Origin of the sequence: Capnocytophaga sp. oral taxon 338 str. F0234, assembly GCF_000192225.1 — a bacterium.
Classification (GTDB): Bacteria; Bacteroidota; Bacteroidia; order Flavobacteriales; family Flavobacteriaceae; genus Capnocytophaga.
Genome location: NZ_GL872413.1, coordinates 1,725,480 through 1,783,150, shown reverse-complemented (window position 1 = coordinate 1,783,150; position 57,671 = coordinate 1,725,480). Strand labels below are relative to the sequence as shown.

At 36.3% G+C, this 57,671-nt stretch carries 48 protein-coding genes, 6 tRNA genes and 1 pseudogene (1 of these 55 only partly in view); 34 read left to right on the top strand and 21 right to left on the bottom strand.

Translation table 11 applies throughout. The features are described from left to right. The 3 genes in view from gltX to HMPREF9071_RS08090 are tightly spaced (at most 7 nt apart) and all read left to right on the top strand, a layout consistent with a single transcriptional unit that may run on beyond the window. Positions 1–477, top strand: partial view of a glutamate--tRNA ligase gene (gltX, locus tag HMPREF9071_RS08100; RefSeq protein WP_009746125.1) — the 3' end only. 1,050 nt of this gene lie to the left of the window's left edge; 477 of the gene's 1,527 nt are visible here — the last part of the coding sequence; the start codon falls outside the window, past its left edge; it ends in the stop codon at positions 475–477. A 3-nt stretch (positions 478–480) separates the two neighbouring features. Then, positions 481–1,047 (top strand): aminoacyl-tRNA hydrolase, encoded by a 567-nt coding sequence (pth, locus tag HMPREF9071_RS12155; RefSeq protein WP_009746124.1) that lies wholly within the window; start codon positions 481–483, stop codon positions 1,045–1,047. Positions 1,048–1,054: 7 nt separating this feature from the next. Beyond that, on the top strand, positions 1,055–4,255 hold the full coding sequence (locus tag HMPREF9071_RS08090; RefSeq protein WP_009746123.1) for an exodeoxyribonuclease V subunit beta: 3,201 nt from the start codon (positions 1,055–1,057) through the stop codon (positions 4,253–4,255). Between the two features lie 54 nt (positions 4,256–4,309). On the opposite strand, the gene HMPREF9071_RS08085 is transcribed toward HMPREF9071_RS08090, so the two are convergent. Both HMPREF9071_RS08085 and HMPREF9071_RS08080 read right to left on the bottom strand, forming a co-directional pair. Continuing rightward, a tRNA-Gly gene (locus tag HMPREF9071_RS08085) sits at positions 4,310–4,382 on the bottom strand. 31 nt (positions 4,383–4,413) lie between these two features. Further along, positions 4,414–4,486 (bottom strand) — tRNA-Gly (locus HMPREF9071_RS08080). A 226-nt stretch (positions 4,487–4,712) separates the two neighbouring features. Between HMPREF9071_RS08080 and metK the strand changes: the two genes are divergently transcribed. The 19 genes and pseudogenes from metK to HMPREF9071_RS07985 all read left to right on the top strand — a co-directional run bounded on the left by metK (position 4,713) and on the right by HMPREF9071_RS07985 (position 17,816). Next, positions 4,713–5,963, top strand: coding sequence for a methionine adenosyltransferase (gene metK, locus HMPREF9071_RS08075; protein ID WP_009746122.1), 1,251 nt, complete (start codon positions 4,713–4,715; stop codon positions 5,961–5,963). 383 nt (positions 5,964–6,346) lie between these two features. Next, complete coding sequence (locus HMPREF9071_RS08070) at positions 6,347–6,871, top strand: TetR/AcrR family transcriptional regulator (RefSeq protein ID WP_009746121.1); 525 nt, start codon at positions 6,347–6,349, stop codon at positions 6,869–6,871. A gap of 12 nt (positions 6,872–6,883) precedes the next feature. Next, positions 6,884–7,723, top strand: coding sequence for a type II CAAX prenyl endopeptidase Rce1 family protein (locus HMPREF9071_RS08065; protein ID WP_009746120.1), 840 nt, complete (start codon positions 6,884–6,886; stop codon positions 7,721–7,723). Between the two features lie 34 nt (positions 7,724–7,757). Continuing rightward, positions 7,758–8,741 (top strand): alpha/beta hydrolase, encoded by a 984-nt coding sequence (locus HMPREF9071_RS08060; RefSeq protein ID WP_009746119.1) that lies wholly within the window; start codon positions 7,758–7,760, stop codon positions 8,739–8,741. A 129-nt stretch (positions 8,742–8,870) separates the two neighbouring features. Continuing rightward, positions 8,871–9,578: a YARHG domain-containing protein gene (locus HMPREF9071_RS08055; RefSeq protein WP_009746118.1), complete on the top strand. Its 708-nt coding sequence runs from the start codon at positions 8,871–8,873 to the stop codon at positions 9,576–9,578. Between the two features lie 100 nt (positions 9,579–9,678). Continuing rightward, the gene (locus HMPREF9071_RS08050; protein ID WP_009746117.1) at positions 9,679–10,455 is read left to right on the top strand and encodes an alpha/beta fold hydrolase; all 777 of its coding nucleotides are present in this window, start codon (positions 9,679–9,681) and stop codon (positions 10,453–10,455) included. Between the two features lie 64 nt (positions 10,456–10,519). Further along, positions 10,520–10,684, top strand: coding sequence for a hypothetical protein (locus HMPREF9071_RS12535; protein WP_009746116.1), 165 nt, complete (start codon positions 10,520–10,522; stop codon positions 10,682–10,684). 279 nt (positions 10,685–10,963) lie between these two features. Beyond that, complete coding sequence (locus HMPREF9071_RS08040; protein ID WP_009746115.1) at positions 10,964–11,389, top strand: hypothetical protein; 426 nt, start codon at positions 10,964–10,966, stop codon at positions 11,387–11,389. Positions 11,390–11,509: 120 nt separating this feature from the next. Further along, positions 11,510–12,238, top strand: a complete 729-nt coding sequence (locus tag HMPREF9071_RS08035; protein WP_009746114.1) for a hypothetical protein — start codon at positions 11,510–11,512, stop codon at positions 12,236–12,238. Between the two features lie 42 nt (positions 12,239–12,280). Then, entirely contained in the window at positions 12,281–12,706 is a 426-nt protein-coding gene (locus HMPREF9071_RS08030) for a hypothetical protein (protein ID WP_009746113.1), read from the top strand. Between the two features lie 4 nt (positions 12,707–12,710). Beyond that, positions 12,711–13,031 (top strand): hypothetical protein, encoded by a 321-nt coding sequence (locus HMPREF9071_RS08025; RefSeq protein WP_009746112.1) that lies wholly within the window; start codon positions 12,711–12,713, stop codon positions 13,029–13,031. After that, positions 13,031–13,624, top strand: coding sequence for a hypothetical protein (locus tag HMPREF9071_RS08020; protein ID WP_009746111.1), 594 nt, complete (start codon positions 13,031–13,033; stop codon positions 13,622–13,624). The genes HMPREF9071_RS08025 and HMPREF9071_RS08020 overlap by 1 nt, the downstream gene beginning before the upstream one ends. Then, entirely contained in the window at positions 13,599–13,952 is a 354-nt protein-coding gene (locus tag HMPREF9071_RS08015) for a hypothetical protein (RefSeq protein WP_009746110.1), read from the top strand. The genes HMPREF9071_RS08020 and HMPREF9071_RS08015 overlap by 26 nt, the downstream gene beginning before the upstream one ends. 7 nt (positions 13,953–13,959) lie before the next feature. Next, on the top strand, positions 13,960–14,658 hold the full coding sequence (locus HMPREF9071_RS08010; protein WP_009746109.1) for an SH3 domain-containing protein: 699 nt from the start codon (positions 13,960–13,962) through the stop codon (positions 14,656–14,658). Positions 14,659–14,674: 16 nt separating this feature from the next. Beyond that, positions 14,675–15,475 (top strand): SH3 domain-containing protein, encoded by an 801-nt coding sequence (locus HMPREF9071_RS08005; RefSeq protein WP_009746108.1) that lies wholly within the window; start codon positions 14,675–14,677, stop codon positions 15,473–15,475. Between the two features lie 19 nt (positions 15,476–15,494). Further along, a pseudogene (locus tag HMPREF9071_RS08000) lies at positions 15,495–16,209 on the top strand (SH3 domain-containing protein). 22 nt (positions 16,210–16,231) lie between these two features. Continuing rightward, a complete protein-coding gene (locus HMPREF9071_RS07995) occupies positions 16,232–16,453 on the top strand; it encodes a hypothetical protein (protein ID WP_009746106.1) in 222 nt (73 codons plus the stop codon). Beyond that, entirely contained in the window at positions 16,450–16,671 is a 222-nt protein-coding gene (locus tag HMPREF9071_RS07990; RefSeq protein WP_009746105.1) for a hypothetical protein, read from the top strand. The genes HMPREF9071_RS07995 and HMPREF9071_RS07990 overlap by 4 nt, the downstream gene beginning before the upstream one ends. Positions 16,672–16,724: 53 nt before the next feature. Beyond that, positions 16,725–17,816 carry a DUF3810 domain-containing protein gene (locus HMPREF9071_RS07985; RefSeq protein ID WP_253908269.1) on the top strand — a complete coding sequence of 364 codons (1,092 nt, stop codon included), beginning with the start codon at positions 16,725–16,727 and terminating at the stop codon, positions 17,814–17,816. A gap of 16 nt (positions 17,817–17,832) precedes the next feature. Here HMPREF9071_RS07985 and HMPREF9071_RS07980 read toward each other — a convergent pair whose 3' ends face one another. From HMPREF9071_RS07980 to HMPREF9071_RS07960, 5 genes are all read right to left on the bottom strand, one after another. Beyond that, entirely contained in the window at positions 17,833–18,447 is a 615-nt protein-coding gene (locus HMPREF9071_RS07980; RefSeq protein WP_009746103.1) for a deoxynucleoside kinase, read from the bottom strand. Position 18,448: 1 nt separating this feature from the next. Continuing rightward, complete coding sequence (locus HMPREF9071_RS07975) at positions 18,449–18,940, bottom strand: Lrp/AsnC family transcriptional regulator (RefSeq protein ID WP_009746102.1); 492 nt, start codon at positions 18,938–18,940, stop codon at positions 18,449–18,451. Between the two features lie 60 nt (positions 18,941–19,000). Beyond that, positions 19,001–24,451, bottom strand: coding sequence for an alpha-2-macroglobulin (locus HMPREF9071_RS07970; RefSeq protein WP_009746101.1), 5,451 nt, complete (start codon positions 24,449–24,451; stop codon positions 19,001–19,003). Positions 24,452–24,724: 273 nt separating this feature from the next. Next, positions 24,725–28,087, bottom strand: coding sequence for a preprotein translocase subunit SecA (gene secA / locus HMPREF9071_RS07965; protein ID WP_009746100.1), 3,363 nt, complete (start codon positions 28,085–28,087; stop codon positions 24,725–24,727). A 152-nt stretch (positions 28,088–28,239) separates the two neighbouring features. After that, complete coding sequence (locus tag HMPREF9071_RS07960; protein ID WP_009746099.1) at positions 28,240–30,147, bottom strand: ATP-dependent DNA helicase RecQ; 1,908 nt, start codon at positions 30,145–30,147, stop codon at positions 28,240–28,242. A 116-nt stretch (positions 30,148–30,263) separates the two neighbouring features. Between HMPREF9071_RS07960 and hemC the strand changes: the two genes are divergently transcribed. From hemC to HMPREF9071_RS07930, 6 genes are all read left to right on the top strand, one after another. Then, positions 30,264–31,190 carry a hydroxymethylbilane synthase gene (gene hemC / locus HMPREF9071_RS07955; RefSeq protein WP_009746098.1) on the top strand — a complete coding sequence of 309 codons (927 nt, stop codon included), beginning with the start codon at positions 30,264–30,266 and terminating at the stop codon, positions 31,188–31,190. Further along, complete coding sequence (locus HMPREF9071_RS07950) at positions 31,190–34,735, top strand: MMPL family transporter (RefSeq protein WP_009746097.1); 3,546 nt, start codon at positions 31,190–31,192, stop codon at positions 34,733–34,735. Before hemC ends, HMPREF9071_RS07950 begins: the two co-directional genes overlap by 1 nt. 127 nt (positions 34,736–34,862) lie before the next feature. Next, positions 34,863–36,050, top strand: a complete 1,188-nt coding sequence (pgk, locus tag HMPREF9071_RS07945) for a phosphoglycerate kinase (RefSeq protein WP_009746096.1) — start codon at positions 34,863–34,865, stop codon at positions 36,048–36,050. 228 nt (positions 36,051–36,278) lie between these two features. Next, a complete protein-coding gene (locus HMPREF9071_RS07940; RefSeq protein WP_009746095.1) occupies positions 36,279–37,145 on the top strand; it encodes a DUF58 domain-containing protein in 867 nt (288 codons plus the stop codon). A gap of 2 nt (positions 37,146–37,147) precedes the next feature. Further along, positions 37,148–38,776, top strand: coding sequence for a hypothetical protein (locus HMPREF9071_RS07935; protein ID WP_009746094.1), 1,629 nt, complete (start codon positions 37,148–37,150; stop codon positions 38,774–38,776). Positions 38,777–38,784: 8 nt separating this feature from the next. After that, positions 38,785–39,375, top strand: coding sequence for a non-canonical purine NTP diphosphatase (locus HMPREF9071_RS07930; RefSeq protein ID WP_009746093.1), 591 nt, complete (start codon positions 38,785–38,787; stop codon positions 39,373–39,375). Between the two features lie 6 nt (positions 39,376–39,381). Here the strand turns inward: HMPREF9071_RS07930 and HMPREF9071_RS07925 are convergent. From HMPREF9071_RS07925 to HMPREF9071_RS07910, 4 genes are all read right to left on the bottom strand, one after another. Next, a tRNA-Pro gene (locus tag HMPREF9071_RS07925) sits at positions 39,382–39,456 on the bottom strand. A gap of 6 nt (positions 39,457–39,462) precedes the next feature. Next, a tRNA-Arg gene (locus HMPREF9071_RS07920) sits at positions 39,463–39,536 on the bottom strand. Between the two features lie 35 nt (positions 39,537–39,571). Next, positions 39,572–39,646: transfer RNA gene (locus HMPREF9071_RS07915), tRNA-Pro, on the bottom strand. A 19-nt stretch (positions 39,647–39,665) separates the two neighbouring features. Continuing rightward, positions 39,666–39,749: transfer RNA gene (locus HMPREF9071_RS07910), tRNA-Ser, on the bottom strand. Positions 39,750–39,970: 221 nt separating this feature from the next. Between HMPREF9071_RS07910 and HMPREF9071_RS07905 the strand changes: the two genes are divergently transcribed. The 3 genes from HMPREF9071_RS07905 to HMPREF9071_RS07895 are packed head-to-tail and all read left to right on the top strand — an operon-like array spanning position 39,971 to position 42,993. Further along, entirely contained in the window at positions 39,971–41,449 is a 1,479-nt protein-coding gene (locus HMPREF9071_RS07905) for a YfcC family protein (protein WP_040358459.1), read from the top strand. A 4-nt stretch (positions 41,450–41,453) separates the two neighbouring features. Beyond that, positions 41,454–41,702: a hypothetical protein gene (locus HMPREF9071_RS07900; protein WP_009746091.1), complete on the top strand. Its 249-nt coding sequence runs from the start codon at positions 41,454–41,456 to the stop codon at positions 41,700–41,702. 10 nt (positions 41,703–41,712) lie between these two features. Beyond that, positions 41,713–42,993 carry a DUF5694 domain-containing protein gene (locus HMPREF9071_RS07895; protein WP_009746090.1) on the top strand — a complete coding sequence of 427 codons (1,281 nt, stop codon included), beginning with the start codon at positions 41,713–41,715 and terminating at the stop codon, positions 42,991–42,993. 152 nt (positions 42,994–43,145) lie between these two features. Here HMPREF9071_RS07895 and HMPREF9071_RS07890 read toward each other — a convergent pair whose 3' ends face one another. The 4 genes from HMPREF9071_RS07890 to HMPREF9071_RS07875 all read right to left on the bottom strand — a co-directional run bounded on the left by HMPREF9071_RS07890 (position 43,146) and on the right by HMPREF9071_RS07875 (position 48,712). Further along, positions 43,146–43,985: a class I SAM-dependent methyltransferase gene (locus HMPREF9071_RS07890; RefSeq protein WP_009746089.1), complete on the bottom strand. Its 840-nt coding sequence runs from the start codon at positions 43,983–43,985 to the stop codon at positions 43,146–43,148. Positions 43,986–44,083: 98 nt separating this feature from the next. After that, positions 44,084–45,313, bottom strand: coding sequence for a hypothetical protein (locus tag HMPREF9071_RS07885; protein ID WP_009746088.1), 1,230 nt, complete (start codon positions 45,311–45,313; stop codon positions 44,084–44,086). Positions 45,314–45,324: 11 nt separating this feature from the next. Further along, positions 45,325–45,996, bottom strand: a complete 672-nt coding sequence (locus tag HMPREF9071_RS07880) for a DUF6796 family protein (protein WP_009746087.1) — start codon at positions 45,994–45,996, stop codon at positions 45,325–45,327. A gap of 385 nt (positions 45,997–46,381) precedes the next feature. Next, complete coding sequence (locus HMPREF9071_RS07875; RefSeq protein WP_009746086.1) at positions 46,382–48,712, bottom strand: TonB-dependent receptor; 2,331 nt, start codon at positions 48,710–48,712, stop codon at positions 46,382–46,384. 135 nt (positions 48,713–48,847) lie between these two features. On the opposite strand from HMPREF9071_RS07875, the gene HMPREF9071_RS07870 reads away from it, so the two are divergent. Then, positions 48,848–49,861 carry an AraC family transcriptional regulator gene (locus HMPREF9071_RS07870; protein WP_009746085.1) on the top strand — a complete coding sequence of 338 codons (1,014 nt, stop codon included), beginning with the start codon at positions 48,848–48,850 and terminating at the stop codon, positions 49,859–49,861. Here the strand turns inward: HMPREF9071_RS07870 and HMPREF9071_RS07865 are convergent. The 5 genes from HMPREF9071_RS07865 to mtaB all read right to left on the bottom strand — a co-directional run bounded on the left by HMPREF9071_RS07865 (position 49,833) and on the right by mtaB (position 55,151). Next, a complete protein-coding gene (locus tag HMPREF9071_RS07865) occupies positions 49,833–50,240 on the bottom strand; it encodes a hypothetical protein (protein ID WP_009746084.1) in 408 nt (135 codons plus the stop codon). The two genes, HMPREF9071_RS07870 and HMPREF9071_RS07865, sit on opposite strands and share 29 nt — an antisense overlap. A 13-nt stretch (positions 50,241–50,253) precedes the next feature. Next, positions 50,254–50,490 carry a hypothetical protein gene (locus tag HMPREF9071_RS07860; RefSeq protein WP_009746083.1) on the bottom strand — a complete coding sequence of 79 codons (237 nt, stop codon included), beginning with the start codon at positions 50,488–50,490 and terminating at the stop codon, positions 50,254–50,256. A gap of 143 nt (positions 50,491–50,633) precedes the next feature. Continuing rightward, on the bottom strand, positions 50,634–51,584 hold the full coding sequence (locus HMPREF9071_RS07855; protein WP_009746082.1) for an acetyl-CoA carboxylase carboxyltransferase subunit alpha: 951 nt from the start codon (positions 51,582–51,584) through the stop codon (positions 50,634–50,636). 140 nt (positions 51,585–51,724) lie between these two features. Continuing rightward, on the bottom strand, positions 51,725–53,827 hold the full coding sequence (gene recG / locus HMPREF9071_RS07850) for an ATP-dependent DNA helicase RecG (RefSeq protein ID WP_009746080.1): 2,103 nt from the start codon (positions 53,825–53,827) through the stop codon (positions 51,725–51,727). A 7-nt stretch (positions 53,828–53,834) separates the two neighbouring features. Continuing rightward, the gene (mtaB, locus tag HMPREF9071_RS07845; protein WP_009746079.1) at positions 53,835–55,151 is read right to left on the bottom strand and encodes a tRNA (N(6)-L-threonylcarbamoyladenosine(37)-C(2))-methylthiotransferase MtaB; all 1,317 of its coding nucleotides are present in this window, start codon (positions 55,149–55,151) and stop codon (positions 53,835–53,837) included. Between the two features lie 272 nt (positions 55,152–55,423). Here mtaB and HMPREF9071_RS07840 point away from each other — a divergent pair, with 272 nt between their 5' ends. Together HMPREF9071_RS07840 and trmB are read left to right on the top strand one after the other, a co-directional pair. Further along, a complete protein-coding gene (locus HMPREF9071_RS07840; RefSeq protein WP_040358079.1) occupies positions 55,424–56,212 on the top strand; it encodes a (Fe-S)-binding protein in 789 nt (262 codons plus the stop codon). A 17-nt stretch (positions 56,213–56,229) separates the two neighbouring features. Beyond that, complete coding sequence (trmB, locus tag HMPREF9071_RS07835; protein ID WP_009746077.1) at positions 56,230–56,904, top strand: tRNA (guanosine(46)-N7)-methyltransferase TrmB; 675 nt, start codon at positions 56,230–56,232, stop codon at positions 56,902–56,904. A gap of 46 nt (positions 56,905–56,950) precedes the next feature. Here trmB and fsa read toward each other — a convergent pair whose 3' ends face one another. Beyond that, the gene (gene fsa, locus HMPREF9071_RS07830; RefSeq protein ID WP_009746076.1) at positions 56,951–57,598 is read right to left on the bottom strand and encodes a fructose-6-phosphate aldolase; all 648 of its coding nucleotides are present in this window, start codon (positions 57,596–57,598) and stop codon (positions 56,951–56,953) included. Positions 57,599–57,671 lie beyond the last annotated feature (73 nt).

Sequence of the window (57,671 nt, the reverse complement as noted above, 5' to 3'; positions counted from 1 at the left end):
CAATACCTACAGAAGATGCCTTTAATTACCCTTGTGGAGAATTTCTCTTCTGTATTAGCTGGGAAAGAAATAAGTGCTTCTAAGGAATCCCTTACACAAATTGTTACTCTTATACGGGAACGTGCTACTTTTCTTACAGATTTTTGGGAACTATCACATTTTTTCTTTGTAGCACCTCATAGTTATGAAGCCAAAGCTTTTAAAAAGCAATGGAAGGAAAATTCAGCCGAGATTGTAAACTCCCTGATAGGTGTGGTGGATAGCCTGACGGACCTGACTCCTGCTCATATAGAGTCACAAATTAAGGACTTTATCACTAAGCATAACTTAGGCTTAGGTCAGGTGATGCCACTTATTCGCTTGGCTCTGGTGGGAGAGATGAAAGGACCTGATGTATTCTCAATTATTTCCATTTTGGGTAAAGAACAAACAATTCTTCGGTTGCAAAATCTTATTCAATATGCTAAGGAACAATAACTTATGAAAAAATATCTCATTGCAGGGCTGGGGAATATAGGAGAGGAATATCGTTATACACGTCACAACATAGGTTTTCTTGCTGTGGAACACTTAGCTCAAGAGAAAGAAGCTCCTTTTGCTACTGCTCGCTTAGGGGATGTGGCTACTTTTTCTCACAAAGGACGAACCTTTGTCTTACTAAAGCCTTCTACTTTTATGAACTTGAGCGGGAAGGCAATAAAATATTGGTTAGAAAAAGAAAAAATTCCTATAGAGAATCTCTTAGTGATAGCGGATGATCTTAATTTACCTTTTGGAAGTATCCGTATCAAAAAAAAAGGTTCTGATGGGGGACATAATGGCTTCAAGAATATCCAAGAAGAGCTTAGAACAACCGTCTATGCCCGTTTGCGCTTCGGTATCAGTGCTAATTATGACAAGGGTACCCAAATAGACTATGTTTTGGGACGATGGAGTGAGGAAGAAGTAGCCCAACTGCCTGAACGATTAGAAAAAATTAGTGAGGCAATCCTCTCCTTTGGTTTAGCAGGGGCAGATACTACGATGAACCTATATAACAATAAGTAGAGATTTGATGGAGGAAGTTAGTTTTCAAATTTATAATGCATCAGCAGGTAGTGGTAAGACTTTTACCTTAGTGAAATCCTTCCTTAGACTTATCTTGGCTACCAAAAATGTGGAAGCATATAAGTCGCTCTTGGCGATTACCTTTACCAATAAGGCAGTTAATGAGATGAAAGAGCGGGTCATCAATAAGTTACTTTTGTTCTCTACTTCTGATCAGGAAATACAAGAGGAAGATAAGAAACCGTCTAAAGACCCTATGTTTAGACAATTAGCTAGGGAAATAGGACTTACTTTTGAACAACTTAGAGAGCGTTCTAAGAAGGTACTAAATTATATTCTTCATAATTATGCAGGTTTTACCATTGTTACTATTGATGGTTTCAATCAACGGCTAATACGTTCTTTTGCTTTTGACCTAAAACTCAATCCAAATTTTGAGGTTTTTTTGGAAACTGATGATCTACTTCGTCTGGCTATAGAGAATCTCCTTAAAAAAACAGAAGAAAACAAGAAGCTAACTAAATTTCTTTTGGAATTCTCCAAAGATAAAATAGAAGAGGATAAGAGTTGGGATATAGAAGAAGAACTCTTTGAGATTGCCAGATTACTTACAAATGAAAATCATTATCCTTATGTGCAGGAACTTAAAGATAAAGAATTAGAGGATTTTGAAAATCTAAAAAAGACACTTAAACAACTCTCCAAGCAGTTATTCAAGTTAGTAGAAGAGGTAACAGCACAATTTTTTTCCTTCTCACAAGAACATCATCTTTCCTCAAAATATTTTATTAGAGGATCTTTATATAATTTCTTTGAAAAAATTAGAAATGAAGGGTTCTTTGCAATTAAAAAGGATTCTTTTGATAGAAATTGGTTTACAGATATTGCAGAAAAACCTTTATACTCCAAAGATATACAGAAAAAGGAACCTGTTGTGGCTCAATTATTAGATGAAAACCAAGCTTGGATAGTGGATTTATTGCAATCTGTAAAAAAAAGTTATTGGTTAGAACAGTTTTATAAACGTCTAACAAGAAATGTGACGCTTTTGGCAGTATTAAAGAATTTGCAGGAGGAGATTCTTGCTATAAAAGAGCAGGAGAATATTCTGCCTATATCAGAATTTAACAGTATTATCCATCAGACTATTATTAATGAACCATTTCCTTTTATCTATGAAAAGATAGGAATACGTTATCAACATTATTTTATAGATGAATTTCAGGACACCTCTATTTTGCAATGGGAAAATATGCTGCCCTTAATAGCTGATGCAGTACATAGTGAAAATCTCAACAAACAACATGGGTCATTACTTTTAGTAGGTGATGCTAAGCAGTCCATTTATCGTTGGCGTGGTGGACGTGCAGAGCAATTTATTGACCTATATAATAAGGATAGGATTCCTTTTTATATAGAACAACAAGTTGTTAATCTGGAATATAATTATCGTAGCGGGAAGGAAGTGATTGCTTTTAACAATGATTTGTTTGCTTATGTAGCTTTAGAATCTTCACTTTTCCAGAGTGAAAGGTACAAAAAGCTCTATGAGGAATCTGTACAAAAAATTCCTGAAAAGGGAGCTAAAGGAGGTTTTGTTAGTATTGAATTTGTAGAAAAACAGACTTCGACCGATATCTCATTGGAGGAAGAAGCAGAAGAATCAGAAGAGGAAGAGAATATCTATATAGAAACAATAGAGAAATATATAAAAGAAGTAAAAAATGAAGGATATTCAGATAAGGATATTTGTATTCTCTCTCGTAGAAATAAAGAATGCACTGAGATTGCTGAAAAGTTAGCTTCAAAGGGTTATAATGTGATTTCTTCAGAAGCTCTGCTTCTCAAAAATGTCCCTGAAATACAGTTTTTAATTCATCTGATTGCCATTTCTCTATATCAGAATAATGAAAAAGAAAAAATAGAGTTACTATTCTCCTATGCTAAAGTGAAAAATCTCACAGATATTCATATGTTTATGAGTAAATATGCACATGAGCCAGTGGAAGTATTCTTTTTAGCTAAGGGTTTTTCTTTATCATATTTTCATTTATATTCTTTCTATGAAGGTATAGGATATGCTATTCAAGTATTTGGTTTAGCAAAGCCTTCAGATGCATATCTTTCTCAATTTCTCAATGTAATTTATGAATATAAGAGTATACGAAATGGTAATATAGCTGATTTTCCCGCCTTTTGGGAGGAAAAGGCAGATAAGTTAGCCATTACTGCTCCTGAAGGAGTAGATGCTATTACTATTATGACAATTCATAAAAGTAAAGGGTTGGAGTTTCCGGTGGTAATTTATACTCATGTGAATGACAAATTGCGTTCTGCTAAAGATATTTTATGGATTGAAGTTGCTCCTGAAAAATATAATGGGTTTAAGCATTTGCTCATAGATGATTATGAAGGACTTGAAGAGGTAGATGCTAATATAGTGCTACAACAAAGTGAAATGGAACTTCTAGATACCATCAATACAATGTATGTAGCTATGACACGTCCTAAGGATGTTTTATACGTTATTAGCGATTTGCCTAAGAAGAACAAAAAAGAGAGGATTACTAATCTCTCTGAATTACTAAAATTATATTTAGAAAGTAAAGGGGTTTGGCAAGAAGGACAAGCACGTTATACTTTTGGTAAACTCTTTCCTTTAGAGGAAAATGAACGGGAATCCATTACTTATATTCCTTTCAAGCAACGTTCTACCATGACTCCTTCATATACTATAGTAACAAATGCAGGAACTATGTGGAATACAGAAAATGGAAAAGCTATAGAAAGAGGAAACCTTCTACATGAAATGTTAGGAAAGATAATCACTGAAGCTGATATTCCAGAAGTATTACAGCAATTTTTTATAGAAGGACGAATCACAGAAGCGCAAATAAATCCTCTTACTTCACAATTGAAGGAGGTAGTTACGAATCCCTTGATAAGAGATTATTATACAAGTAATTATATTATTTATAACGAGCGAGAATGGCTTGACCAGGCAGGAGAATATTTACGTCCTGATCGTGTTGCCTATCAAGAGCAAAAGAGAGAGGCTATAATTATAGATTATAAGACAGGAGATGACCACCCACAATATCAAACACAGCTAAAGCGATATGTTCAGGTTCTAGAGCAAATGGGATGGAGAGTAGGAAAATCATTCTTAGTATTTATTAATGAAGAGATTACTGTGAAAATACTATAATAAGAAGAGAAAATAAAAAAATCCTCATCTTATGGGACAAGGATTCTCTTACAGAGCGGAAGACGAGGTTCGAACTCGCGACATTCAGCTTGGAAGGCTGACGCTCTACCAACTGAGCTACTTCCGCAAAAGATAGAATATTAATCAATATGAAACAGAGCGGGAAACGAGGTTCGAACTCGCGACATTCAGCTTGGAAGGCTGACGCTCTACCAACTGAGCTATTCCCGCCTTTTTTGACGGTGCAAAGGTAAGATATTTTTTTTAACCCACAAAATAAAAATATACTTTTTTGTAAAAAAAATTCTTGTGAAATTTGTGCTCTTATTTGTTTCTTTTCTAAAAGAAAAACTGTAACTTTGCGCCGTATTAACCGAGGACAGATTTGACTGATTGCCACCTCATCGTAAAAACGATAAATGATGCTAAACCAGTAATCTCCTTATAATTATTATTTATGGGATATTTATTTACTTCCGAATCGGTGTCTGAAGGACATCCAGACAAAATCGCTGACCAGATTAGCGATGCTCTTATTGACCACTTTCTCGCTTTTGATCCTTCGTCTAAAGTAGCTTGCGAAACCTTAGTTACCACCGGTCAGGTAATTCTCGCAGGAGAAGTGAAATCCAAGACTTACCTTGATGTACAGCAGATTGCTCGTGATGTAATTAAGCGTATAGGTTATACTAAGAGTGATTATATGTTTGAAGCAAACTCCTGTGGGGTACTCTCTGCCATACATGAACAATCACCCGATATCAATCAAGGAGTAGTACGTAAGGCTCCTGAAGAACAAGGGGCGGGTGACCAAGGAATGATGTTCGGTTATGCTACCCGTGAGACGGATACTTATATACCTCTTTCTTTGTCACTTTCTCATGCTATTGTACGAGAGTTGGCAAATTTGCGTCGTGAGAATAAACAAATTACTTATCTACGTCCTGATGCCAAGAGCCAAGTAACTCTTGAGTATAGTGATGATAATAAGCCTATACGCATTGATAGTATTGTAATTTCTACCCAACATGATCCTTTCGATACTGAAACCAAGATGTTGGAGAAGATAAAGGATGATATGCTCCACATTCTCATTCCACGTATCAAACAGCAATACCCAAAATATGCCCATCTTTTCAATGAAAATATTAAGTACCATATCAACCCTACGGGAGTTTTTGTTATAGGAGGACCTCATGGTGATACAGGGCTTACAGGGCGCAAGATTATTGTAGATACCTATGGTGGAAAGGGTGCTCACGGAGGGGGAGCTTTCTCAGGGAAAGATCCCAGTAAGGTGGATAGAAGTGCCGCTTATGCAACCCGCCATATTGCTAAGAATATGGTAGCCGCAGGCATAGCCGATGAGATGCTCGTACAGGTAAGCTATGCCATTGGGGTAGCTGAGCCAACAGGTGTCTATGTCAATACCTATGGCACCTCCAAGGTACCCCTCACTGATGGACAAATCGCTCAGAAAGTTAGAGAAATTTTCTCTCTACGTCCTTATGATATAGAACAACGACTGAAGTTGCGTTATCCTATTTATAGCGAAACCGCCGCCTACGGACACATGGGAAGAAACCCTGAATTGGTAAAGAAAGTATTTGCTTCTCCTTATCATAATACTAAAACCATAGAAGTAGAACTCTTTACATGGGAGAAATTAGACTATGTAGAGCCGATCCGAAAGGCTTTTAGAATTTAATATAAGGTTATGATAATACTTTAATAAACTTTACTTCTTGCCATAAGAGGTAAAGTTTTTTTGTAACTTGAGAATGATTTTTCACAAATAGCTACTGTTCAAAAGTAAAAGGAGTATTCTAACCAATGGATTGAAGTTATTACAGGAGTAAAATATGATGGATATAAGAGAGATAATGAATAATAATAAGCCGATATCTCTTTTTTTTCATAAAAACAATCCCCAATAAATCTCATATTAACACAGAAAAACAAACAGAAATTGAAAATACTTTTAAAATTTTTATCTCTTTTTTTTGATTAAAAATTTGCAAATTCAAAAATACGTATTACTTTTGCAAAAAAATAACAGGTGTTATATTACAGATGTTATAACAAAGTTTTATGCCGAAATCAACAACAATAACTCAGGAAATAATTATAGAAACTGCTTTTGAGATGGTGCGAAAAGAGGGTTTTGCAGTGCTTTCAGCCCGAAATATTGCTAAGCAAATTGGTTGCTCCACTCAGCCCATCTATTGGTGCTATAAAAATATGGATGACCTTAAAGCCGAAATCTGCAAAAAGGCACTGCCCTTCCTGCAAAGTGTAGTACTCAGTTACTCAAAAACAGGCAATACTCTTTTGGATTTAGGACTTGGATACGTGCGGATGGCATACACCGAGCCTGCCCTATTCAAGGCTTTTTATATGGATAATGTTACCAATGTAAAACTTATTGACATTTTTCCAGAAAGTGAGCGAGTGGTAGAAATAATGAAAAATAGTGAGGAATGCAAAAATCTATCCGATGAAGAGCTGAAGAATGACATTGCTAAAGGTTGGATGTTAGCACACGGTATCGCTTCATTGGTCGCAGTGGGTATGCTTGTTTACGACGAAGATAAAATTTTAGAAATATTAAAATAAATCTGCCTTAATATGAGAACCAATAAAAAAACACTTCGGAATGTAATTTTATTTAGCTTGGTAGCCATCTCTTGCGGATGGATAGGCGTTGGGGTAAACCAGTTGCTTGGCGAACCTTCTAATTTAGAGTCTTTGGGATCAGCGATTTTTATTGCTTCTCCTATTGTGTGTATGATTTTGCTCCGCCTTTTGGGTGGTGATGGTTGGAAAGATTTTCCTTTAAAACCTCGTTTCAAGCAAAACACTCGCTGGTATATCTTTGCTATTGCAGTCTATCCCGTAGTTATTGGTATAACACTGTTTGTTGGCAAGCTATTAGGTTGGGTAGATGTGAGTAAGTTTAGTATTGCTGCCTATCTCCCTGTTTTTGCGGCTGCTTTCTTACCCGTTTTTATCAAAAATATTTTAGAAGAGACGGCTTTTCGAGGTTATCTCACTGTAAAAATGGAACAACTCACCAAAAATGAATGGTTGATTTATTTAGTGGTGGCATTCGTATGCCAAATATGGCACCTGCCATACAATCTCATATTCTTAGACGATGCTTATCAGGCAACCTTTTTCCCTTATAGCAAAGAGTTATTTGTTTTGGTGAGCTTTGTGGTTATTGCTGTTTGGACAATAATGTACACCGAAATTTTCTTTCTATCGCGTTCACTCTTGTTGGTAGTTTTGATGCACTCAATGAAAGATGTTCTTAACCCTCTCATTTCAGAAGGATTTACTGTTATTTCACCCGATAAAACACTTTTAGTATCCCCTCTTTTTGGTCTAATTCCAACATTGATATACTTGGCTATAGGCTTATATTTGAGAAAAATACGCAAAAGTAAAGGGTATCTTCATTCATAATGAATAAAATTGTATAAACCAAAATATTAGCAATATGAACAAAAATAATGAAATGCCAGTAAATGCTGGCTGCTGGGACAAGATCTTCCCCAAAAGCGATAAGGTTGAATATAAAAAGGTCTCGTTTAAAAACCGCTATGGGATTATCCTTATTGGCGATTTATATTTCCCGAAAAATAGCGAAGATAAAAAGCTTGCTGCCCTTGCTGTTTGTGGTGGATTTGGAGCTGTAAAAGAACAAGCCTCAGGATTTTACGCCCAAACAATGGCTGAAAGAGGCTTTGTAGCCTTAGCTTTTGACCCTTCCTATACAGGCGAAAGTGGTGGTGAACCTCGCAATGTAGCATCACCTGATATCAATACCGAAGACTTTTCGGCAGCGGTAGACTGCTTAGGAATCCAACCCTTTGTAGATAGAGAAAAAATAGGAATCATCGGTATTTGTGGTTGGGGAGGTTTTGCACTGAATGCTACAGCTATCGATACACGTATCAAGGCTGTTGCCACTATGGTAATGTACGATATGTCACGTGTTTTCAGTAAAGGATATTTTGATGCCAATACGCCTGAAATGCGTCTGGAAATGAAGCGTTCGCTCAATGCTATTCGTTGGACAGATGCCGAGGCAGGAACCCCTACTCCAGGTTACCCTATGCCCGACACCCCATCGGATAAAGTACCTGAATTCTTGAATGATTATATTGAGTTTTACAAAACGCCACGAGGTTTCCACGAGCGTTCAGTTTCCAATCACGTTTGGACAGCTACTACCCTGCTTTCATTTATGAATTTTCCACTACTGTCGTATGCCAACGAAATTGAGGTACCAACCCTTATGATTGCAGGAGAAAAAGCCCATTCTCGCTATATGAGTGAAGATGCCTACAAGTTGATTGGAACTGAGAAAAAAGAACTGCTGATTGTCCCTAATGCACGTCATACTGATTTTTACGACAATCAAGCTGGAGTAATTCCGTTTGATAAGTTGGAGGCGTTTTTTAGTGAGCATCTTCAATAAAATGAAGTATAAAAACAAGTCTCAAGCTAATGTCTTTTACATATAGCCTTCAACTCATTTCCCGTAACTCATCTTTAAAACTTTAGCTAAGTTAAAAAAAATCAGTATATTTGCGAAAAATTACTTTATATGAAACACTTATACTTCTTATCAATAGTGTTGTTCTCACTAAACGCTACGGCACAGCTAAAAGATTGCGCCACTTGTGCCACCCAAGTGATTAAGGAACAACAAATCAGCAAATTGAGCATAGATGAATTGCGCTTCCTCACCAACGACCTCTACGCTCGCAAAGGTTATAAGTTTAAAGACTACGAAATAAGCAATTACTTTAATGAAAAACCGTGGTATAAGCCTGTGAGTGACAATAGTAAGGTGAAACTCAACGCAGTGGAAGAACAAAATGTGAAGCTATTTCAAGAACGCACGGCAATACTAAAAGCTGATAGAGAAAAACTCATAGAAGCATTGCGAAGTTTAAAAGCAGAAGTACAGAGAGGGCATAGTCTTATTCCCAAAGGTAACTCTAATGAGTATTTTAGTAAAACCATTGCTAAAATAGATATAGATGATATTCATTGGATTAAAAATCAAGGGTATTATAGCGTAGAGGTAGATAACTTTAAGGGGAGTAACAAATATTATATATCTATAGACGGTAGTGAAGTAGAGATTGGGTGGTTTGAAGATGGCCATTCTAAAAAAGTACAAGATGATGATAAGATTAAGGGAGTCTATGATACGGAGGTATTTGAGGTTATGGAAAGCGTTACTTATTGGAGATTCAAATGGAAAAATCAAAAATTGGTATTTATAGAGTCTGGAGTAGCAGGATAAAGAGAAAAAGGGATATTCTTTTTCTTTTGACAATACTGATGTTATGAATAAAATATTTCAAGTAGAAAAGCTTTTAATTATTTGACAAAAATATAAGTGTATGCAAGTATATCAAACAAACTTTGGACAGCTGCGTTATCACGATTTGTCAGGCAGTCTTATCCCTATTCTCTTTATACATGGCTTAGGTTGCTGTGGTTCTATGGATTATCCCACTGTTGCTTCAGGGAGTATTCAGGCACATCGCAGGATTATTCCAGACCTATTAGGTTCAGGATTTAGTGATTATAGTGATGATTTCCCTTATACTATAGAAAGCCATGCCTCCTTGCTAAAAAGCTTTGTAGAAGACCTACAGTTAGAGGAATTGGTTATCTACGGACATAGTATGGGAGGAGCAATAGCTATAAAATTAGCTGAAAAATTGGATAAAAAAGTAAAGTTATTGCTCCTAAGTGAAGCCAATTTGGACAATGGAGGAGGATTTTTTTCCAAAAAGATAGCAAACTATTCCTACGAGGATTTTATAAAATTTGGATATGAAGAGCTCATTAGGGAGAATATTCAAAACAATAACAGATTGTGGGCAAAAAGTCTTTCTCTAACAAACTCAACAGCTATTTTCAAGGAGTCTCTTTCCTTAGTAGAGGGGCAATTCCCTACTTGGAGGAAGATACTTTATAAGCTTCCTACTACTAAAGTCTTCATTTTTGGAGAACAATCTTTGCCTGACCCCGATTGGGAAAGACTACAAACAGAACATATTCAGGTAAAGATAATTCCTAATGCAGGTCATTCTATGGCTTGGGAAAATCCTCAAGGTCTTAGTGATGTTATTTATCAGTCAATTGAGGGAAGAAAAATATTTTTGCCATAAAATACCTTTATTTTAGCAGGATAAAGAAAAAAACAGCGTGCGCTATTCGCACAATTCAACATATATGAATATAGAAGAAATCAAAAAGAAAATACAAATCATCTTAGAGGTTCCTCAGCTAAAACCATTTGGCGGTATATATATGAACCCCGTATTGGAAGAAGCAAAAGTAGCCAAAATAGAGAAAGAGAATCGCATCACTTCAGTTTATCAAAAAGGCTTTTCCTAAGATAGAGGAAACAGATTTTAGGCTAATGACTTATGTGCTTCATAAGCATTATTCTGATATGAATTTAGCAACCCTCATCGCTGAGCTTTATTGACTGAACCCAATAGACATCTATTTTGAAATAGGAAAGTTTATCCAAAGAGAAAAGTACGATGAACAAACTATTCAGCAGTATGAAGCCCAATTGCGAGAAAGTGGTTTTTATGATTGGGCAGCAGAGGAGGAGTAGAAAAGTAAAAATTGCATCCTAATTCAGGTTTATTACAATACATTTGAGAAATGATTAAGACAGACAAGATAACAGAGGCAAATATAATTCTTAAAAGATTCCTTTGGCTTGATATTTATATGGTAGATTTTAACGAAGAGGAAATAATACTATTTGGCACTATGGATGTCTCTTTGGGCAAACAAGTAGAAATCATATTGAAAAAAATCTGTTATATAGATATGCCTATTATGTGGGAATTAGAGGTAACCTCAGAAAATCCAATAGTTTTTATATCTCAAGACGAAATGAATGAGAATTATAAAAACAGATTCCTTGACAATCATAATGGGGTTGGAAACTTATTTATTTTTTCTGCCGAAGGGGTTAATAAAGAAATTAAATATCATATAGTAGCAGACAGTTTTGAATTACATCTTTTAAGTTATGACAGTTATTTTCCTTGGAAAATAAATAATGATATTGTACCAATTTAAAAAAGTGCGAACACTGTTCGCACAATTCAGAATTTCAAAACTAAGATTTGGAAATTAGTAATTTCTAAATTGTAAAACACAGATAATTAATGTAAAATTATTTAGGTAACATTAACTATTATGAAACAGATAATAAACTTATTACTTTTACCCTTTCATTTGCTTTTTTATATAATACATCATTTACTTAAAAAATGTTTCCGATGGTTATTTAAACAAGATTTCGAGTCTTTAAATGCTACTATACAAAATCAAAGAGACTCCATAGATAAGAAAGTAATGAAAATTCAAGATTTAGAAAAAATTGTGCATAAAAACGAATTAGTTGTTGAATTATTGAAAAAACTAAAAAAGAAATATTCTTTCAACTTTATTACCGTTACAAAAGAAGGAGAACCTTTAATAATTTCAACAGATTTGAATATAGATGAGGCTACAATTATTGGAAGTAGATTAGAATATAAGCAGGAATTTCCTTTAAAAGTTGTAACTTTAAATACATCTTCTCCAGAATCATACTATAAATATAAATATAAAGAATGTTTTCCTAATTATGACTGGAAAAGAAGAAATCTTTATAATCAAGAAAAAGAAAGTTACTTACAAATAGTTGATTTTCGATCTACAATTAAAAATAAAGGATATGCTACAGCTACATTTGAAGTCTTTGAAAAATTAGCAAAACAAATGGGGTATTCTGTAATAGTAGGATATTTATCATCAATAGATTTTAAAGACGGAGACCCTTCTCATCTTAAATATTTCTATGAAAAATTAGGCTTTGAAGTAGTTATATTTGAAAAAGGACATAAAAGAGATGATGACGGACTAATATTTAAACAATTATAACAAATAAAATATAACTCAATAATTTTTTAAAATGGTATTTTTATGGAATTTACAGGAGAGTTTTACCCCTTTTATTCGGACAAACCAATAGAGATAGTCGTACAAAAAATGTTAGATTTTGCTAAGAGTATAGGGTATCAATGGGAATATTTCAATCAAGAAGAATATGACCACAGAGGTTATTTCTTTTGGAAGAATAAAAAGATGCTTACTCTACACGACGAGAAAGGTTATAACACTCTTATCAATGGAGAAGGTTGTTTTTGTTTGGAACTAAAGGAAACTAATCTAAACTGTGGGGCAAAATACTTTGAGTTTGAGCAGGAGCCTTATGATAGTTTTTACAATGATTTTTATTGTATTTTTTCAAGGGTATATTATTACTACTTAGTGCTTCCAGAAGCCATTGATGAAAATGATTTTTCTTTGAAAGTTTTTAATACTTTACGGGAGATTTTAAAAAGTTAGTGATATGAATTTAGATGCAATAGATTACTTGCTCTGTAATTTTGCAGGAGGGGCTGACACAGAAGAGTTTGATGATTTTTCTTTTGATTTTAGTGAAAAAGAACATATTACTCATTTTATTGAGAAAGAATTAACTCCTTTTTTCACAAAAAACTTTTCTGCAGAAAAGAAAAAGGAATTAGAAGAACTATTGGACGAGGTTATTAGTAAAGATATTTCATTAGAGGCTCATTTTAATAGCTCTTTGTATCCTTTTGACTTTTCATCCAATGAAAAATTCTTTTTCAAAGAGTTAAAAGCATTGTTATATAAAAAGCATCTCTGATGAATTACCTAAATAAACTAACAGTCATCTTATTAGCAACAACAATTATTCCTATGCAAGCACAAAAAACCAAAGAGAATTTTTCTCAGTATTTCATTAAAGCCTTTACAACAGACCAGCAAGTGATAGAAGCTACTATTACTTTTTATAAAGAAGATAGAGGAAATTCCACAGTGTTATTAGATATGTTTTCTAAAGATGAAACGTTCACCTATACGGGCGGAAAAGTAAAGGTTTTTGTAATGACTTATCAGGACACGCTTAATCATCATTACGAAATGGTTTCAGATGAGGTAAGGTCGCTATTCTATATCCTTCGCAAGCGTTTAGAACAGCAGGGCATAAAACTATTGATACAAGGGGCAAGGCGTCATTATTATATGATTCGGCATTTCAAACAGAATTTCCGAGCGGTAAAGTTAGTTTTAGGAAAAAGGTATGATTATAATAGTGCCGAAATAATAAATATATTTGATCCCGAGAACGATTTTTCACAAATAGCTACCGTTCAGGAGCAAGAAGAATACTTTAACCAATGGATTGAAAGTATTACAGGAGTAAAATACGATGAAAATAAGAGCGATAGTGAATAATAACAATTTAATAGACCTTATTACCGATAGCCACAATACTCCTTTTTGGAAAATCACCTACCATTGGCATAGAACGTATCAGGCTAAGGGCATACAATATCTACATTTTGTAGGGGAGATTACCACTACTTATAACATTCCCGAAGAGCTTATTTCTTTACTAGATAAACAATGTAAATTAGTTAATGAAGGTATATTCTCGGTTGATGAAATTATCGGGGATAAGATAAAGGCTTTTAAACTCAAATTGCAAAATAAGAACGCTTGTATTGTAAACCTTTATATAGAAGGTGATGGTGTAGATTTTTGTATTGTAGAGAATAATTAGAAATTTTATGAAACACTTATTTATTTTATTGTTCCTCCTTACGACCAATGCCTTTGCGCAAGGGCCTTTTGGAGATTATGCCGTGGTGAAGGACAAAGACGGCTATGTAAACATTCGTGCTAAAGAAAGTGTAAAAAGCCAAATCGTAGGCACTTTGCCAAACAATACACTTGTATACACTTTCTTTGGTGATGATGAACCTAATCCTTCTAACTGGGTATATGAAAAGAATGGTTATATACACAAAAGCCGCCTAAAAAAGATAAATGAATTTCCCTCTATAGGTAAAGAGAAAGAAACAGAGAATAGTATTACTATTACCGATAAAGCCATTAGCGTAACCCTTACCCAACAGCCATTTGACAAAACCAAACACAAGATTACCAAGAAAAAACATAAAGAGTATAGTGAGTATATTATTGATGGAAAGAGAGCTCAAGGGTTAGACGGTGATTTGTTTTTACCTGAAGATCATTACAAGAGTATTATTGTAACTATCAACGGCAAAAACGTACCTATCCCTAAAAGTGCTTATGATGATTTGTACGAAGTAGCTATGTATACTGATAATAATGCGGTATATTATGACAAAGAGGAAGATACAATTTACATTATTGCCCATAATGGTAGTGGCGCTTTTTCTTACGAAGTGTGCTGGCAAATAGTAAAAGGCGAGTACAAAACTCGCATTATAGGAGAACCTTAAACCATTTCATTATCGATTGAAAAATTTAGTACTATTTCTTTTCTTAGTTGCTAATATATCGTTAGCACAACAGCGATACATCGGACAAATAAATGACCCCGATGGCCATACTAATATCCGGAAATCTCCTAACAGCAAAGCAGAGATTATAGGCAAATTGCTGAAGAATGAATATTTTTTCTATATAGAAAATCCAAGCGGTTGGTATGAAGTAAGTACCCAACGCAAAGTACAAGGTTTTGTACATAAAAGTAGGATTCAGAAAGTTGATGATAAGGAATTGATTGCGCTAAAAATAAATTTTGGTGATTATGCTGAAAATACCCATGATACGATTGTAAAACTTAACACATTAAAAGAAGCGAATCCTTTCTTTATCATTGGGTACAACTATCCAAAAATACCGTATAAAGAAACAGAAGGCAATGAATTATGGGTAAGTAATAAAGATATTAAGTTAGAATTTGTTACCAAAAAAGTAAACAAAAGCGATTATAAGTTCAAGATTAACAAAAATGGAGTAACAGAAATGATTACGGAAAAAGGAGAAAGTGTTTGGGGATATTTCTATTCAAAAGACTATCCAGAAAAAGAAATTGCCTATATTCGCATTACATTTGCAGGTAAAACGCCTTATCTATTGCCTAAAACCAAATACTTATTTAATTCTACACTCTTATCAGTAAGGGTATATGATAGAGAAAACGGACAATATATGATTGATTTTATGGGAGGCGATGGCGCTGAAGGTTACAACGCTCTTTTTGTATTTGATGAAAAAGGATTGATAAAGCGATTTTTGTATAGAAATTTCTAACCATAAAATAAACAACAAAATGAAACACTTACTTATTTTATTCCTGCTCCTTACGACCAACGCCTTTGCACAAGGTCCTTTTGGAGATTATGCCGTAGTAAAAGACAAAGACGGCTATGTAAATATTCGTGCCAAAGAAAGTGTAAAAAGCAAAATTGTAGGTACTTTGCCCAATAATACACTTGTATACACCCTCTTCGATACTACATATGATGAAAGTGGTGAAGAGATATCTTTTAATTGGTTGTATGTAGATAAAGGGTATGTACATAAGAGTCGTCTTAAAAAAGTACAAGACTTTCCTTCGGCAGGGCTAAAGAACAAGATAATAGCCTTACCATTACAGGGAAAGGTATTAGCGTGCCCCCTTACCAAACAGCCATTTGATAAAACCAAGCACAAGATTACCAAGAAAAGGCACAAAGAGTATAATGAACTTATCATTGACGGAAAGCGGGTGCAAGGACGGAATAATGATGAGTTTCTACCGCTTGATCACTACAAAAGTATCACGGTCATTATTGATAGTAAAGATGTTCCTATCCCTAAAAATGCCTATGATGATTTGTATGAGATAGGGCTTTATATGGATAATAATTTTGTGTATTATGATAAGGAAGACGATATTCTCTATATCATTTCCTACAATGGAGATGGTGCCAATGCCTATCAGGTTATGTTGGCAAATAGTAAAAGGCGAATATAAAACTCGTATAGTGAGAGAGCCGTTTTAATCTATGTTTCTATCTTTTTATAATGAAAATAACTTTACCTCCCTATGCTACAACAGAGGACCTGCGAAAATGTATGGTTGTTGTTCAGAAAATATTAGATAGCAAAGCTATTAATATTAATGATAAGCAGTGCCAAGCCATAGCTTTAGAAGTTATGGGAATTTCTTATGCCAAAGGAGGGGACTATTCCTCTGAAACTATTAAGAGTTTTGCTGAAAGTTATTTGAAAATAATTCGAATATGAAATTGCAAGCAACCCTATACATTCCTGAAGACAAGGAAGATTTTCATATAGATATTTATGATGAGCAAGCCTCTGATTATCAAATAGCTGAAATATTCAGAAAAGGTGATAAAACAATAATTGATATATACAACAATCCTAATGATACCCATAAAGAATTGGATTTGGAAGAGTTTATTAGAGTACTTTTGAAATCGTATAATGAATTGAAAATCTGATTATTACAAAGTTTTGATACAAAAGCAAATAACTTTACTTCTTTATGTTGCAAATGAAAAAGAAATATACAACTTATGGAAAACTCCTTTATATAGTGTTATTTATAGCATTATATGGGCTTTTCCGTTCTGAGCCAGCACTTACTGAGCAGTGGTATAGCACAGGGCTTTATCCCTATATAGGGCGAGTAGTGCGATTTTTGTTAGGCTGGATTCCTTTCTCTGTAGGGGATATCCTCTATACGGGGATTGCTTTAGGGGTGGTGTACTGTGTCATTAGGTATTTTAGGCGAATACGTAGGGCACCGCTTCACTTTTTTAAAAAAGTAGGGAAGGGAGTCATTATCTTTGTGAGCTTGTTTTATTTTCTTTGGGGGTTCAACTATTATAGGCATCCGCTATCGGTACAGTTGGGCTGGAATTTTTCTTATACTGAAACTGAGGTGGAGCAGGTTACCACAAGGCTTGTTGCTGAGGCAAATGCCTTACACCAGCGCCTTGCTTTGTCTAAGGAGCAAGCGGTGAAGATGCCTTTTACTCCAAAGGAGGTCTATGAGAAAATGCCTCAGGGATATAACAGACTTTCTCAAAGATTTCCTCAGTTTGTCCTATATACACCCAGTGTTAAGTCCTCCCTATATAATAAAATACTTACTTATATGGGGTATAGTGGTTATTTAAATCCTTTTACGGGAGAAGCACAGGTGAATGCTTTGGCAACTCAATATAGCTTTCCTGTGACAGTAGCCCATGAAATGGCACATCAATTAGGATATGCTTCGGAGAAGGAGGCTAATTTTATAGGATTTTTGGTTACTTATGACCATGAAGAGCCCTATTTCAGATATAGTGCTACTCTATTTGCTTTGCGTTACTGTTTAAAAGAAATAAGAAAAATATCAGTGGAGAAACATAAAGAGTATATGGACAGAATACGACCAGGAGTTTTACAAAATTATACAGAAGCCTATGAATTTTGGAGCCAATATGAAAATCCTATGGAAGAAGTTTTTAAAAATAGTTATGATACCTTCCTTAAAGCAAATGCTCAAGAAGGGGGTATACAGAATTATGATTATGTAACAGGAATGCTTATTTACTATCTTATGCATAAGATAAATAGAGATTATCTACAAAATGAATAACCTCTATTTATTATTTTTAGAAAAGCCCATGTATAGAAGTATCTATACGTTGGATAATATCTCCTAAATCTTCTTCGTTTTGAACAAAATCTAACTTGTCAACATCAATGATAAGGAGTTTTCCTTTATCATAAGTATCAATCCAATCTTCATAACATTGGTTAAGTCTGTTCAAGTACTCAATGGAAATACTATTTTCATACTCACGTCCTCTTTTTTGAATCTGATTGACTAAGTTTGCAATAGAACTCCTAAGGTAAATGAGTAAGTCAGGAGGCTGAATAAAACTTTCCATGAGCTCAAAGAGTGAGCGATAATTAGAAAAATCCCTTGAGGACATCAGCCCCATAGCATGCAAATTAGGAGCAAAGATATAAGCATCCTCATAAATAGTTCTGTCTTGGATAAAATCCTTTTTACTTTGTCGAATATCCAATACTTGCCTAAAGCGACTATTTAAGAAGAATACTTGCAAGTTAAAACTCCAACGCTCCATATTGGCATAGAAATCATCCAAATAAGGGTTATCTGAAGCATCCTCATAATGAGCTTCCCACTTGTAGTGTTTTGACAATAGCTCAGTTAGCGTTGTTTTACCAGCGCCTATATTTCCAGCAATAGCAAAGTGCATCTTATTCTTCTTCGTCTCTATTTTCGTCCAATATACACTTAATCATTGAGGTGTTTTTAATGCTTTGTATAGTGAAAGCACTTCGAATATTAGATATGATATCTAATTTTGAAATTTTATGGACAACAAAGTTTTGATAATCTTTCATATCCTTAAGAATGAGTTTAAGTAGAAAATCATAGGGACCTGCCATATAATAAGCCTCTTGTACTTCATCAAGATCACGAACATATTGCTCAAATTCTTCAAATAAACCCTCTTGATGGCGAATAAGTTTTACTTGGCAATAAGCTACTAAAGTTTTTCCCAAGGCATTAGGATTCACTACAGCCACATAATTTTGTATGACATTGAGAGCTTCTAACTTTTTGATACGCTCATGTACAGGAGTGATAGAAAGGTTAACTTTTTTAGCTAACTCCTTGACAGATTGCTTGCTGTCTCGTTGTAGTTCGTCTAATAGAATTAGATCGATTTTGTCAAATGATACCATATTCTGTGTATTTAAATTACAAAAATATATTTTTTTATAAAAATATTTTTAAATAGAGTTCTATTCTACTTTTATCCATTGTCCGGCATTGTGTGTATTATATTTGATATCATACATCGCTTCAGCGAAAGTACCAGGCAAGTAATATTGCCCTTTGTAAGAGGCATTCAGTTTAAGAGTAAATCTTTTAGTTTCCCCTGCTTTAAGCCCAAAATAGATATTGGCTCTATCATCACGGATATCTGCATAATCCCATTTGCTATTATCGGAATCGTAGTCTGTAAAACGTGTATTAATAATTTCCCAACCTGAAGGAATAAACTGTGTAAGAGCCACATTGGAGACTGCACTCTGTGTAGTATTGGTAGCTGAGATAGTACAGGTAAAGCTAGTCCCTTGAGGTAAGGACTCTATAGAGATATTCCCATTTCTATCACTATAACGGGTGGTTATGGAAAGGCCATTCTGTTGGGTTAATTCCTTTCCAACAGGAAGAATTCCACTACTAACTACACGTACATAGAGTGTTATTGCAGATTTGTTCTGCACACTTACTTGATGGTTCCCGATGTTATTAGAAAGATTTTTTGAAGCAAATCCTGTAGAACTACTTGTAAGTGTTCCTGTTTCTTTTCCTTCTTTGTAGGAGGCAGACCAGGACTTACCGGTTTTATTTTTAGTCACATAAAGAGCCATTGCATAGAGTCCATACGCAGTAGTTTGTGTACTTAACCATTCATTAGAGGAGAGTTTGTCAGAAATTTTTAGTGCCAATTCTGCTGCAATTTGTGATTTTCCTAATAATAATGCTGTTTCAAGCGACATAGCTTGATTGCGCATTGGTGATCCATACCCATAATAGCTGTCTTCAGAGGAATTATCAAACGTTACTTTTCGGAATAATGATTCGGCTACATTCTTTTGTCCTGCAATGGCATAAGCTGCTGCTAAGCGAGAGAGTGCTTCGTTGGAAAGATTAGAGGATTCTCTTAATCGGTTCATAGAAGCCATATCTGGGCTTTTTGCTAGAGCCAAAACATAGAGACGATAAGCTTGATTGAATGTAGAATAGGAACCATTATATACCCAATTACGAGCCATCGTTTTTTGATAATTAATCCATTTGGATTTACTTCCTATAGGGAGAGAGAATCCTTTCTTTTCTGCTTCAATATAGAATTGTCCAATGTAGGAAGTTACCCATTCATCAGCATAATCAGAACCTTGCCAATAGGAGAAACCTCCATTTGGTAATTGATTTTCAGAGAGTTTCTTTATAGTAGCACTTACATTATACTGTACTTCTGATTGTTGCTTAGTAGAGAGATTTTCAAAATCAGACAAATACAATTGAGGGAATCCTCCAGAGGTGAGTTGTTCTCCACAACCATGAGGGTATTCTATCAAGTATTTCAAACGTTGGGATAGGTTCACGCCTGGAAAAGAAGATACCTCTAACACACTAGCATTGGTACCTCTTTCTCCAAACACTTCAAAATTAACGCTCTGTGAGGAGTTGGGTTGTATAATTACATTTTTTACTTGGTATATTTTTGGATTAGGATTATATACATCCATCTCTACTTCATAAGTAGATTTTTCTCCTCCAGAGACTGCCTCAACGGTAATCTTACCTATCCCTATTTCCTTAACTTTTAAATTGAAATAAACCATTTTCTCAGAAGGTTCAGTGAAGGAAATATGCTGTTGTGTATCTCCATTTATACCAAACTTCTCATTAGTTTTTACTCGTATAGTAGCATTTTTTATTTGCTTTTCATTTGCAAAAACGGTAACAGGGAGGGTGATATTTTCTCCAGGAACAGCTTTTCTTGGAAGCGATGCCAAGACCATGATAGGACTTTTAATTGTGGTTGTTTTTTCAGCACTACCAAAGGCATTGTTTTTCACATCAGAAGCTACGACCATTACACGAGCAGAACCAATATAGTTAGGTAATGTAATCTGGTGCGATTTTGTTCCTCCGTTAAGAGTGAAAGGACCTTGTACAATAGTCAGAGGTTTGAAGCGATTGGCTTTTTTAGCCTTACCACCTCCTAAATCTTCATCACCTCCGATACTGAATATTTGATTAATAGTTCCTCCAAAAGCACCAATAACGTCATTATAAATGTCCCACGTTTTTACTCCCAAGGCTGTTTTAGCGAAGAAAGTATTCCAAGCATTAGGGGTTTTGAACCGAGTAAGGTCAAGCAACCCATCTTCAACAATGGCTAATGAATAGGTCATTGGCTTACCTGTTTTCTCACTTACCTTAATGGTAACTTGTTTTTCAGGACGAAGTACTCCGGGCATTTCTATCACGGGCTCTAACTTGGTTTTGGGATTATATACAGAAATAGGAGCTATTCCATATAGGCGAATAGGAGCATCATTCTTAGTTTGTGCATGTGGTTGCAAGAGTGTTACATATAGGTATACATTTGGAGCCATATCCTCAGTGATAGGCACTTGATAAGTTGTTTTTCCTTTTTGGGTATTTACCCAATAGGTTTTTAGAATTTTACTTCCGTTTTCCACAGAGATAAGAGCACGTCCACCAGCATCAGAAGGGAAAGAGAGTGTAGCTTTTTCTCCTACTTTGTAATCTTTCTTATCACTTGCAATCATAAGCATAGTAGCTTCAGTACCAGTGTTCTCTGAAGGTTCTCCCCAAGAATAGAAACGAGCATCAATACCTGCTTCGTGTTCACTTTCAATATCTTCTACTAAGAAGAAATACCTTCCAGCTTCAGATTTTTTAATTTGTATATTAAAAGAGGCTTTTCCATCATGTCCTGTAGTTACTTCTGTTGTAAAAGCAGGTGTTCTAGAATCAGAGGAGTTATAACTAGAAATATTATATTCAGAAACATCCCACCACCAGTTTTTGTCTATTTTGTAGGCATAGAGCTTAATTCTATGATTGGCAAGAGGCTTTCCATTCTGAGAGAGTATTACGGTTTGAAACTTAGTTACCTTATCTGTTTCATAATAATAATTATCATTAGGAGCCTTTATCCCTACATAACTTGAAAAAGGTGAATAGGTGGCTGAGGTAACATCAGTACTAAAATCACCTCCCTGTTCGTTAGCTTTGGTAAGGAAATTCACCTTGAGCATTTGAGTTGCATTTTCTAGCCTTTTAGGTTGAAAAAAGAAAGAGGCAGCTCCCTTTTCATCAGTTCTTCCATCAAATACAGATATTTCCTCAGAGGAAGAAGAAAAAGAGGTATTATTGAAAGTATAGCTTTCATATCCTTTAAAAGGATTAGGTTTAGGATATAATTTCCCTGTAATTTCTACTTTTACATTATTGGCAGGGGTTCCTTGTAGCCAATTCACTTGTAGGGATGCATTTTGCCCATCATTGGAAATAAACTTATCGGACAGACTATTGCTAATTTTAAGTCGGTTAGGCTTAATTGTTTCTATCTTAATGGTTTTGCTATAGGTTGTTGTACCTACTTTAATTTGGCAAGACCAGTTGCCGGTTATCGCTTCTGGACTTGTTTTTAAGGTAAATAGATAGTGATTATCAGGAGTTGAAGTTTTCACTAACTGTTGTACAACTTTTCCATTTGGATCTGAGAAAGTTAGCTTAATAGGTAAATTTTCAGGGAGCTTATTAGCGAAATCATTAAATATAAAGCCTACAGAGATATTATCACCAGGGCGCCATACACCACGCTCGGTATAGATGTATCCATTACGTCCTTTCTCTAATTCCATACCGCCCACTTCATAGTTACTTACAGATTGAGAAGAACCATCATCCACCTTAGCATAGGTAGTGTTATTATCCTTGCGAGCAACTACAAAATAGGCACGTTTTGAGGTAGTTACCGTAGCTTTACCTTCACTGTCAGTAGTAGCCTCTGAAAGTTTTTGTTGTTGGAAATCATAGAGTTCTACTTTAACCCCGCTTACTGGAGCTGTAGAGATGATATTGTTAACTATAACAGTATAATCATTGTTTTGCCCTCTTTTGACAATGACTCCTAAATCAGTAGCTAAGATATTTGTTTCTACAGCTTTGTTATAATAGTAGCTATCCTTACAAGGGTCATCTCTTTCTTCCCAATCATAATCGTAATAGTCGTCATCATAATCATAGTAGTCATTATCTCCATCTTCATCAGCTATCAAAAGATCTTCTTCTTTGATAGTAGTTTTGCTATTATTACAATTAAGGGCATATTCCTTTTTGAAGTCTATCTTTACTCGGTAGATAGCTCCTGGCTCGGGAGTTATAAGTTTGGATAAGTCCAATGCATGAGTGCTCCACTTGGAGAGGGAGTTCTTGGTGATAGAGCGAATAGGGATTACCTTACGGGCGATAGTAGCTCCCACTCTTCTTAAGCGAGAGGCTCCATTGAGGTCATTCTCTTGGAGGAATTGTAATACATTACTTTGATAAATACGTAGAACACTAATTTCTATAGCCTTCAGATTAATAGTTTGAAAATTAACTTTTAGGTTTTGAGAACTAGGGAGGATAATACCATTACGTACTAGGCGCACTTGTGGTTTGATAGGGTCAAAGGTTAGTTTCCCAGAGAAATCATATTTCATTCTTTCTCCATATTGGCTTCTAATACCCTGAAATACATTTATTTTTACTTCATTTTCGAAATTAGTATCAGCATATACTTTTAGGGTATTGCCAGAGGTAGAAAACTTAAAATCTCCTTCATACCCTTCTACAGCAACCAATCCACGAAAATCTTGGTTTTTTTCTAAAGGAGCAGAGAAGTCAATGTTAAAAGAATTATTTTCTCCTTCATTTAGCAAAAGTTGTACTACTCCAAAAGCATTATTAGGAGGAATATTAAGGGAACTTTCTCCACTGCTTTCTATATCATAAGAACTTCCATCCCATTGTACTTTAAGAGTTTGGGTCTCTGTACTGGGAGTGGGAATACTATCAATAATAATAGGAATTTGGGTGGATTTATCTTTAGCTAAAGCTTTAACCGTTAATTTTTTCCCATCAATAGAAGCGCTTATTATATTAGGAATTATATCAGGAGATAGATTATCACTTGCTTCTATATTTGCATTGAGAAAATAGTAATTTTGATCATAGGATTGTAAATCCTGAATATTTACCTCAAATTGTAGGCTCTGAGTACGTACATGAAAGAAAAACTTTTCTAAGTTCTTTTTTACTTTGAAAAGTTCTTTTAGGTGGAAGGTAACAAAATATTCTTGATTGTGAGGTAAAGCTTCATTAGGTTTGAATTTTATAAGATTTCCATCAATAATTACTTTACCTTCTACTTTAGGAGAAAGTTCGAAAAGCTTATCTATGTCTATATTTTGAATTTTCTCTTCACTTAAAGATTCTGTGAGGACAATTTCAATAGGGCTATCAGCAGAAATAATTCCAGAACTGAAGCCAGTAATATATTCTCTGAAAAGAGAAGGATCACTATCTTTTTGGCTCGCATTCTTTCCACAAGAAGCCAATAGTAATAGAAAGATAAAGAGGAAGGAGAGTTTCTTCATAATTTTTTATATTTATTTAAGTAAATAAGAATTGTACTTGACCTAATAATACAGGAGTCCAATTACAGCGCAAATTTATATATAAAAATTTAATTATCCAAATATTTTTCCAAAATAATTATAGAAATATTTTCTTATTATAATTCCCTTTTGGAGTCAATTTAGAAAGAATGACTTTAAATACTGTATAAATTATTGATTATGAATAATATTAATAACAAAGAAGTAATCCTTTTTAGGATTACTTCTTTGTTATGAAAAAACTGTGTTAAACTATCGTTTGATTACCCATTCTCCTTTCTCTAAGAGAGGAAGAGCTTGTTTGTATTTCATTTCTTTAGTTTCTCCATTTAGGATATTTTGAATAGTAACCTTATCATTTCGTCCTATTTTAGGTTGGCTACGGATGATAGGTTCAGTTACTTGTGGGGCAGGAGAAGCATGTTCTCCGGCTTCTCTATTTCTTTGTGCCAGTTCATCAGAATTAAGGATCTCTTCCTTAGAGGTTTGCAGATGTTCAGGAGCACGTCTTACTTCATGAGCTTCCTGTACGGAGTTCTCAGGGGTAGGTAGTTGTGCATGGAATAGGAAGGCTACAATCTCCTTATTTACTTTATCTACCATACTTTTGAACAAGTTATATGCTTCAAATTTGAAGATAAGTAAAGGATCTTTTTGCTCATGAGTAGCCAACTGGACAGATTGTTTGAGTTCATCCATCTGTCTGAGGTGAGTTTTCCATGCATCATCTATGATAGCAAGGGAGATATTCTTCTCAAAGTCCACAATAATTTGTTTGCCTTCTGTCTCATAAGCTTCTTTGAGGTCGGTGGTAATATTAAGACCTTTTTGTCCATCAGAGAAAGGAATGACAATACGTTCAAACTGATTACTTTTGTCCTCATATACGTTCTTAATAACAGGGTATGCAATAGCGGCATTGCGCTCGCTACGTTCTTTGTATAGAGAGAGCAACTGTGGGTAGAGTATTTTGATAAGATCCTTGAGAGACTTTCTGTGGAAATCATCCTCAGAAATACTTGGTTCAGTTCCAAAGTATTTAAAATATTCATACTCAAAGTTCTTATAATCATTACCTGGTTTGTTACTTTCTATTATAGTTTCGCAAGTATCATAGATAATATTGGCAATATCCACCTGTAAGCGTTCCCCATAAAGGGCGTGACGACGGCGCTTGTAGATCACCTCACGCTGCGCATTCATTACATCATCGTACTCAAGCAAACGCTTACGTATTCCAAAGTTATTTTCCTCTACTTTCTTTTGTGCTCTTTCTACATTTCGTGTAATAACGGGATGTTCTAGTACTTCTCCTTCTTTAAGTCCTTGTCCTAAGCGGTCAAGAAATTTGATAGCACGTTCCATTCCGTAGAGGCGCATAAGATTATCCTCGAAGGAAACAAAGAACTTGGAGCTACCTGGGTCTCCTTGACGACCAGAACGACCACGAAGCTGCCTATCCACACGTCGAGAATCATGCCTTTCAGTACCAATAATAGCTAATCCTCCGGCTTCTTTTACCTCATCGGTAAGCTTAATATCCGTACCACGACCTGCCATGTTGGTGGCGATAGTTACTACTCCCTTCTTACCGGCTTCTGCAATAATCTCAGCTTCTTTTTTATGGAGCTTGGCATTCAATACATTATGTGGAATGTTACGTAGCTTAAGCATACGGCTTAAGAGTTCAGATACCTCCACTGAGGTAGTCCCAATTAGTACAGGACGTCCTGCCTGAGAGAGGCTTACAACCTCCTCAATGACAGCGTTGTATTTTTCACGTTTGGTTCTATAGATTTGATCATTTTGGTCATTACGGGCAATGGGGCGGTTAGTAGGAATCTCCATCACGTCTAACTTATAGATTTCCCAGAACTCACCTGCCTCTGTCGTCGCCGTACCTGTCATCCCAGCTAACTTACGATACATACGGAAATAGTTCTGTAGAGTGATGGTTGCATAAGTTTGTGTAGCTGCTTCTACTTGTACATTTTCCTTAGCTTCAATGGCTTGGTGTAAACCATCAGAGTAACGACGTCCATCCATAATACGTCCTGTTTGCTCATCTACGATAAGGACTTTATTATCAATAACTACATATTCAATGTCTTTTTCAAACAAAGTGTAAGCTTTGAGTAGCTGATTTACTGTATGTATACGCTCACTTTTTTCTCCAAACTCTTGGTAGAGTTTGTCCTTCAATGCATTTTCTTCTTCCTTGGGCAGATGTTGTTTTTCAATATTAGCAATTTCAGCACCGATATCGGGCATTACGAAGAAGTTTTTATCTTCCCCTTGCGACATTTCATTGATCCCCTTATCAGTAAGCTCTATTTGATTATTTTTTTCATTGATAACAAAGAGAAGGTCCTGATCTATTTTAGGCATTTCTCGGTTATTATCTTGCATGTAGTAGTTTTCCGTTTTTTGGAGGAGCTGTTTCATTCCTTCTTCACTAAGGAATTTGATAAGAGCCTTATTCTTAGGGAGTCCACGATGTACACGGAGCAAGAGTACCCCTCCTTCTTTGGTATTACCTTCAGCAATAAGCTTTTTAGCTTCTGCTAATACGTTAGTTAGGTGCTTGCGTTGTTTTTCCACTAAGGCTTCTACAGCAGGCTTAAACACATCAAATTCATGAAACTCGCCACGAGGCATAGGACCTGATATGATAAGTGGAGTACGAGCATCATCAATAAGGACAGAGTCCACCTCATCCACAATAGCATAGTTATGAGGGCGTTGTACTAACTCATCAGGAGTATGTGCCATATTGTCACGAAGGTAATCAAAACCAAATTCGTTATTAGTACCGTAGGTAATATCAGCAGCGTAAGCCATTCTACGTCCTAAAGAGTTAGGTTGATAATTATCAATACATTCTACTTTAAGTCCATGAAACTGAAATAAAGGAGCCATCCAAGCGCTATCACGGCGAGCCAAGTAATCATTTACGGTTACTAAATGCACTCCATTTCCTGTAAGAGCATTAAGATAAAGAGGCAAAGTAGCCACGAGGGTCTTACCCTCCCCTGTTTGCATTTCAGCGATTTTTCCTTGGTGCAAGGCAATCCCACCGATAAGTTGCACATCATAGTGTACCATATCCCAAGTGATAGGTTTTCCAGCAGCATCCCAAGAGTTCTTCCACAGAGCTTTTTCTCCCTCAATAGTCACGTAATCCTTCATAGAAGCCAACTCCCTATCATAAGGAGAAGCTGTTACTTCAAGGGTGGGGTTGTCCACGAAGCGCTGAGCTGTTTCTTTCATGACAGCAAAAGCCTCTGGGAGAATGTCATTAAGGACTTTCTCTCCAGCTTTGTATGCCTCATCATTTAATTTATCTATTTCAGTATAAAAATCTTCTTTTTGGTCAATATCTTCAGTGCTATCAGCTTGTTCTTTAAGAGATTGTATTTTCTCTTCATATTCTTTTCGAGCATTAGCAATGCGTTCTTTGAACTCTGTGGTTTTAGCCCGTAACTGATCATTACTTAATGATTTGTATTGTGCTTGATGGGCATTGATTTGTTCCACCAATGGCGCAATCTCTTTCATATCTTTCTTGGCTTTATCACCGACAAAGATTTTTATTAATGAACTTATAAAACTCATAAAATGTATTTATTAATTTAGAAAACAAACAATTTAATCAAAAAATATACCACAGTTATTTTGGCTGACAAAAGTACAAAAATTCTTTTTCAAATAAAGTTAAAGACTGACATTTTTTCAGTTACTACTTTGTTTGAAGAATGTAATGTTCTCTATTCTTTTGTAATATACTGATTGGTAGGTAGAACACTTATTTTTTCTTCATTTAATAAAAGAGTTAATACATGTAAAATCTCCCATTCATGATAAGGAGAGATAAGGCAGATTTCCTGAGAGGACATAGGGTGATGGGCAATGAGTTTTAGAATTTCTTCAGAGATGGTTCTTATATGCTCTTTGGTAAGTTTTTCTTGTTTGTTTTCTATGCAATGAGAGCAGATGCCACAATTTTCTTTTGTTTGTTCTCCAAAATATTCCAAAAGGAAGCGTTGATTACATTTTTCGTCTTGCCCAATATATTTTAATACGTCATTACATTGATCTATTTTGTGCTGATTATACCATTTGATTTGAGGGGAGATATAGTTAATGGTTCTGTCATCATCACGTGGCATAAGGAAAGTGATTTCGGCATCAGTATTTTCACTTTTGTAGGCTATTACACTGTCATTTTTAAGTTTCTCTAACTTCTTCTGTATCTGCAAGGCGGTTGTATGTAAGTTGATAGCGATTTTCTCTACTCTAAAAGAGATGGTTTGCTCATGAATACCTGAATATTTTCGCATAAGGAAGAATAGGAGTTCTTTTTCTTGAGGATTTCTCTCTAAATAGTTGATGACTTCTCGGCTTGAGAGGAGAATTTGTACAGTTGCTTTTCTGAAAAAAGCTTGACTTAAGGAGAGTACACTATTACGGTCTAATACTTCTAATCCTTGATAGATTTTTAGGGCATCTAATTGTGTTTTTATTGCAAAATCGGCTAAGTTGAAGATATGTGTAGTTCCTTCTCCTTCTCCCAAGACTATTTGAAAGTAACTACAAAGTTTTGGGTATAGTTCTTTGAGAAAAGGAACAGATACCTGACTTCTTTGTGTATCTACTAAAAGCTTTCTAACATCACTATCATTGTATAGGATAATTGCAAAAGCCTTTTGATGATCTCTACCAGCCCGTCCTGCTTCTTGGAAATAATCTTCTAAAGAATTGGGTAAATCCCAGTGAATGACAGTGCGTACATTGGGCTTATCAATTCCCATACCAAAGGCATTGGTAGCTACCATAACTTGTACATCATCTAACCTCCACATACCTAATCGTTTGCTTTTTTCTTCTGATGAAAGCCCTCCGTGGAAGCTAGTGGCAGAGAATCCTTCTTCACAGAGGTGCTGTGCTAATTCCTCGCTTAGTCTTCGGTTCCTTACATAGATGATACTACTTTCTTTGTTTTTCAGTAGGATACGTTCTAATCGGCTCCATTTATTATCTATTTTGTAAATCATATAGGCTAAATTGGTACGGATAAGGCTACTTTTCAGTACAGTTGCTTTAGGAATTTGTAAGTTTTCTAAAATATCCATTTGTACCTTTTCAGTAGCTGTAGCGGTAAGGGCTATGATAGGTAAGGAAGGAAACCAGTCTCTTAGTTTTCTACACCTTAAGTAAGCAGGGCGAAAGTCCTTCCCCCAGTGAGAGATACAATGGGCTTCATCAATCACTATATAATTGATAGGAGAGGCTTTTAATTGGAATTCTACTTCTTCATTATCAAGACGCTCAGGAGCCATATAGAGAAACTTATAAGCATTGTTCTGTACATTGTTCATCAGTCGTTCCATTTCATAGTAAGGAATACTTCCTGTAAGGGCTAAAGCCGGAATACCTCTATCTGTAAGGCTTCTTACTTGATCTTCCATCAGAGAAATAAGGGGAGAAATCACTAAGCATACCCCTTCTTTCATCATTGCAGGTACTTGAAAACAGAGTGATTTTCCCCCTCCTGTAGGGAGCATAGCTAAGATATCTTTTCCTTCAAGAATAGACATTACTATGGGCTCCTGTGTAGTACGAAACTGCTCATATCCCCAGTATTTCTTAAGAATTTCCAAGGCGAATGGATGCATAGTTTAAAGTATTAGAAATGGCAAAGATACAAAATTAATGATTAATTTGTTAATGATTAACGGTTTATTTGTATAAGTCAATAAAAAGTAATACCTTTGGCGATTATTAAGAAAAAATGAAAAAGACGCTCCGCATAGGTACTCGTGATAGTGAGCTTGCTCTTTGGCAGGCAAGAAAAGTACAATCTCTTTTAGAAGCATTGGGCTATCCCACTACATTGGTTCCGGTGAAATCTCAAGGAGACCTTACTTTGGACATTCCCTTATATACAATGGGGATTACAGGAGTATTTACCAAGGTTCTTGATGTGGCTATGCTACAAGGTGTTATAGATATAGCAGTACACAGCATGAAAGATGTACCTACCACTCTTCCTAAAGGAATTATAAAAGGAGCAATACTTAAGCGTGCCAATGTACAAGATGTACTGGTGTACAAGGAGAATCTGGACTTTCTCTCCCATACTCATGCTACCATAGCTACAGGAAGTTTGCGCCGAAAAGCCCAATGGTTACGTCGTTTTCCTACTCACTTGGTAGAGAATCTCAGGGGTAATATCAATACACGATTGGAGAAGTTACATAAAAGTCCTTGGCAAGGGGCTATCTTTGCAGCTGCTGCTTTGGAACGTTTGGATAAGAAGGAGGTGAATGCTTTCCCTCTGGACTGGATGACTCCAGCTCCTGCACAGGGAGCTATTATGGTTGTCTCAAAAGCTGAAGATACTTATACTAAAGAAGCACTTGCCCTTATTAATGATCAGCCAACAGATATAGAAACCAATATAGAGCGTCGCTTTCTGAAAAGATTGGAAGGAGGTTGTACGGCTCCTATTGGAGCAAAGGCAACCCTTGACGGAAAAACGATTTCTTTCGTGGGGAATCTTTTTTCCCTAGATGGAAAGCATGCTATAGAAGTTAAAAAAACGATTTCTTTAGATGATATAGAAAATTTCCCTGAGGCTTGTGCTGATGAAATATTATTGAAAGGAGGAGCTGACCTCATGCAAGAAATACGAAAAGTAATGAATATTCAAAAGTAATGCTTGTAAAAATATTTAATCTTGTTTCCAGACATAAGTTTTTCTCCATTTTATTGCTCTTACTTTGGGCGGGGATTGCTTTGTGGGGAGTTGTACACTTGCGTTTTGAAGAAGATATCACTAAGGTTCTCCCACAGAATGAGAAAACCTCTCTCACAGCTAAAGTACTTAAGCAACTGAATTTTGCGGATAAGATTTCGGTGATTGTAAGTGAAGAAACAGAAGGCTCCTTTGCTGACATTCAGGAACTTACTGATACTCTTTGTGATAATCTCAGACGAAAATTTCCTCAGTACTTTACGGATATTCAGGGTATTATCTCTGAAGAAGAGATAGATCAAACTTGGGTATTTGTCAATGAGCATTTACCCTTATTTCTGGAAGAAACGGATTATCAAGTTCTGGAGCAGAAAATGCAACCTGATAGCTTAGAAGCCTTAGTACAAGCTCACTACCGTATGATGCTTACTCCAGCAGGAATGGTTACTCAAAAGTTTATCCGAAAAGATCCTTTTTCACTTACATTCAAAGGTTTAGGGAAACTTCAATATCTTAATATAGGTACTGACCTTACCCTTTTTGATGGCTATCTTACTACCGCTGACCATAAGAATATTCTTTTCTTTCTTAATCCTGTATATGAAGGGAATGATACTGAGCATAATACTGCTTTTGTGCAGGAATTGGAGAGACTCCAAGTACAACTTAACCAGCAATATATAGGGAAGGCTTCTTGTGAATTCTTTGGGGCTCCTTTTATTTCAGTGAGCAACGCTTCCCAGATTAAGACTGATATTCTTACCACTGTACTTGTCTCTCTTTTTGCTTTGTATGTGCTGTTGGCTTTCTTTTATCGGAGTATTACAATCCCTTTAATAGCTTTTGTTCCTTCGCTCTTTGGAGTACTTTCTGCTTTAGCTTTTCTCTATATGCTAAAGGGACATATCTCAGCCATTTCCATTAGTTTAGGAGCAGTGCTTTTAGGAGTTACGATAGACTATTCCTTACATATTCTTACTCACTATAAGGCGACACAGGATACTCAAGAGCTCTATCGTTCGGTTACTGTTCCCATTCTTTTAAGTAGTATTACTACGGCAATCTCCTTTTTGTGTTTGCTTTTTGTTCATTCAGAGGTAATGCGTGATTTAGGTTTTTTTGCCTGTATAGGGATTATGGTCTCGGCATTACTTTCCTTATTGATGATTCCTCATTTTTATAGAAAAAACCGAGATATAGAAATACGAAAAACTTTTCTTGATAGGGTAGGAGCTTATCCTTTTCATCAGAATAAATGGATAGTAGGAAGTTGCTTATTCCTTATTATAGTGAGTTTTTTTGCTTTTAAACAAGTACGCTTCAATGGTGATATAACTTCTATTAACTATCTTAATGAGCGTTATGCCAAGACTCAACATAAGATAGAAACCCTTACGGATAACAAATACAAATCCCTTTATACGGCTGCTTATGGTAACTCCTTGAATGAAGTTCTTGAACAGAATTTCCACCTTTACCACTCTTTAGAACAATTACAAAGAGAAGGTAAACTTAAGCAATTTTCTTCCTTAGGAAATATTGTCCTTCCAGAGAGTGAACAAAAAAAGCGTCTGGTATATTGGAAAACCTTTTGGAATAACCGAAGAATCACTCAAGTGAAACAAGCACTGATGATTTCTGCTCAGAAAGTAGGTTTTAAACCTTCTATGTATGCACCTTTCTTTGCTTATTTGGAACAACCTAAAGAACTTATTACCCATCTTACAACATACGAAGATCTTACCTCCATCCCTATTAAAGATTTTATTACTGAGAAGAATGGATTCTATACAATTGCTAATTTGGTTAAACTTACTCAAGGACAACGAGAAGCTTTTATCCAGCAAATAGAGAAGAAGACTCCTGCAATAGTGATAGATCGTAAGAATATTAGTGAAACTTTCTTAGGTAAACTTAAGGATGATATATTAGCATTGGCTTTCTATGCTTCTTTTGCAATTTTCTTTATTCTGTTACTTTTTTTCCGCCGGATAGAGCTTGTTCTGCTCACCCTTATTCCTATTGCTCTTACAGGAGTAGTTACTACTGCCCTGATGAATCTCTTTGGAATGGAGTTCAATGTATTTAGTATGATTGTCTGTACTTTAGTACTGGGACATTCAGTGGATTTTAGTATTTTTATGACTTGCGCCTTGCAGAAAGACTATTCCACAGGTAAGGATGAGCTTCCTGTATATAAGGTCTCTGTGCTACTTGCTTCCATTACTACCTTCTTGGCTATTGGTACGCTAATTTTTGCTAAGCATCCAGCTTTGAAATCTATTGCCTCAGTATCACTCATTGGGATATTTTCTGCTTTAATGATTACTTTTGTCTTTTACCCCTCTCTTTTTAAGTTTTTTATTTTTAGGCGACCCCAGCGAGGATTATCTCCTATCTCTTTACGTATATTCTTGAATAGTTTCATATCCATACTTTACTATGTGGTATTTTCGGTACTTTTTTCTAATTTGGGTTGGCTTTTATTGAAACTTTTACCCAAAGGGAAAACCCTATGGCTTCGCTACTTAGCAGCGAAATTTACTACTTCTGTACTGTACTCCAATCCTTTTGTACGAAAGAGAGTGGAGAATCCTTTGTCTATTGATTTTTCTTATCCTTCTGTATTGATAGCCAATCATAGTTCATGGCTTGATACGCTTGCTATAGGAATGCTTACTCCACGTGTGAGTTATATGGTTAATGATTGGGTATATCATTCTGCAGTATTTGGAAGATATGTACAAGCAATGAATTTCTATCCTGCTTCTAAGGGGATAGAAAAAGGGGTAGATATTTTCAGAAAGAACTTTGAAGATGGTTATTCTGCCATGATATTCCCAGAAGGCAAACGCTCGGAGAGTAATGTTATCCACCGTTTCCATAAGGGAGCTTTTCTGTTGGCTGAGGAATTTCAAAAGCCCCTAACTCTAATATATATACATGGTAATTCAGAAGTACAGCCTAAGGGAGACTTTGCTATTTACGACGGGAGTATCACTGTACTGGCTGCCGAGCAGATAGCTCCTAATGACCCACGTTTTGGAATAACCCACCGGGAGCGTGCCAAGCTTATAGGTAAATACTTCCGTGAGCAGTTCGCCCTGATGCGCCAACGTATAGAAGGGGAGGACTACCTTAAGAAAAAACTTTTTCTAAGTTACTTGTATAAGGAACCTTACATAGTGCATGCTGTTCGTACTGACTTCCAAAAGCGTAAAAAGCAGTACCATGCTCTTTCCCTTTCTTTACCTGAAAAAGCCACTGTCCTTCATTGGGCAGATGACTACGGTCAAGCAGATTTCTTACTCCTTCTAACCTATCCTGAACGTACTTTTATTACTCTTATAACCGATGATCATAAGCGTGCTATTGCCCAACAGTCCTATCTTACCCATATCCGTAAAATAAGGTACTATAAGGAACTTCCTGAAGGGATTATGTATGAATGGATGGTGGATACAAGGGAAGGGAAAGTGCAAGCAAGAAAAAGGGCGACTGACTAATGCAAACTATATGCATACTATATACAAATTAAGAAAAAGTTTTTGTGAAAACCGCTATATATTACAAGAAAAAAACCTATATTTGCACGAATTTAAAATATAAATTAGGATTAAATTATTACCATATATGAAGACCATTAATGATATTTCTTGCAAAGGCAAGAGAGTATTGGTACGTGTGGATTTCAATGTTCCTGTGAATGAGCAATATGAAATCACAGATACCACACGTATTGAGGCAGCTAAGCCTACTATCTTAAAAATTGTGAACGATGGGGGAAGTGCTATTCTTCTTTCACACTTTGGACGTCCTAAAGGGAAGGATGATAAGTATTCTTTTGCTCATTTGGTAAAACAAATAGGTGAAGTACTTGGTGTACCTACCCATTTTTGCCCGGATTGTATAGGTGAAGTAGCGGAGAATACGGCTAAAAACTTACCTGCAGGTCAGGTACTCCTCCTTGAGAATGTACGTTTTCATCCCGAAGAAGAAAAAGGAGATGAGGCATTTGCTGCTAAGCTTGCTAAGCTTGGTGATGTGTACGTGAATGATGCTTTTGGCACCGCACACCGTGCCCATGCTTCTACTACTGTTTTGGCAAAATTTTTTCCTAAGGATAAGTATTTTGGGTATCTCCTTGCTAAGGAAATTGAAAGTATAGAAAAGGTAATGAAAACAGGCGAGAGACCTGTAACAGCTATTTTGGGAGGTTCTAAAGTATCCTCAAAAATTACTATCATAGAGAATATTTTGGACAAGATAGACCATCTTATTATTGGAGGTGGAATGGCTTTTACCTTTATCAAAGCGCAAGGTGGTCAGATAGGAAACTCTATTTGTGAAGATGATAAGTTGGATTTGGCTTTGGATATTCTTAAGAAAGCTAAGGAAAAAGGAGTACAAGTGCACTTACCTGTAGATGTGGTTGCTGCTAATGATTTTAATAATAATGCCTCTACACAAGTGGTAGCTATTGACCAGATTCCTAATGGCTGGCAAGGCTTGGATGCAGGAGAAAAATCTTTAGAGAATTTTAAGAAAGTAATCCTTGCTTCTAGAACTATTCTATGGAATGGACCTGTAGGAGTATTTGAGATGCCTCGTTTTGCCAAAGGGACTATTGCTGTGGGAGAATATGTAGCAGAAGCTACTGCTAAAGGAGCTTTCTCCTTAGTAGGTGGAGGGGACTCAGTGGCTGCTGTAAAGCAGTTTGGTTTTGAAAATAAAGTAAGCTATGTATCCACTGGAGGAGGAGCTATGCTTGAGAGTTTGGAAGGAAAAATACTTCCAGGGATCAGGGCTATTAATGAGTAAAAAAATATGAAATTTAAAAGAGGCTGTCTGAAAAAGATAGCCTCTTATTTTTATATAAAAAAATTATAAAAAAAAATTGAAATTCTTAATTGAATGATAATTTTTCGTTTTTCATAAAAAAAGATTTCGTTTTAGAAAAACTTTTAGAAAAAGTATTGTAGTTTTGCATGATATTTGAAACAATAATAATGGGCAGTTACTGTTCACTATTCACTATTCATTAAATTGATGGATACAAAAGAGATATTAAAAAAAGTAAGGAAAATAGAGATTAAGACCAAAAAATTAAGTGATAATATTTTTGGTGGAGAGTATCATTCTGCTTTTAAAGGACGTGGAATGACCTTCAGTGAGGTGCGTCCATACCAATATGGAGATGATATTCGTAATATTGATTGGAATGTAACGGCTCGCTATAATGAGACCTTTGTAAAAGTATTTGAAGAGGAGCGTGAACTGACCTTGATGCTCTTAGTAGATGTTAGTGGGAGTGAATTTTTTGGTTCTTTGCAGCAGTTCAAAAATGAGATTATTACGGAAATTGCAGCTACTCTGGCTTTTGCCGCTTTGCAAAACAATGATAAAACGGGACTTATCCTCTTCTCCGATCAGATAGAACTTTATATTCCTCCTAAAAAAGGCAAATCACATATCTTGCGCATTATACGTGAACTTATTGAATTCCAACCTCAAAGTAAACGTACTAATATCGCCCATGCTTTAGAATTTCTTAATAAGGTGATGAAGAAAAAAACAATTGCTTTTTTGCTCTCAGATTTTATAGGCGAAGATTACCAAAAACCTTTGCAAATAGCAGCTCGTAAGCATGACCTTACAGGAATACGCCTCTATGATCAGCGGGAAACAAGCTTACCTAATGTAGGAGTTATTTTAGTTAAGGATGCCGAAAGTGAACAGCTCTCATATATAGATACTACTTCAAAAGCTGTGCGTGACAGGTATACAAAGGATTATCAGCAGAAAGTCTCTTATTTTGAAACTACTTTCCGTCATTTAGGGGCTGGAGTACTTCAGTGTCGTACAGATGAGAGTTATACCAAAAAATTATTAGGATATTTCAAATATAGAGCCTGATTATGAACATGAAGTTTAGTTTATTATTTTGTTTTATTTTTCCTATTTGTCTTTATGGACAACAAGTGAATATTTCAGCTACACCAGATCGTAATGAGATAAAAATAGGGGAACAGATTCACTATAAAATTAGTGTAGAAACAGATTCTACTGCACGAGTATCTTTTCCTGATGCTAATCAGTTTGCTCCTTTTGAGATGGTAACGGAAGCTCCTATAGATACTTTTAAGGAGAGAGAAAAATTTCGCTTGATAAAGGAATATGCCCTTACCCAGTTTGATTCAGGACATTATACCCTTCCTCCCTTACATATAGATATTAATAAACAGGTATATCAAACAGATTCTTTGCATTTTATAGTACAAAATGTTGCTGTAGATACCCTCAAACAACCCCTTTATGATATAAAACCAGCTATTGAAATAAAGAAAGGGAAGAAAGCATCTTTATTTTGGTATTGGTTGATGGGAGTTGTAGTCATTTCAGGAATCATTTTTAGTATTTATTGGTTTTTTCTTAGAAAAAGGCGAAAGGAAGAAAAAGATGAGATAGCCTTATTACCTCCCTTTGATAGGGCTTTGTTGAAATTAAAGAATCTAAAGGACTCTCGCTATCTCATAGAATCCAATCATAAGGAATATTATTCTGTCCTTACAGATATTGTCCGAAAGTATTTGGAAGAAGAAATACATATCTCAGCAACAGAGAGCACTACTGACGAACTTCTTACCAAATTACAAGTATTCTTGGATGCTGGAAAGTTACATCTTTCCTCTGATGTAATCAATGAACTTAGAACAGTATTACATAAGGCGGATTTGGTGAAGTTTGCTAAGTCCCAACCTGAAGATTTTGAGGCAGAGAAGGATAGAGAATCTATAGAAACAATAGTTGTAAAGACCAATGAAGGACTTCCTGATACTCCTCAAGAGGAAGATTTGCAGGATATCTATCAAAAGCAATTGTCCGAGGATCAACGTAATAAAAGACGTAAAAGATATCTTTTAATTGCTTCTGTAGCCAGTGTTCTACTTCTTGTCTTAATTGCCTGTACATGGTATGCCTTCACTGTAGGAAAAAATAAAGAAATTAGTATGGAGAATTGGTATACAAGTTCCTATGGTTATCCAGCAATAACTATTACCACTCCCCAGGTACTCAAGCGTGAGAAAAGTACTAATCAAGCAGATAAATTTGTCTATATTAATCCTAAGGATGAACTTTCTATAATGCTTATTAGCAATAGCTTAAAGGATTATATAAAAGAACTTGCCATTGAAAGGGCACAACAAGAGACACAAGCCGATGAACAAGAGAAATCACAGAGTGAGAATTCTTTAGAAGAGATGGTGCTTAAGATGATAGAGGTGGAACTAGAGAAACATTTTAATGGAGAGAATATTCTCATCAAAGAGGAACCTTACACGGCTACACAAGGAGTAGCAGGGCATAAAGTATTTGGATCTTTTACAGAAAAGAAAGCGCAAAAGACAAGAAAAATGCGCTATCAAAGTTTCTTTTTTATCACAGGAGAAAACCTGCAGATGATACTTTTTACCTATCCAGAGGATGAAAAAGCGTTAGGAGCTTCGTTAGTGGAAAAGATAATGACAACTGTAGGTATTCAGTAAGTTATATAATGAAATTAGTTTTTGCCACCCATAATAGAAATAAATTAAAGGAAGTACAAAGTATGCTTCCTCGAGAGATAGAGTTACTCACATTGGATGAGATAGGATGCTTAGAGGATATTCCTGAAACGGCACCTACTATAGAAGGGAATGCTATCCAAAAGGCACAATATGTGAAAGAAAGATACGGTTATGATGTTTTTTCTGATGATACAGGCTTGGAAGTAAGTATTCTTGAGGGTGCACCAGGAGTATATTCTGCTCGGTATGCAGGGGATATGAAGGATGACCAGGCTAATATAGACCTATTGCTCAAGAATATGAGAGATAAGGAGAATAGGAAAGCCCAGTTCAAGACTATATTTGCTCTCTGTATAAATGATGAGATGCATACTTTTGAAGGAATTATTAAGGGTGAAATTACCCACTTGCGCAAGGGAGAAGGAGGGTTTGGTTATGATGCTGTTTTTATGCCAGAAGGATATGAGAAAACTTTTGCTCAGATGACTCGGCAGGAAAAGAATAATATAAGTCACAGGGGGAGGGCTCTGCAGAAGTTAGTACAATTTCTTAAGATAAGAATAGGAACCCTTGAGTAGAAATTGTCGGGGTGGCAGGATTCGAACCTACGACCTCCTGGTCCCAAACCAGGCGCGATAACCGGACTACGCTACACCCCGCAGAGGTGATCACGACAGGATTCGAACCTGTGACCGTCTGCTTAGAAGGCAGATGCTCTATCCAACTGAGCTACGTGACCTTAATTTAAAAATTAACTATGCCACAAAAATAAAGTCGGGGTGGCAGGATTCGAACCTACGACCTCCTGGTCCCAAACCAGGCGCGATAACCGGACTACGCTACACCCCGAAAAAAATAAGATAAAAAGCGGAGAGACTGGGACTCGAACCCAGGCGACAGTTACCCGCCGACAGATTAGCAATCTGCTCCGTTACCACTCCGGCACCTCTCCTAAATCATAATAAAATCACTATACGATGAACTGTAATTAACTCACAGTTGCGGGTGCAAAATTACAATTTTTTTTTATATCTACAAACTTTTAGACCTCTTTTTTTGAAAAAAATGTAAAGGAAATAATTTGCTGAAAATCAATTGTCTTAAAAAAATGTAGTAATAATTTTGTAAATTGTATTTTTTTAACTACTTTTGCAGGAATTAAAAATCATGAAGATGAAGAAAATGAAATTCCCCACTCCCTACACTATCCTTGTTATAGTAATGTGTTTGGCAGCAGCACTCACTTATTTGTTACCTGCTGGAGGTTATGATACACTCCAATATGATAAGGATAAGAATGTTTTTGTTATTCAAAGTGCGGATACTCTTTATCAAGTACCTGCTACACAGCAGGCTCTTTCTGAGCGTAGTATTTCTATAGAACTTAGCAAATTCACTGACCAGAAGATAAAAAATCCTATTTCTATTCCCAATACGTACAAGCAGAGAAAGGCAACTCCTCAAGGCTTTGTAGAAATTCTTTTTGCTCCTATTAAGGGAATATACGAAGCGGTAAGTCTTATTCTTTTCGTACTTTTTATAGGAGGATTTATAGGGGTATTCAATAGTTCCGGAGCTCTTAATGAAGGAGTTGGCTATTTAGCTCATCGCTTTAAGGGGAAAGAAGGAATTCTGATAATTGTTTTAGCAACACTTATGGCTTTAGGAGGTACTTCCTTTGGTTTGGCAGAGGAAACTTTAGCATTCTACCCTATGTTAGTTCCTATTTTCTTAGCTGCAGGTTATGACCTCTTGGTACCGTTAGCGGTGATTTTCATAGGAGCTAATGTAGGAACATTGGCTTCTACTTCCAATCCATTTGCCGTAATCATTGCCTCCGATGCAGCTGGGGTGGACTGGACTTCGGGGCTTACCATACGGGCTATTGCACTGGTATTATGCCTTACTATTAGTATTATTTATATCACTTATTATGCTGAAAAGGTAAAAAAGCATCCTGAAAAATCCTTAGTATATGGTGTAGAACTTCCTGAAATCTATACTTCTAATATTGCAAAAGGAACTACTGAATTGAAACTCTCCACTAAGATACAGTTATTGGTATTTGCTCTTACTTTTGTGGTAATGATTATAGGGGTATCCCAATGGAAATGGTGGTTTCAGGAGATGACAGGTCTGTTCTTGGCATCCGCTGTTATAATTGCTATTTTACAACGCTCGGGAGAAAAGAAGTTTGTAGAACAATTTCTTGCAGGAGCGAGAGACTTATTAGGGGTAGCTTTTATTATTGGAATTGCTCGAGGAGTATCTTTTATATTGAATGAGGGACAAATATCAGGAACAATATTATATTATGCTACTGAACTTGTAAAAGGAATGTCTCCTATGGTATTCTTACCTATAGTCATGCTAATTTTAGGAGTATTGAGTTTGTTCATTGCCTCTTCTTCAGGAATGGCAGTGCTTACCATGCCTATTATGGGAGCTTTAGCTACAGCAGTAGGTATAGAAGGAGACAAGGTGGTGAGTGCTTACCTTTTTGGTATAGGAATTATGTCACTTATCACTCCTACAGGAGTAACATTACCATCGCTTGCTATGGTAAATGTTAACTATAATCAGTGGTTAAAGTTCTGCTGGCCTCTGATTGCTATTTTTACGGTGGTACTGACAGTTTTACTATGGGTTTAAATAAGTGAAGAAAAAAGAGGCAGAAAGAAAAGACTTCAATGGCTTTGGAGTAATACCTAACTGCAACCAACTCTCGGCTTATTTTGCAAAAGACAACGGGATTAAAAAAGATATTATTAAAAAGCATTCATTCTTAGACTATTTTATAGATACATTAAACTGTCAAATTAGAAATGGCATTGGGCATTTAAAGACAGTTTTGTGTTCCGAAATCCGCCATTGCGCCAAGTGCCAAAACGTTAAGCAACATTAAAAGCAACAATATGAGACAGTACCAATTTTTGAAGATTTTTCTATTTATGGTAATGGGATTCTGTTTTCTTGCAGAAACGAAAGCACAAACAAAAACGGAAGTGCTTGTAATCGGCACAATTCATAGTGGGCACAGTAATAATCCGAATTATTTATATCAAGATATTCTGAATATTTTAGGCACTTACAATCCTGATGTAATTTGTGTAGAAATACCACCATCTTATTTTAGAAAGCAATCCTACCTCAAAGAAATGATGATAGCTTCAATATATGGTTTTGATAATAATAAGAAAGTTTATCCGATTGATTGGTGGGAAACTCTATCGGATGCTCGTGCTGAAAGGAGTAAATATATCAAAACCGATGATTATAAAACAAAAAGTCAACAAGCCGATTCGTTAGTAAAAAACAATCACATAATGCAGGCATTCGTAGAGAAATATGGCACTATGGATAGCATCTGGAAAAATAATAAAATGGGATATGAGTTTTTTAACGGCAAAGATTACAACAACTACATCCGAGAGATGTATACTATATCAATCCGTGTGTATGGGGACGGCTGCATGAATTTATATTCGGAGTTGCGGAATGCCAAAATGATGGAATTAATTAACACTGCTATCGCCGAAAACAAAGGGAAACGCATTATGATACTTACAGGAGCTGAACATAAGTACTATTTTGATATTGCTTTGTCAAAACAAGAAGACGTGCAATTAGTTAACTTTGAGAAGTTATTACCTTTAAAGACAATAGTTCCAACCTCAAACATAATAGGATTTATTAAAAATGATTTGGCAAAAGGTTATTATGATATGTCAGATACTTCTTCCATAGATGTCTTGTATCAAAATGCATTAGTTCCTCTGATTCATGGAATAGGAATGGATGATAACCCCAATATTATACCTGTTGAAAATATAAGAAAAGCTATATCCGTTGTAGCTGAATGGGAATCTCAACGCTCAAAATCAGCAGTATTGCAGTTTGAGAAAGCGTGGATTAGATTTTTAGAAAAAGATTATTTCGGTGCGATTAAAATATCGAAAAGCATTACCAAAAAATTAAATGAATTACCAAAAGAAAAGCATTGGTTTTTTGTAGTATATTATTGGCGTAATTTAGGTTTTTGTTATGACATGACCAACCAAAGAGATAAGGCTATAAAAGCTTATCAAGAATGTAAAAAAGCATGTAAAACATTGGGCGTTAATATGAATGTTGCAGAAAAATATATTTACAAAAACTTTGAGAATGAGCCTTACACAAGAGAACAGAACAAATAACATTGCCTGATAGAGGCTTTATGTTAGGCGGGGTTACATGCAGATTTGAAGTTTTTGTACTTCGCATCTGCGTTAGAACGAGTTGAGGCTGTCCGAAAAGGGCAGCCTCTTTCTTAAAGGTTTTTCTCCCTTTCAAGGGGAGAGAGGATTTTTTACTCTTCATTTTCTACTATTTTCACTTTTATCACTCTCTGATTAAATCTTCTGTAGAAATAGGGAATTTTGTATAGCATTCTGAAGATGAAGGGATAGCGTCCTTTATTAAAATCACTCATAAAGTATTCCTTCTCTATATGAATCTTAGGATTCCACGCCTCCAAGGTGTGACTATTGAGTTCACTCCATTTAAATTCAGGGCGCTGATTTTCTTCCATAGTCCCTAAGGAATCATGTACCTTAGCATGTCCTACTAAGGCATAAGCCAACATATCAAAAAGAAAAACAGCCTCATTTAATTCATGGCAAAGAGTCTCAAAAAAGGCTTTTATATCCTTTCTTTCAAAATACATAAGAACACCTTCTACAATGATAAGGATGGGTTTTTGGGGAGCCTTTATAAGAGTTATCCATTGAGAGTCAAATAAGGAGAGGGATAGGAATGTCCTTCGTTCACTTTCTTGGAAGAATTTTTTACGCAATTCAATCACCTCAGGGAGGTCAAGCTCATACCAATGGGTTACATTAGGGCATCCTATACGCTCATAACGAGCATCCAAGCCGGCTCCTAGCTGGATAACCACTGCATCGGGATGGTCTGATATAAAGGCTTGAACTTCCTTATCTATAAGGCTTGCCCTGAGACAAACCCCCGCTTGACTGAACTTGGATTTTTTGAATTTAGAAAAATCATAATCTATCTGAGAAATCATTTCTTGAGCTTTCTCATCTACCAAAAAAGGTTGCTTATAGTGACACTCTTCAGCTTTAGCCCATAAAGTAATGAGCATAGTTTCAGGTATTTTTCCTAAAGATTGTAGGTTCTCTGTATTCATTTTCTTGCTAAAAATTATTCTATCTTGAGAAAATAGTAAATAGATGTGAGATAATGTACCAATGAGAGATTTACAGACATTGGCACATTAAGATTTAATTAAAATGCATGGAAAAAGGATGCATTTCCTATAGTAGAAAGCAATTTTTCAGTAGCATTAGTGGTAGGGTTATAGCTAAAGAGTCCTATTTTATCTGTACCAAAGGCAGCAAATACTACTAAATCTTTATATTTACCTATGTAGATACTATGTCCATCAGTAAGAGGAATGCCGTCTATTTTTTTAATGGTTTTTGCATTAAGATCTATGAGTACTGCCATTGAATTTTTTGCAGTATAAGCATTATCACCATTGAGTTCTGTAATACCTACATAGGCAGCAACCTTTCCGTTTCCTATGTACTGACAGTTATAAACAGCAGCAGGTTTATAGGAAGTGCCTTCAATAGTAGTCGTAGAGATATCCCATGATTTAGCAGTATCAAACTCATTGCTTCCCTTGTTAAGAGCAATAAATCCACACTTGGTATTATTAAGGTTATATCCAAAATATCCTGCTGTAGCCATATATAGATCACCTACTTCATTGGTGAAGATCATGCCACTACATTGAGACATAGGACGTGTAGGGAAAGTAAGACCCGTAACTTTTTCGGAAGCTATTTTCTCCACCTTATCGGTTTGGATATCAATAATAGCCACATCACATTGCTGATAGTCAGCATAAGGCTGCCAGCTTTTTGCAGGGTCTATTTGGTTAAGGCATAGGTAGTATTTGCCGTCTCGAATAAGTCCCATAGCAGGCTCCGGACTAGCGTCCCCATGAGCATAGGAATTAAGCGCAATTTCCCCTGTTCTCTGCATAGTTTTAGGATTGATGATCCATACTACGCCTTGGGTATAGAGCGGTAGATAGGCTTTGGTATCACTTACCTTTTCAAGATGTCCTATCATAGAACCTGCAGGAGTATCAAGATGAGCTCTTTTGGTAAGTCGTTGGTCAGTAGGATTATATGTCCAAAGAGTAACCCCTCCGACCCCTTTCATGGTATCGAAGATATAGACTTCATTACCAATTACTTGTACCGAAGAACCAAATTCTGTTTGTTCGGCTTTTGAATTATCTATTTCTCCTGATAAGTTATTGAAAAGCTGTAAATAGGAACTGCCACTCATACCATCACCATTCTTAGTGGATGTTTCTAAGAGATACTTACCTGAACTTTTGGAGATAATAGTAGGGTTTGTAGGATTGTTATTGTCATCTTTTTTACAAGAGACACTAAGTAGTGCAAAAGCACACGCGGTTAAAAATACTTTTGAATACATAAAATTAGTTTTTAGTTATTATTATTACTTGTTAGACTTGTCTGACCTTGAAAAAGTAGCAACCCTATAAACATTAAAGCATTGCCCAAACTGATAGCTGACGTTTTGATACCGTTTCTTAGTGCTGAATCAGGTAAGAGAGAAACAATGATATAGATCACTACAATACCTATAAACATATTGAAAAGTGCCACTACACGAGGATAAATAGTCTTCTTTCTTATAAAAGCTATGAACTGTGTGATGTTCATCAGTAGGAAGAAGACAATAAAAATATAATAGCAAGGCACTAATACACTATTGGCAAAGGTAGTAGCCACCTCGTGAGCTAAGGTTGCGTCGGTAGGATAAAGCTGTTTGTAAATGAGCATCACCACAGCACAATTCAGGTGCACCCCACAAGCCGCCATTACCATCCACCCCCAAACACCTACTTTGTAAAGTTTGGAGAGCGTTTTACTACCTTCTTTCATCAGTTTGTAGATTTGACAATACCCTATACATTGCAACGGGATACCTATCACACCTAAGAACCCTCCCCACAAAATACGCGGTAAAGGCAAGGCAAGCGAGAAATTCATCAGTGATTTATCAGGGTTTTCTACCTGAATATATCCTAATAACATATCACCCGCAAAGGTGATGAGCGAGGCTATTAAGCCTAAAATAAATCCTTTTTTCATATATAATTATTAATTTTTATATAGTTATTAATGCTAATCAAGAGTTAGTTTAATTTGTTGATTTTAAGCATCCTCCCACGCTCTTTACTATTGTTACTGTTACGCGAAATTCTTCAGCTTTAGCTGAGTGGTCCGTGTAATCTGTGAGAGACTCTCAGGCAACTTGTTTCCTATTTGTTTGATTTGTGAAGATTTGTAAGATTTCTATAGCATAAGCTACACTTTTCTTACATCCAACTCACGTTAATTACTGGTTTACTACATTTATTAAACACTTTAAATCCGCTTTTAATTTATTGTAGACCCACTGTAGACCCACTGTAGAGCCACTGTAGACCCACTGAAAGTATAGTTAAAGTATATTTTTGGTTCGGACGAGAGGGTGTTAGAATATTACTCTTAGCTTCACCCCTCCATTGATTCCCATTAGCGGGCGATTGAATTCTGATAAGGTCTTTTCATTCGTTATATTCCGCACTTTCCCCGAGAGAAATATTTTATTATTCAAAAAACTGTGCTCAAAACCTATATCAAAGGTAGTGCTACGGGGAATACGACGCTTGTCAAGTTGCGTCATTTCAAAATCATAGAAATATTCCTCTATGAAAGTACCATCTATGAAAATACGTGTATTTTGTCCAGTGCCCCCAAAGAGATTTTCTTGGTGGAACTCTATTCCAGCATTTGCCATTAAGTAAGGAATATTAGGCATTCGCTTGTTTTTGGTAGGATTAGGAACAGTACTTGTAGTTTCATAGTCACGTATATCTCTTAAATCCTGATAAGTAGTATTCACATAAGCATAGAGGAAAGGGAGTACATCTGCTTTAGCTTCGAATTCTACCCCTATAGTACGCATTTCGCCAAAGTTTTGGTACTGTGCCCCGATGAGTCCGGCGGTATAGCGTATCATATCCTTCAGGTGCATATAGAAAAAATTCATTTCTACCTGTGCATTTGTTGGGTGTTTTCCTACAAGGTCAAAAAGTAACCCTAAGTTAGCACTGGTATTGCGCTCAGGGAGAAGTTCCCCACTGGGAATAATACCGATACCATCCCCCAAGAGTTCACTTTCTGAAGGGATACGCACATCATATCCTATAGAAAATTTTCCCATAAGAGAGGGAAGAAAACGATAACGCATAGCATTATTGAGACCGAAATTGCTTTTGTTGAGATTTACCTCATACTGGTTCCCTACAAAGAGAGGAGTCATTTGAGTGTGCATGGTATAGAGATAGTAACGACCTGTAAGTGAGTTAAGAAACTTATCATCAGAGGTACGGAAATCGTAGGTAAGACCACTTACCCAACTGAGCATTTGTGAATCAAAATTCACCTGCTTGCCTAAACTTAATTTCTTAAGGTCATCCTTGGGCTTACCATGTGCTATAGAAAGTACAGAATTGAAATTGAGAGAATGCCGTTCATTAAGGATATACTCTAAGTTGGTTTTGTTAATAAAAGAAAGTTTCTTGTCATCGGAATCTGATGGATAATTATAACCTACTTCACCACCATAACGGGAGGTAGTGGGAAAGGAAGAACCATCCCATTCATAACGGCGAGTAGCTTTATCAATGAAATTCATTCGAGTGAATACCACCCCATTGAACATATCAAAATTAAGTCCTTCAGTAAGGAAATTGTCTTTTTCTAATTTGTTAGAGAGTCCTGCCATTAAGGATTTGCTATGAGCCTCACGTATATCATATTCTATTCCTTGTATTTCTTTATAGGTTTTTACGATAACAGGTTCTAATTCTACTTCATCAAACCACCATTTTTTTGCTTTAAGGCTACCACCGATGATAATCTTTTGAAACTTATCGTGGTTACGAGTGATGCGTAAGCCTTTTCTGTAAGGGGAATCAAAAGTATAATTATTATCAGAAGAAGTATATCCTCCTCCTATACCAAAAATGAGTCCACGTTCTTTAAGGTTCCGCTTGAGAACAGCTTGTAGTTTGTGAGTGTTATAGGATTCAATACTATAGCTTAAGTCAGCATATTTGTCAGGATATTCACGAATAACAATATTCACAGCCCCACCGAGGGAAGAACCTCCAAAGCGTGCAGGGACTACTCCTTTATATATCTCAATACGGTCAATCATATCAATGGGGATATCATTGATATCGATATAATCCGTTTGTTCTGCTAAAGGGAGTTCATCTATAAAAAAGCCGATACGCTTACCTTCCAGTCCTCTGACAGAGATACGGGAGCTACTGCCCACTCCTCCTGAGGAGCGCAAGGTAACTCCTACTGTTTTTACTAAAATATCCTGTACACTGCTTACGGTACCTCGCATATTGGATATATCAATCACAGTAACGGGCATAGCTTCTTCTTTTTTCTGATGAGCAATGGTTTTGGCAGTGAATACCATTTCTCCAATTTCTTTTTTTTCTTCTTTAAGAGAAACATTCATGCGTGTTTGCCCACTAATAGTAATTTTTTTATTTACAGTCTGATAACCAAGATAATAAAAGGATACAATATAAGTGCCCAAAGGAAGATTATGGATTTGATAGTTTCCTTTCTCGTCGGCACTTGTGCCTAAGTTTAGTTCTTTAATGATAATATCAGCCTTAATTAAAGGTTCTCCAGTGGTTTTGTCGATGACTTTTCCTGAAAGGGTACCTTTGTTCTGACTATAAAAAGGAATAGAAAAAAGAAAAAATAATATGAAAAGGATTCTTTTTGACAACATGTAAATAAAATTTTGATATTCCAGAATTTTTATTTAATTTTGTTCTAAATACTAAGAACGCGCAAAATTACAATAAATCAAAAGGAAAGAGTTTCATTTCCTTAGCAAAAGTTTTAATTTCCATAGCAAATCAAGATGAAAGTTATAAAAGAACAGGTACCACAAGGGGGAAATACTAAGATAGAAATACCTATAATGCGTACAGAAGCAGATATAGATAAGTATTATGGATATATGAAGAATAAGGCAGGTGAGTTTGTTATAGATGCTAAGCTCATAGGAGAGTATAATTATTATTCGTGGCGAGCACAAGTGAAGGATGATTATACTTTTGAAGGGAAAATGGCTATTCCTTCAGTGCGGTTCTATTTTTTAATTAGAAGTAGAAGAGGGGTTTATGTAGAGGTAGGGAAAGCAATGAATAACTATGCGAGAGCGGGAGCTCATAATGTATTCTTTTGCAAAGAAGAATGTTTGGGGAAGGATAGGTTCTTCAAGGAAGATAATGTAGAGGTAATCACTATAGCAATAAGCGAGGCGCAGTTTGCAGAAATGGCATGCAAATATCCAGAAACTTTTATTAATATATATCAAAAATTCCAGAAAGAAGGTAATTTCTTTCTTAGGAGTGAGCAATGCTTTGTAACTTCTTTTCAGATGATGAATGTATTGCAACAACTCAAGAATAGCCATTTATTAGGGAAAGGGGCTAAGGTTTATGCCGATTTAAAAATGTTAGAACTCTTTCTATTACAATTTCAAGAAGAAATAGCGGATCATTCCTATCAATATTGTAAAACTCATTCAGATATAGATAAGATACATGAGGTAAGTGACAGAATCATTAGTGATTTGCAACATACTCCCTCTATAAGTGAATTGGCACGGGAAGTTGGACTCAATGAGAAGAAATTGTGTTACGGATTCAAGGAAGTATTTGGTAATACTATTTTTGGCTATTTATATGATTATAAAATGCATCTTGCCCAACAACTTTTGTTATATACAGAAAAGTCCATCAGTGAGGTAGCTTTGCAGTGTGGGTATGAATATCTTTCACATTTCTCTACTGCTTTTAAGCGCAAATATGGGATTACTCCGCAGGGGATGAGAGAGACTATTACCAATAAGTCCCTGTTAAGAAAGTAAGGCGAATGAAGGTGAGAGTACTTTGATCAGTCAAATGGATGGGAGCGTCCAGGTCTTGAATTTCTTCCTCGTTAATAAATACAGCAAAAAGTCCATCGGTATAGGCGAGCATCGCTGTATCAATGGCTTTGTTTAGGTCGGCAAGTTGTCGGTTCTCTTTCTCACCAAAGGTAATTTTCCCTGCTTGGGCTTGTTCTCCTATTTCTTTAGCACTGAGGAAGGGCAGGAGAGAAGTATCCTCACGAGAATCATTGAAGCGCCTGACCTCGCTCTTCACACATTCAGTAATTAGCTCCCGTAAAGTTTTGGGGTGTTTTTCCAAACTGATGTCAATGATTTTTATCTTCTTCTTTCCTAATTTTTTCAATTGGATTTGCATGATATTACCCTAATTATAGTTCTCGTATATTCTTAAGGAAAATCCATTTCATGAGAATGACTTCCTTACCTTCCTCTTTTTTAAAGGCAGCAAATCGAGGGGCTAATATGATGGATAGAATTCCTGTAATAAGGAAAGCAATCATGTAGGTGAGATTAGGAAAAAAATAGAGCACTCCCCATCGGATAAGGATAAAAAGAACTCCAAAACAGAGAAAATTTAATAGAAAAGCACGACCTTTAGCTGACATTCGTTAAGTATTTAAGTTAGCACCTTCTACTATGTGGGCAGGCATGTCCCTGAAAAGCACCACAACTGCTTGCCAATGTTCCTAAAGAGAGGATTATACAAATAATTTTAAACCATTTCATATTCTTATAATTGTTTGTGTTTCTATTTATAAACACCATAGCTGGTGTATTTTTCCATTCTTTTTTCCACAAGTTTCTCCACAGTGAGTTTGGAGAGTTTTTTATAGGTATCCTCAATAGCTTTTTTAACGCTTTCAAAGATAGCCGGTTTGTCTCGATGAGCCCCTCCAAGAGGTTCTTTGATAATATCGTCAATGAGTCCATTAGCCTTCATGTCCTTAGCAGTAAGTTTAAGGGCATCTGCAGCACGCTCTTTATACTCCCAACTACGCCAAAGGATAGAGGAACAGGATTCAGGAGAGATTACGGAATACCAAGTATTTTCAAGCATGAATACTTTATCTCCTACTCCTATACCGAGGGCTCCTCCGGAGGCTCCTTCTCCTATGATAAAGACGATAATGGGTACTTGTAATCGAGACATTTCCAACAGGTTACGAGCGATAGCCTCTCCTTGTCCTCTTTCTTCAGCCTCTATACCAGGATAAGCACCAGGTGTATCAATAAAGGTAACCACGGGAATATTGAATTTCTCAGCGGATTTCATTAGGCGCAATGCCTTTCGGTACCCTTCAGGGTTAGGCATCCCAAAGTTGCGATATTGGCGACTCTTGGTATTATTCCCTTTTTGTTGTCCGATAAACATATAGGATTGATTGCCAATCTTTCCTAAGCCTCCCACCATTGCTTTATCATCTCCTACAGTACGATCTCCATGAAGTTCTATGAAGGTATTACCACAGAGTGCGTGAATATAATCAAGGGCATAAGGGCGGTCAATATGCCGAGATACTTGTACACGCTGCCAAGGAGTAAGATTTTCATAGATATCTTTTTTTACTTGGTCTAATCGTTTAGTGAGTTTTTTACAAGTATCAGAAACATCTACATTACTTTCATTTCCGAGGGCAATACATTTATCTAACTGTTCTTCAAGTTCCTTAATAGGAAGCTCAAAATCTAAATATTCCATATTCTTTAAGTTTGATTATAGAGATGTGGTCAAAAAATCTACCATATTCAGCGGTGCAAAAGTACGCATTTTTTTTCTAAAAAAGCAAAAATTTAACGTAGGTTCGTCAATTGCCATAAGAAAGCCTTTTTTATGTTCTATTAGCTGATGTAATTCCAAATACCTCTGTTTCTTTTAAGTAAGGAAAGGGTATTGGCAACATTTACATGAGAGGGGTCGGTCAGTTCAGGGTCTATGTGGATCAGGTCAGTGGCATAATCACGAGCGACTTTCAAGAGTGCTCCATCCTTGACCAAGTCGGCAATTTTTAGGGCAAGAACGCCACTTTGTTGTTTGCCCATAAGGTCACCAGGTCCTCTGAGTTTTAGATCTACTTCAGCGATTTGAAAGCCATCATTGGTGGCGACCATAGTTTCCATACGGGTACGAGAATCATGACTGAGTTTTACATCCGTCATCAGGATGCAATAGCTTTGTTCAGCCCCACGTCCTACGCGTCCACGGAGTTGGTGGAGTTGTGAGAGCCCGAAGCGTTCAGCACTTTCTATAAGCATGACCGAAGCATTAGGCACATTGACTCCTACTTCTATGACGGTAGTAGCTACCATGATTTGGGCTTTTCCTTCTTGGAAGAGTTGCATTTGGGCTTCTTTCTCTTCAGGTTTGAGCTGTCCGTGTACCATAGCAATGGTATATTCAGGAGCAGGAAAGGCGCTACAGAGTTGCTGGTAGCCTTCGGTAAGGTTCTTGAAAGAAAGAGCCTCGGATTCTTCTATAAGGGGATAGACTACGTATATTTGCCGTCCCTTGGTGATTTCATCATGAAGAAATTGATATATTTTCCCCCGATGGGTATCATATTGATGAATGGTTTTGATTGGTTTCCTTCCAGGAGGAAGTTCATCAATAACAGAAATATCCAAATCACCATATAAGCTCATGGCTAAGGTACGGGGGATAGGTGTGGCGGACATGATTAGCACATGAGGCGGAAGCTCATTTTTGTGCCAGAGTTTAGAGCGTTGTTCTACTCCAAACCTATGTTGTTCATCTATAATTGCTAAGCCTAAGTTATGAAACCTTACCTTATCCTCCAGTAGGGCGTGTGTACCTATCACTATTTGTAGTTGACCATTTTCCAGTGACTGATGAATGAGGTGTCTTTCTTTAGTTTTTGTACTTCCTGTAAGGAGGGCAATGTGTACATTTGTATGAGCTAATAAGGAGGATATACCTTGAAAATGTTGTTGTGCAAGGATTTCTGTAGGTGCCATAAGACAAGCTTGGTAATGATTATCCAAGGCTAAAAGCATAGCAAAAAGTGCTACGATGGTTTTTCCAGCTCCTACATCTCCTTGTAAGAGGCGGTTCATTTGTGCTCCTGTTGCCATATCATTACGGATTTCCTTAATTACTCGCTTTTGTGCTTCGGTTAGTGGAAAGGGAAGATATTGATAATAGAAAGTATTAAAATAATCTCCTACTTTTGGGAATAGAAACCCTTTCAATTTCTTATTTAGATAATTTTTCTGTATCAGTTGTAATTGTATATAAAAGAGTTCTTCTAACTTAAGCCTGAACTGTGCTTTGGCTAAAAGGTCTTGTGACTGAGGAAAATGAATCTGAAAGAGGGCTTCTCCCTTTGGAAGCAATCGTAATGGTTGGAGCATTTCATTAGGTAGGGTTTCTTGGAAGTCCTTACCTACTTCATGAAAGAGAGTCTCGAAGAGCCTGCGCATTACTCGCTGGGTAATACCTCTTTTAGTAAGTTTTTCAGTAGAAGGGTATACCGCTTGTATATTTCCTTGCAGCGTGTTTTGATGTTCCTCAAGAGTTTCCATTTCAGGATGTACCATGGAAAAAGTTCCTGCGAAGAGGGAACATCTGCCAAAGATCACATAAGGCACATTTAGTAATAGATGATCTTTAAGCCATTGAGAAGGGTGAAACCAAATAAGTTCCATACTTGCAGTACCATCGGTAAAGGTAGCCACAAGTCTCTGCTGTCTTTTATTTTTTCCAGTTACTGTTTTAAGGTGAATAATACGTCCAATAATCTGTACTTCAGCAGAGGAGTCTCTTAAATCCTGTATTTTATAGTATTGTGTTCTATCAATATATCGCGTAGGAAACAGGTGTAGCAAATCCTGATAATTAGCTACTTGAAGTTCATTCTTGAGTAGGGTAGCGCGCTGGGTGCCCACTCCTCTTAGGTGTTCAATGGGTGTTTCCAGTATAACCATATAGGGTTTAAGTATTTAAGAATTCCACAGTAACTATGCCATCAGAGTCTATTTTCTTTAGAACCACAGGTTGCAAGGTGTTAATGAGATTAGGGTTCCAGGGTGTTTTTACCTTTACGTAATTCTCTGTGAATCCGTGCATGAATCCATCCTTGTTATCACTTTCAAAGAGTACTTTATGGGTAGTGCCTAATTGTTTTTCATAGAAATAATGTCGCTTTTTTGCTGAGAGTCCACGTAACATACGGCTTCGTTTGGCGCGTATCTCACTGGGAACAACTCCTTCCATCTTTACGGCTTCGGTATTGTCACGTTCGGAATAGGTGAATACATGTAGGTAAGAGATATCCAGTTCGTTAAGAAAATGATAGGTTTCTAAGAAATGCTCATCTGTTTCTCCAGGAAAACCTACGATAACATCTACTCCTATGCAGGCATCAGGCATTTCCTCTTTGATTTTAGCCACACGATTCTGGTAGAGTTCTCTGAGGTAGCGGCGCTTCATCTTCTTTAAGATATCATTGCTGCCACTTTGTAAAGGAATATGGAAATGAGGAACAAAGCTACGACTTTGAGCAACAAAAGCAATGGTTTCATCCTTAAGCAGATTAGGTTCAATGGAGGAGATACGTAAGCGTTCTATTCCCTCTACTGTATCCAGCGCTTGGATGAGTTCTAAAAAAGTGTGTTCATGCTTCTTATTACCGAATTCTCCTTTTCCATAATCCCCTATATTTACCCCAGTAAGTACGATTTCTTTGATGTTATTCTCAGATATTTTTTTAGCATTCTTCAAGATATTTTCAATAGTATCACTACGGGAGATACCTCGAGCCATAGGAATGGCACAATAGGTGCATTTGTAGTCACAGCCATCTTGTATCTTTAGGAAAGCACGTGTACGGTCACCTATGGAATAACTTCCTACATAGAAATCGGCTTCATTGATGTCACAGGAATGTACTTGTCCTTTATTGAGCTTGGTAAGGTCATCAATATATTGAGTGATATTGAATTTTTCTTTAGCGCCTAATACCAAATCCACTCCATCTACTGCAATGAGGTCTTCTGGTTTAAGTTGAGCATAACAACCTATGGCAGCTATAAAAGCATTTTCATTATGTTTTAAGGCTTTACGTACAATTTGCTTAAATTGTTTATCTGCATTTTCAGTAACAGAACAAGTGTTAATTACATATATGTCGGCAGGTTCTTCAAAGTCTACCTTATCAAATCCTTCGTTTTCAAAGCTACGAGCAATAGTTGCTGTTTCAGCAAAATTCAGCTTACAACCCAAAGTGTAGAAGGCAACACGTTTTTTCATAGATATAAAGTAAGATTTAGTAAAAAATCACAAACTCATCAGAGGAGCCTTTTCAAACTCGGCACAAAGGTACAAAAAACTATTTAATTAATGTAATTTGCCTGTTCTGTAAGGTAATTATTGAGTAGTATAGTCATTAAACCTCTATAAGTTCATAGGAGGATTCTATCTTAATTATAGATTATAATGTTGATATTGAGTATATTAAAAAATTAGTTATGAATCATGAATCGTTAATTATTATTTTCGTAATTTTGCGCTCAAAAAAGAGAATGAATACACCTATTCATATTCCAACAATGGCAGAGCTCAGTGCTCAGGGAGTGCAACCAGAAATTCTCTTTTGGGTAGGTTGTGCGGGGAGTTTTGATGAACGTGCTCGCCGTGTTACCAAAGCCTTTGCTAAAATACTCTGCAAGGCGGAAGTTTCCTTTGCCGTATTAGGATCAGAAGAAGGTTGTACTGGAGATCCTGCCAAAAGAGCTGGAAATGAATTTCTTTTTCAAATGCAGGCGCTGACTAATATAGAAACACTTAATAATTATAGAATTACTAAGATAGTAACTGCTTGTCCACATTGTTTCAATACTTTACGTAATGAATATCCCTCATTAGGGGGAAAGTATGAAGTACTTCATCACACTCAATTGCTTAAGCAACTTCTGGAAGAAGGTCGTTTGAGGGTGGAAGGAGGTATATTCAAGGGAAAGCGTATTACCTTTCATGATCCTTGTTATTTAGGAAGGGGGAACGGAGAGTATGAAGCTCCACGGGCACTTCTTGAGAAGTTAGAAGCTGAGATTGTAGAGATGAAGAAGAATAGAGCTCATTCTTTCTGTTGTGGGGCAGGAGGAGCTCAGATGTTCAAGGAGGCGGAGAAAGGAACTGCTGAAATTAATAATGTACGTGCAGAACAGGCTTTGCAGGTATGTCCTGAAATTATTGTTACAGCTTGCCCTTTTTGTAATACAATGCTTACCGATGGAGTGAAAAATCAACAAAAAACGATAGTGCCTGTGATGGATATAGCTTTGCTGATAGAACAAGCAGAAGATTTATAGATGATTTATGAAATTGTATGGGAAGTAAAAATAAGCTAAAACGATTTAAAGAGAATGAAACTTTTGCCAATGTAATACAACCCAACAGGGAGGAGGTGATTGCTGGAAAATTTCCATTAAGGGGCTCTTGGGCAAGAGATTTTTTTAAAAATGAGCACCCTATAGTTTTGGAATTGGGGTGTGGAAAAGGGGAATATACAGTGAATTTAGCGCAACGAAATTCTTGTAAGAACTTTATAGGGGTAGATATAAAGGGAGCACGCTTTTGGAGGGGAGCCAAAACAGCTTTGGAGGTAGGTATTACCAATGCAGCTTTCCTTCGGACACAAATTGAACTTATTGATATGTTTTTTGCTCCTAATGAGGTTTCCGAAATATGGATTACCTTTCCAGATCCTCAGATAAAGTATAAGCGTACCAAACATAGGCTTACCAATGAGGAGTTTTTGGAGAGATATAAAAGAATCCTTTCTCCTCAGGGGGTAATTCATCTAAAAACGGATAGTGAATATTTACACGGATATACCTTAGGACTTCTTCATGGACTGGGGCAAGAGGTACTTTATGCCAACCATCATATCTACCGAAATGAAGGGGCTCCTGCTGAAGTATTAGCTATACAAACTACCTATGAAAAACAATATCTTTCGCAGGGAAAACCGATTACTTACATCTGTTTTCGGTTAAAGTAAAAAGTGTAGGGTGCCTCAGAAAGAAGGGCACCCTTTTCTATAGGGTCTATCCTTTGGCATCAGCTAAGAATTTTTCCAAGCCAATATCGGTAAGTGGGTGCTTGAGAAGTCCTAAGATGGCTGAGAGAGGGGCTGTAATTACGTCAGCTCCAATCTTAGCACATTCTATAATATGCATGGTATGGCGCACAGAAGCTGCAAGTATTTGGGTGTTATAGCCATAATTATCATAGATAAGGCGAATGTCAGCAATCAGACCTAATCCATCAGTGGAGATATCGTCCAAACGTCCAATAAAAGGAGAAACATAAGTGGCTCCTGCCTTGGCTGCTAAAAGAGCCTGTCCAGCAGAGAAAACTAAGGTACAGTTAGTACGAATTCCTTTCTGTGAAAAGTAGCGAATAGCCCGAATTCCATCCTTTATCATAGGAACTTTTACTACGATCTGAGGATGAAGGTTTGCAAGGATTTCTCCTTCTCGGATAATTCCTTCGTAATCGGTAGCGATTACTTCAGCGGAGACATCTCCTTGAACAATATGACAAATATCCTTGTAATGTTTCTGGATATTTGCCTCTCCGCGAATACCTTCTTTCGCCATTAAGGAAGGGTTGGTTGTAACGCCATCCAATACTCCTAAGTGTTCAGCCTCTTGAATCTGTGCCAGATTGGCAGTGTCTATAAAGAATTTCATTGTTATAATTTTTTGACAAAGGTACTACTTTCTTTTGGATTTTCCTCCCTATGAGATAAAAATATTTTGAATA

Excerpts from the sequence above, each read along its gene's own strand:
- pth (WP_009746124.1), top strand. The coding sequence starts at position 481 with ATGAAAAAATATCTCATTGCAGGGCTGGGGAATATAGGAGAGGAATAT.
- HMPREF9071_RS08090 (WP_009746123.1), top strand. The coding sequence starts at position 1,055 with ATGGAGGAAGTTAGTTTTCAAATTTATAATGCATCAGCAGGTAGTGGT.
- metK (WP_009746122.1), top strand. The coding sequence starts at position 4,713 with ATGGGATATTTATTTACTTCCGAATCGGTGTCTGAAGGACATCCAGAC.
- HMPREF9071_RS08070 (WP_009746121.1), top strand. The coding sequence starts at position 6,347 with ATGCCGAAATCAACAACAATAACTCAGGAAATAATTATAGAAACTGCT.
- HMPREF9071_RS08065 (WP_009746120.1), top strand. The coding sequence starts at position 6,884 with ATGAGAACCAATAAAAAAACACTTCGGAATGTAATTTTATTTAGCTTG.
- HMPREF9071_RS08060 (WP_009746119.1), top strand. The coding sequence starts at position 7,758 with ATGAACAAAAATAATGAAATGCCAGTAAATGCTGGCTGCTGGGACAAG.
- HMPREF9071_RS08055 (WP_009746118.1), top strand. The coding sequence starts at position 8,871 with ATGAAACACTTATACTTCTTATCAATAGTGTTGTTCTCACTAAACGCT.
- HMPREF9071_RS08050 (WP_009746117.1), top strand. The coding sequence starts at position 9,679 with ATGCAAGTATATCAAACAAACTTTGGACAGCTGCGTTATCACGATTTG.
- HMPREF9071_RS12535 (WP_009746116.1), top strand. The coding sequence starts at position 10,520 with ATGAATATAGAAGAAATCAAAAAGAAAATACAAATCATCTTAGAGGTT.
- HMPREF9071_RS08040 (WP_009746115.1), top strand. The coding sequence starts at position 10,964 with ATGATTAAGACAGACAAGATAACAGAGGCAAATATAATTCTTAAAAGA.
- HMPREF9071_RS08035 (WP_009746114.1), top strand. The coding sequence starts at position 11,510 with ATGAAACAGATAATAAACTTATTACTTTTACCCTTTCATTTGCTTTTT.
- HMPREF9071_RS08030 (WP_009746113.1), top strand. The coding sequence starts at position 12,281 with ATGGAATTTACAGGAGAGTTTTACCCCTTTTATTCGGACAAACCAATA.
- HMPREF9071_RS08025 (WP_009746112.1), top strand. The coding sequence starts at position 12,711 with ATGAATTTAGATGCAATAGATTACTTGCTCTGTAATTTTGCAGGAGGG.
- HMPREF9071_RS08020 (WP_009746111.1), top strand. The coding sequence starts at position 13,031 with ATGAATTACCTAAATAAACTAACAGTCATCTTATTAGCAACAACAATT.
- HMPREF9071_RS08015 (WP_009746110.1), top strand. The coding sequence starts at position 13,599 with ATGAAAATAAGAGCGATAGTGAATAATAACAATTTAATAGACCTTATT.
- HMPREF9071_RS08010 (WP_009746109.1), top strand. The coding sequence starts at position 13,960 with ATGAAACACTTATTTATTTTATTGTTCCTCCTTACGACCAATGCCTTT.
- HMPREF9071_RS07995 (WP_009746106.1), top strand. The coding sequence starts at position 16,232 with ATGAAAATAACTTTACCTCCCTATGCTACAACAGAGGACCTGCGAAAA.
- HMPREF9071_RS07990 (WP_009746105.1), top strand. The coding sequence starts at position 16,450 with ATGAAATTGCAAGCAACCCTATACATTCCTGAAGACAAGGAAGATTTT.
- HMPREF9071_RS07985 (WP_253908269.1), top strand. The coding sequence starts at position 16,725 with ATGAAAAAGAAATATACAACTTATGGAAAACTCCTTTATATAGTGTTA.
- HMPREF9071_RS07980 (WP_009746103.1), bottom strand. The coding sequence starts at position 18,447 with ATGCACTTTGCTATTGCTGGAAATATAGGCGCTGGTAAAACAACGCTA.
- HMPREF9071_RS07975 (WP_009746102.1), bottom strand. The coding sequence starts at position 18,940 with ATGGTATCATTTGACAAAATCGATCTAATTCTATTAGACGAACTACAA.
- HMPREF9071_RS07970 (WP_009746101.1), bottom strand. The coding sequence starts at position 24,451 with ATGAAGAAACTCTCCTTCCTCTTTATCTTTCTATTACTATTGGCTTCT.
- secA (WP_009746100.1), bottom strand. The coding sequence starts at position 28,087 with ATGAGTTTTATAAGTTCATTAATAAAAATCTTTGTCGGTGATAAAGCC.
- HMPREF9071_RS07960 (WP_009746099.1), bottom strand. The coding sequence starts at position 30,147 with ATGCATCCATTCGCCTTGGAAATTCTTAAGAAATACTGGGGATATGAG.
- hemC (WP_009746098.1), top strand. The coding sequence starts at position 30,264 with ATGAAAAAGACGCTCCGCATAGGTACTCGTGATAGTGAGCTTGCTCTT.
- HMPREF9071_RS07950 (WP_009746097.1), top strand. The coding sequence starts at position 31,190 with ATGCTTGTAAAAATATTTAATCTTGTTTCCAGACATAAGTTTTTCTCC.
- pgk (WP_009746096.1), top strand. The coding sequence starts at position 34,863 with ATGAAGACCATTAATGATATTTCTTGCAAAGGCAAGAGAGTATTGGTA.
- HMPREF9071_RS07940 (WP_009746095.1), top strand. The coding sequence starts at position 36,279 with ATGGATACAAAAGAGATATTAAAAAAAGTAAGGAAAATAGAGATTAAG.
- HMPREF9071_RS07935 (WP_009746094.1), top strand. The coding sequence starts at position 37,148 with ATGAACATGAAGTTTAGTTTATTATTTTGTTTTATTTTTCCTATTTGT.
- HMPREF9071_RS07930 (WP_009746093.1), top strand. The coding sequence starts at position 38,785 with ATGAAATTAGTTTTTGCCACCCATAATAGAAATAAATTAAAGGAAGTA.
- HMPREF9071_RS07905 (WP_040358459.1), top strand. The coding sequence starts at position 39,971 with ATGAAGAAAATGAAATTCCCCACTCCCTACACTATCCTTGTTATAGTA.
- HMPREF9071_RS07895 (WP_009746090.1), top strand. The coding sequence starts at position 41,713 with ATGAGACAGTACCAATTTTTGAAGATTTTTCTATTTATGGTAATGGGA.
- HMPREF9071_RS07890 (WP_009746089.1), bottom strand. The coding sequence starts at position 43,985 with ATGAATACAGAGAACCTACAATCTTTAGGAAAAATACCTGAAACTATG.
- HMPREF9071_RS07885 (WP_009746088.1), bottom strand. The coding sequence starts at position 45,313 with ATGTATTCAAAAGTATTTTTAACCGCGTGTGCTTTTGCACTACTTAGT.
- HMPREF9071_RS07880 (WP_009746087.1), bottom strand. The coding sequence starts at position 45,996 with ATGAAAAAAGGATTTATTTTAGGCTTAATAGCCTCGCTCATCACCTTT.
- HMPREF9071_RS07875 (WP_009746086.1), bottom strand. The coding sequence starts at position 48,712 with ATGTTGTCAAAAAGAATCCTTTTCATATTATTTTTTCTTTTTTCTATT.
- HMPREF9071_RS07870 (WP_009746085.1), top strand. The coding sequence starts at position 48,848 with ATGAAAGTTATAAAAGAACAGGTACCACAAGGGGGAAATACTAAGATA.
- HMPREF9071_RS07865 (WP_009746084.1), bottom strand. The coding sequence starts at position 50,240 with ATGCAAATCCAATTGAAAAAATTAGGAAAGAAGAAGATAAAAATCATT.
- HMPREF9071_RS07860 (WP_009746083.1), bottom strand. The coding sequence starts at position 50,490 with ATGTCAGCTAAAGGTCGTGCTTTTCTATTAAATTTTCTCTGTTTTGGA.
- HMPREF9071_RS07855 (WP_009746082.1), bottom strand. The coding sequence starts at position 51,584 with ATGGAATATTTAGATTTTGAGCTTCCTATTAAGGAACTTGAAGAACAG.
- recG (WP_009746080.1), bottom strand. The coding sequence starts at position 53,827 with ATGGTTATACTGGAAACACCCATTGAACACCTAAGAGGAGTGGGCACC.
- mtaB (WP_009746079.1), bottom strand. The coding sequence starts at position 55,151 with ATGAAAAAACGTGTTGCCTTCTACACTTTGGGTTGTAAGCTGAATTTT.
- HMPREF9071_RS07840 (WP_040358079.1), top strand. The coding sequence starts at position 55,424 with ATGAATACACCTATTCATATTCCAACAATGGCAGAGCTCAGTGCTCAG.
- trmB (WP_009746077.1), top strand. The coding sequence starts at position 56,230 with ATGGGAAGTAAAAATAAGCTAAAACGATTTAAAGAGAATGAAACTTTT.
- fsa (WP_009746076.1), bottom strand. The coding sequence starts at position 57,598 with ATGAAATTCTTTATAGACACTGCCAATCTGGCACAGATTCAAGAGGCT.